Consider the following 56,417-nt stretch of genomic DNA (forward strand, 5'->3'; position numbering starts at 1 on the left):
CCGCCCCGCCCGCCGCCCGCGCCCCCCCCCGCCGCCCGGGGCCCCCCCCCCCCCCGCCCCCGCCGCCCGCCGCCGCCCCCCCCCCCCCCCCCCCCCCCCCCCCCGCGACTCACCCCACCCCGAAGACCTTCTCCAGGTACGCGGCCACGCCGTCCTCCGAGTTCGCCGGGGTGACCTCGTCGGCGATCGCCAGGACGGCGGGGTGCGCGTTGGCCACCGCCACCCCCCGGCCCGCCCAGGTCAGCATCGGCACGTCGTTGGGCATGTCGCCGAAGGCCAGCACGTCTCGCTGGTCGATGCCCAGCCGCGCGCAGTACCAGGCCAGGCCGGCCGCCTTGGTCACCCCGGCCGCAGAGATCTCCACCAACCCCGTGTACGACGAGTGGGTCGCCTCGGCCAGCCCGCGCAGCGCCCCGGCGACCACCTGGACGAAGACGTCCGGGTCCTGCTCGCCGGCCCGGGCCAGCAGCTTCACCGCCGGCGCCGAGTGCAGCTCCTCGGGTGAGGTGACCGCCCGGATCAGCTCGTCATCGGCGTCCCAGCGCAGCGGGTAGTGCGCCTCGTGTCGCATCTCCCGGCTGTCGCCGATCTCCACCGCGAAGCTCACCCCGGGCACCTCGGCACGCAGCCGGTGGGCCACCTCGGCGAGCAGTTCCGGCGCGAGCGGGTCGGCCCGCAGCACCTTGTCGGTCTGCGGGTCGTACACCACCGCGCCGTTGGCGCAGATCGCCGGCAGCGGCGCGGCGAGCTGCTCGTACACCAGGGAGAGCCAGCGGATCGGACGGCCGGTGACGAGCACGACCGGCGTGCCCCGCGCGGACATCCGGTCGAGTGCGTCCCGGGTGCGCGGGCTGATCATGCGGTCGTCGCCGAGCAGCGTGCCGTCGATGTCACTGGCGACCAGCCGAGGTGTCTCTCCCATCACCGGGAGAGTAGTCGGTCGAGGTAGACCGCCACTCCGTCGTCGTCGTTTCGCAGGGTCACCTCGTCGGCGACGGCCCGGACCGTCGGGTGGGCGTTGGAGACGGCCACCCGGGCCCAACCGGCCCACTCGAACATCGGCAGGTCGTTGGGCATGTCGCCGAAGACCAGCACCTCGGCCGGGTCCACCCCGAGGCGCTGCGCCACCACGCTCAGCCCGGACGCCTTGTCCACCCAGGGCGGGCTGATCTCGACGAAGCCGAGCCCGGCCTGGGTCAGCGAGGCGACCTCCGGCGGCAGCAGCCGGCGGGCGGTCTCCAGCAGCGCGTCCACGTGGTGGTCGGCGGTCCGGGCGAAGGCCTTGATCACGTCGCCGGAGACGCACTCGTCGCGGGTGCGCGCCTCGAACCGGTCCGGGTACGGCCAGCTCGGGTGGTAGTCGCCCCAGAGCGGGGCCTCGTGCTCGTCGGACGCCTCGACCATCACGGTGAGCGGGCCGACCTCGGCCTCCAGTTCGGCGAGCAGTCGGGCCAGCACCGCACCGGGAAGTCGCTCGTCGCGCAGCACCAGCGGGCCATCCGGGTCGCTCTGGTCGACCACCCGGCCGCCGCCGGCCATCACCAGGAAGTCGGCGGCGCGGATGTCGTTGCGGGTCAGTTCGGTGAGCCGCGGCCCACGGCCGGTCGCGCCGACCACCGGGATGCCGGCGGCCCGCACCCGGTCGAGCACCTGGTGCGTGTACGCGGAGACGGTGTCGTCGCTGCGGACCAGCGTCCCGTCGAGGTCGGTGGCGACCAGCTTGGGCAGTCCCGGACGGGTCATGGTTCCTCCTTCGCCCGCCGCCGTCACGTCAGCCGTCCGGTGGTCGGTGCCTCGACCGACAGTGACGGCGGGCAGCAACCGTACCTCGCCGAGTAGTTCGCAGCCGTGACTTCCCGACCACCCGGGCGGCAACGGAGGAGCCCTCAGCCGAATGTTGCCCGGCTCGCGGGCGGGTGCTGCCCGGGGGCGGTCGTCAGGCGGGTGGTTCGGGGCGGGCGAAGGGCACGGTGGATCGGACCGTGAGGTCCGTGGGTGCGGGCGGCAGGTCTCCGTCGCCGCCCGGCCGGGACGTGGCACCCCGCCAGCCCCAGCGGTCCGGCTCGGGCTCCGGGGCCGCCGGTCCGGTTCCGTCGGACGCCGTGCCGGCCGGCCCGGAGGTGCCCGGCTCCGGGCGCCACGCGTCCACCCGCCCGCCGAGGTGCAGCGCCGCCGCCAGCAGCGCGCAGGCCACGAACGCCATCACCAGCCCCCGGCCGTACTCGACCTTGAAGCCGTCCTCGGGAGAGTAGAAGAAGGTGCGCTGGCCGGAGTCGTCGAGCGAGAACGCCGTGGCGGCGAGGACGCCGAGCAGGGTCACCGCCAGGGCCAGGCCGGCCACCCGCGCGTTGTGCCGCACGGTTGCCGTCCCGCCCAGGGCCAGGCCCAGGACCATGCACAGCGCGAGGAGCCCCACCAGGTAGCCCACCCCGAACCCGCCGATGTCGGCCACCCCGCCCGGCACCCGCAACGAGGTGTTGCCCTCGGGACCCCCGTTCGGGACGGTCATCACCATCCACTCGCCGATGAGCGACGCGAACGCCGCCACCACGCCGAGGCCGGCCGGCACCAGCGGCAGCCGCCGGTCCCGCCCCAGCCCGGCCAGCGACCGGCCGACCCGCTCGGGAGGTGTGGACCCGGGCCCGCCCCACTCCACTACGGCGGTGCCGTCGGACCGGTTGTCCTGCCGGGGAATGGGGAGATCCTGGGACATCGGCCACCTCTCCGCCGCTCACGGGCCAGAACCGAATCATGACACAGGCCACACCGCAGCCCGGAAGTCGACGCGCCCCGGTCCCGTGGCGGAACCCATCGGCCGCCGGGTCGGTGCCGGCCGGACCGGGCCCGTCCGGACCCGATCGGGAGCAGTCGCTCGTCCGCCGCCCGGCTTTCGGTTAGCGTCGGTGCATGCCTATCCGTAACGCATCCGCACGCTGGCAGGGCGATCTCGCCGAGGGTTCCGGCACGGTCCGTACCGGCAAGGGCGGGCTGCAGGGGAACTACTCCTTCAAGTCGCGCTTCGAGGAGGGCGAGGGGACCAACCCCGAGGAGCTCATCGGTGCGGCCCACGCCTCCTGCTTCTCGATGGCGCTCTCCAAGCAGCTCGCCGACGCCGGTGTCACCGGCACCTGGGTCGAGACCGTCGCCAAGGTGCACTTCGACAAGACCGACGCCGGAATGACCGTGACCCGGATCGACCTGGAGACGGTCGGCCAGGCCCCCGGCCTCGACCAGGTTCAGTTCGCCGAGCTGGCCGAGACCGCCAAGGAGAACTGTCCCATCTCGCGGCTGCTCTCCCCGGGCGCCCAGATCAGCCTCACCGCCCGTCTCGCCTCCTGACCCCTACCGCCCGTATCGCCTCCTGACCCCTACCGGCCGGTGCCCCGGGCCTCTCTCGGCCCGGGGCCCGCGATGCCCGGCCGGCCGGGCATCGCGGGCGGAGTGGAGTCCTCCGATCCGCCACGGACGGGGCACCTCTGCGTACCTGGGCGGATCTTCGATTGTCGGCGGGCCGGGCGGTTCGGGGGACAATGGGGGCGTGGCGGTGGAGATGAGTAAGGAACGCTTCGAGGAGTTGGTGGGCGACGCCCTCGACGAGGTCCCCGAGGAACTGCTCGGGCTGATGAGCAACGTGGTGATTCTGGTCGAGGACGACCCGCCCCCCGGCGACGAGGACCTGCTCGGTCTCTACGAGGGGCACGCGCTCACTGAGCGGGGCTGGGACTACTCCGGTGTCCTGCCGGACCGCATCTTCATCTACCGTCGGCCGATTCTGCGGATCTGCGACACCGACGAGGACGTCGTCGACGAGGTGGCGGTGACCGTGGTGCACGAGATCGCCCACCACTTCGGCATCGACGACGAGCGCCTGCACAACCTCGGCTGGGGCTGAGACCGGCCCGTCCACCGTTTCCGCCCGTCCGGTCCCGTCGCTCGGCGTCCCCCGGCGCCGGTACGCACCCGTGGCCCGGGTCGAAGGCCGTACCCGGCCGGCTCGGCGAGTTGCGCTGGTCTCCTACCCTCCGGGCAGACACCCCGAATCAGGAGGCACTTCCATGCGCAGCGCGCTGTTCTCGGCCGAGAACCTGGAGAAGGAGTCCGCCCAGCCCGGCATGCGGCTGCAGAACTCCAAGATGTTGAAGATCGAGCTGAACGGCGAGGCAATGGCCCGCGTCGGCTCGATGGTCGCCTACCAGGGGCAGGTGCAGTTCCAGGCCCTGGGCTCCGGCGGTCTGGGCAAGTTCCTCAAGCAGAAGCTCACCGGCGAGGGCGTCCCGCTGATGAAGCTCAGCGGCCGAGGCGACGTCTTCCTCGCCGAGTTGGCCAAGGACGTGCACATCGTCGACCTGGAGCCGGGCGACGCGCTGTCCATCAACGGCTCCAGCGTGCTGGCCTTCGACTCCACCCTCCAGTACGACATCCGGATGGTGGGCGGCGCCGGGATGGCCTCCTCGTCCGGCCTGTTCAACTGCGTCTTCACCGGTCACGGCCGGATCGCGATCACCACGAAGGGCACCCCGGTGGTGCTCAACGTCGACGCCCCGACCTACGTCGACCCGCAGGCCGCCGTCTGCTGGTCGGCCAACCTGCAGACCGGCTACCACCGGGCCGAGCAGCTCGGCCTGGGCTCGCTGCTGGGCCGCAGCACCGGCGAGGCGTTCACGATGAGCTTCGCCGGTCAGGGCTTCGTCGTGGTGCAGCCCTCCGAGGAGCCGCCGGTCGCCGGCAGCGGCGCCCAGGAGCAGCAGGGCGGCCTGCTCGGCGGCCTGCTGAGCTGACCGGCGCCGGTCGGCGCTGACCCGGCCGGGGTGCCCGTGGACCGCGGGCACCCCGGTCTCAGCTCAGCTCGCCGGCGCGCAGCCGCGTCAGCCAGGCCGCCGCGTCGAGGTAGTCGGCGTCCGAGAGACCGGCCGGCGCGGGCACCGGCCGGTCGCCCGAGCCGTCGGCCCAGCGGTGCCGGGGGTACGACCCGAGGAAACGTACGTCCGCGCAGACCCGGCGCAGCCCCTGCAACGCCTCCCCGAGCCGGACGTCGGCCACGTGGCCGGTGCAGTCCAGGAAGAAGACGTATCGTCCCAGCGCCTCACCCGTCGGGCGGGACTCGATCCGGGTCAGGTTGATCCCGCGCACCGCGAGCTCCATCAGCACCGACAGCAGGGCGCCCACCCGGTCGTGGGCGATGTACACGGCCAGCGACGTCACGTCGTCCCCGGTGGGGGGCGGGGGCGGGCCGGGGCGGGACAGCAGGGCGAACCGGGTCACCGCGTCGGCGTGGTCGGCGATCTTGTCGGCCAGCACGGCCAGCCGGTGCCGGGCCGCCCCGATCGGGGCGCAGATCGCCGCGTCGTACTCGCCGCCGGCCGCGCCGGCCGCAGCGGCCCCGTTGGAGAGCACGTCGACCACGATCGCGTCGGGAACGTACGCGCGCAGCCACCCTCGGCACTGGGTCGACGCCTGCGGGTGGGCGGCCACCGAGCGGATCGATCCCAGGATCACCCCCGGTCGGGCGCCGAGCACGAACTCGACCGGCAGGATCACCTCCCGGGTGATCGCCAGGGGGTCGCCCTCGGCCAGCTCGTCCAGCGTCACCCCGACCGCGCCACCGATCGAGTTCTCCAGCGGCACCAGCGCCGCGTCGGCATCCCCCGCCCGGACGCTCTCCAGCGCCTCGCCAACGCTGCGGGCGGGCGTACGGGTGCCGCGCTCGGCGGCGGGCACGGTGCGCAGCGCCTGCTCGGCGAAGGTGCCCTCGGGGCCGAGGTAGACGAAGCGGGTGGGCGGGGTTCCGGGCATGGCGCCAGCCTACGCACCCGGTACGCCCACGGTCCCGCCGTCGCAGGCGAGCGTCCGGATGCCCGTCGGCCCGGCCACCCGCACCTCGATGGTGCAGACGTCGGTGCCGGCGGTGACCAGCTCCAGCGCCCCCGGCCGCCCCCGGGTGACCACCTGGAGCTCCTCGTGCCCGGTCACCCGGAGCACGGTGTACTGCCAGTCCCCGGCACAGAGCGGGCCGATGCGCACCCGCACCCCCACCGACCGGGGCAGCACGCCGGCCGAACTCCGCAGCAGGGTGATCACCCGATCCCCGGACGGGCCCTCCCGGCAGGCGGTGGCGACCAGGTCGGCGTTGGCGGTGGGCGGGGCGGCCGGCGGCGGGGGCACCGGGATCACGGGGGTGGCGGGCGGGGTCGGGCTGGCGGAGGCGCCCGCCGTGACGCTCGGCACCGGGGCCGGCCGACGCAGCTCGGGCGGCGTGCCGCAGCCGGCGGATGCCAGGGCGAGGGACGCGACGGCGAGCAGCCCGACCGGGCCGGACGGCCTGCGGGGTACGGCGTGGTGCGGTGCGATGGGCGGCACGAGCCGATCCTTGCATCGGGGACTGTCATTGCAGCCGGGCGGCCGAGCCCATCGTAGGAGCCGCCGAGGCTCCGGTGAAGGGCCGACCGCGCGACGCCGTCCCGGGCGCGGGCACAGCGGGCCGGGGCGAAGCGCCGTCAGTCGAGGAGGCGGTGGCCGGCCCGACGCAACGCGGAGGTCGCCTCGTCCAGCCGCACGGCCGGGACCAGCGCGTGGTCGGTGTCGTACGTGGAGAAGGCCACCACGTTGACGCGTGCCTCGGCCAGCGGGGCGACCAGCGCGGCCAGGGTGCCGGTCACCGCCTTGCCGAACGGATTGACGATGCGCAGACAGCGCCAGTCGGTCTCCACCTCGGTCGGGGCGCGGGACGCCGGGCAGATCACCGAGATCCCGTCGACGGACCAGCTCACGCTGATTACCTCGTCGTCAGCCAGGTCACCCCAGAGGGCGGGGCGGAGCGTGGCGTCGGCGGTCAGCCGGCACACCGCGTACTCCCCTGGCAGCAGAGCGACATCGATCATGAGGGCACCCTACGGCCTGGATGTCGGCCCGCCACAGCGCCAAGGGTGCGGCGAAGCCCACATTCGTGCAGTTCAGGGCGGCAATGGGCGGATCAGACCTCGGAGAAGAAGGTGAGCGACCCGGCGACCTTGCCGCCGGTCAGCACCGGCGTGGAGATGGCGTCCACGGTGGGGTCCGACCGGCCCGCCGTCGAGGTCTGGACCCGGAGCAGCCCCCGGGCGAGCCGCCCGGAGTGCAGGGCCAGCAGCGGCGGGATCTTGTCGGTCTCCTGCTCGGTCAGCTCGCCCCGGTTGGCGGTGAAGTCGAGCAGGCTCAGGCAGCCGTCGAGCAGCGGGAGGCCGATCACGTCCTCCGGGCAACCCAGGCAGAGCAGGTCGCAGCCGGCCGCGGAGACCGCGACGACGCGGGTGTCGACGTCGATCAACAGGCAGGGCTCGGCCGCACCGAACACGGTGGCCGACCACTGCCCGAAGTTGTCGGACTCCTGCTCCGGCGGTGTCCGGGCGGCAGGCGCGAACACTTCCGAGAGGGAAAGTTCGACGTGGGCCACCGCACCTCCTATGTACACCGACGGTCTGTCCACGCTAACCGGTCGTCGCGAAGACTGCCGACCGCGTACCAGTCACTGGGCCGCCGGTGATCAGTTGCCCTGACCGGGTGGCTGGCGACGGCGCGGCCGGTGTTCCGGGGTGGTGACCGGACCGCGTGGCGTCGCCGGAGACGTTACCGGCGGTTGGCCGGCTTGTCAGCGGCCGTTCGGCCGTCGTCGAACCACCGGTAGTCGGCGGCTGGACGGTACGTGCCCTTCATCCAGGTGCCGGGATGCTGCGCGACCCGGGCCAGCTTCTCGGCGGTGGCCGGGCTGATCCGGTTGCCCCCGGCCACGAGCAGGCGATCCAGCTCGCGGTGGGTGGCCATCATGCAGTCGTTCGGCAGGCCGTACACGCTGATGACGCCGGAGCCGACGAAGGTCAGCACGGGCGTCACCGGGATCGTCAGCCCCACGGCCTTGGAGAGCGCCTTGCTCGCCCGCTTGGCGTCCCGGCGCGTCTCGACCACATATGGCGGTCGCTTGCCGTTGATCTGGACGACGTCTCCCGCCACCAGCACCCGGGCCCGACCGTGGTCGGCGATGGTCACTGCGAAGAGGCCGCTGGGGCCGATCGCGAGGAAGCCGGCCCGGTCGTCCTGCCCCTGGTCGAGGAGGAGGTCCGAGGTGTCCGTGCGGGGCCACTCGATGACGTGCCAGGCCGGCCCGAGGTGGTCGAGCCGACCGAGGGCGCGTGCCCCGGCCGCCTCCAACCGGCGGGCGCCCCGCTCGGCGCGCCGACGGCGAGCCCACTCCAGTGGGCTCGGACGGATCGGCTCGAGCACCCCCGACGCCTCCGGGCGGGGGTGTGGCACCGACACGGACGGCAGTGTCCGCGAGGTGGGTGTGGCTGGACGTGCGGGAAAGACAGTCATCGCGACCTCCGGCAAAAGGTCCCTCGAAGTTATGTCCTCACTACCCTACGTTGACCTACCGGGTACCCGGCAAGTCGAAGCGCCGGAGTGAGTGCGGATGAATGCCATATTCATCCACAGTTGTTTTACCGGATGCCGCCAAACCCTGCCCTACGCTTGGCCGGGTGACCCACTACGTGGACAGCGAAGTCGGCCGCCTCGGCACGGTGCTGCTGCACCGACCCGGCCCGGAACTGGCCCGACTCACCCCTCGCAACAACGACTCCCTGCTCTTCGACGCTATCCCATGGGTTGGACGGGCACAGGAGGAGCATGACGCGTTCGCCGCGGCGCTGCGCGAGCGCGGGGTGGAGGTGCTCTACCTCGCTACCCTGCTGGCCGAGACCCTCGCCGTCGCCGACGCCCGCGCCGGGCTGACCGAGCAGGTGCTCAGCTCGCCCCGGCTCGGCGACGCCCTGCGCCGCCGGGTCACCGAGCACCTCGCCTACCTCGACCCCGCAGCCCTCGCCGACGTGCTCATCGCCGGGCTCGCCCACGAGGAGCTGCGGCTCAGCCGGGAGCGGCCGGGCGGGTTGGTCTACACCCTGATGGACCGGCACGACTTCGTCATCGCCCCGCTGCCCAACCTGCTCTTCACCCGGGACTCCTCACTGTGGATCGGCGACCGGGTCGGGGTGACCAGCCTGGCCATGCCGGCCCGCCGCCGGGAGACCACCATCACCGACGCGATCTACCGACACCACCCGCGCTTCGTCGGCACGGAGTTCGTCTACCACCCGGGCCTGGAACCTCTGGAGGGCGGCGACGTGCTGCTGCTGGCCCCCGGGGTGTTGGCGGTCGGGGTGGGCGAGCGGACCACACCCGCCGGGGCGGAACGGCTCGGCCGGCAGGTGTTTGCCGCCGGGCTGGCCCACACCATCCTGGTGGTTCCGATCGCCCAGGAGCGGGCCACCATGCACCTGGACACGATCTGCACGATGGTCGACGTCGACGCCGTGCTGATGTACGCGAACGTGGCGAGCACCCTGGCCGCGTACACGGTGGTGGCCGGGCCGGACGGCGAGCCGCAGGTGGACGGGCCGGCGCCGTTCCTGCGTGCCGCCGCCGACGCGATGGACCTCGACCAGCTCCGGGTCATCGACACCGGCCTCGACCCGGTGACCGCCGAGCGGGAGCAGTGGGACGACGGCAACAACACCCTCGCCCTCGCCCCCCGGCTCTGTGTCGGCTACGAACGCAACACCGGGACCAACGCCCAGCTCGAACGGGCCGGCATCGAGGTCATCCCGATCGCCGGCTCCGAGCTGGGCTCCGGCCGGGGCGGCCCGAGGTGCATGTCCTGCCCCCTGGTCCGCGACCCGCTGAAGCGGTGACGGAGGGCCCCTGGGCGACGCCTGGCGTGGGTGCAGGGGGCCTGTCAGCGGCCCACCCACCCCCGGAGTGCCCACCGAGCCGTGCGAGCGGCTCAGCGGCGGTGGGGACTCCGGGGCGGCGCGGGCCTGGTTGTTGCGGGCTCTGGCAGCGGCGCGGGATCAGTGGCGGCGTGACCAGGGTCAGCGGAGGGTGAGTTGGCGGCCGAGCAGGCCGTGCCGGGCCCGGCGGCCGGCCGCGTCCAGCGGCTCTCCGGTCTCCAGCGCCTCGGCGTAGCGCTTGCCGAACTCCGTCACCGGCTGCTCCCAGTCGGCCGCCGGCACGTCCTCGGGCAGGTCCCAGACCGGCACGAGGCGACCGTGCGCCCGGAACATGCCGGCGAACTTGGTGTTCCCGGCGAGGGTGAGCGTGCCCGCCACGCTCAGCCGGGCCAGCGCGTCCAGGGCAGCGTCCTCGTCGTCGGGGAGCACCCAGCGCACATGTGCCTTCTCCGGCACCTGGCACCAGTACGCGGCCCGCGCGGCGGCCAGCCGGACGGTCGGATAGATCGCCGCGTTGGCCCGCTCCAGCGACGCCTGGACGGTCGGGTCGTCGGTGGCCCCCGGGTCGAGCCAGAACTCGAAGCCCTCGTGCATGCTGATCTCCAGTGGCCCGTCGACCAGGATGTCCTGGAGTCGAGGGCCGGGGCCCGGCAGCGGCGGCACCATGACCGGCTTGCCCGGCTCGGCGCGCAGCGCGCAGAGCAGCGCCTCGGCCAAGTCCCGGGAGACGTCGCCGGACTGCTGGTGGCGCTGGAGCCCGATGAGGACCCGGCCGTCGGCCTTCGTCATCGCCGGGGCGGCCGTCGGCAGCACGCTGGCCAGGGTGACCGGGCGGTCGCCGTGCTCCTCGACCAGTTCGGGGACGAGCCGCAGCGGCGCGGATGCGGCCGGGACCAGTTCGCGCAGGGCGATCCACTCCGGCTCGTCGGTCAGCCCCTCGAACGGCCGGGGCACGAAGATGTCCCGCACCTTCTCCCGCTTGGGGGTGACTTCGGCGGCCCGTTGGTTCTTTCGACGCTTGCTCACGGCGAATCAGCCTAGAGGCCGCTCCGGGAGCGACGGCGCCGACCCGCCCCACCCGCGCCGCGTCCGGTCCGAGAAGGCACCCGCCCCACCCGCGCCGGGTCCGGCCCGACCAGGCACCCGCCCCGACGGGCCGGGGCACGCCCCCGACGTCGACCAGGTGCGGCCGACAGGGCGGGGACGGGATCAGCCGGCGGCGACGAGATCCGGGTGGGACGTGCCGGCGGGGTCGAACTCGGCCCAGACGCTCTGCCCGAGGCCGTCCCGGTCGACGCCCCAGCGGCTGGCCAGCCCGGAGACGATGTGCAGGCCGCGGCCGTCGACCGCGTCCAGGGTGGCGGGCCGAATGAGTGGCCCGACGCCCGCCCCGCCGTCGGTGACCCGGAGCTGGACGACGTGCCCGTCGCCGGGGAGTGGACGCAGCCGCCAGGCCACCCGGACCACCCCGCCGGGGAGCGGGTCAGCGTGTCGGACCGCGTTGCCGACCAGCTCGGCCAGGACGGCCACCAGGTCGGCCAGCAGCAGCGGGAGGACGAGGCCGGTCAGCTCGTCGGCGAGCCGGTGCCGGGCCAGGCGCGCGCCGGTCACGTCGTGCGGCACCACCACGCACCACGACCGCTCGACCGGCCTCCTGGTCACCGTGCTCCTTCTCGCCCGCGGTGGCGTTCGTCCGCGCTCAACCGCGTGGCAGCCGCACCTCTGCGACCGTACCGCGACCTGCCCTCGGACGCAGGGATACCCAGCCATTCTGCTGTTCGACGACCCGTCGGACGAGATACAGGCCGAGCCCCGCGCCCGGGTAGCCCCGGCGGTCGCCGGACTCGCCCTGCCAGAACCGGTCGAACGCCCGCTCCACGTGCTCGGGCCGGATGCCGATGCCCCGGTCGCTGACCCGGAAGCACACGGTCTGGTCGTTGCCGCTGGCGACGATCTCGATCGGGGAGTCGGGTGGGGAGTATTTCTCGGCGTTGGTGCCCAGCTCGGTCAGCACCGTCGCCAGGATCTGCCGGTCCCCGACCGCCTTCGGCAGCCCGGCCGGGACGTCCAGCACGATCCGGCGGCGAAGGTCGCCGGGCAGGTCGGCGACGGCCGCCCGGAGCGCCTCGCCGAGGTCGAACGGGGCCGGCGGCTCACCGGGGCGCCCCTCGGTGGCGGAGACGAGCAGCCGGTCGACCAGCCGGGCCAGTTCGTTGGCCCGCTGCCCGATGACCCGGGCGGCCTGCCGCCGGTCGGTGTCGGTCAGTGAGTCCCAGTGGTCGGTGAGGGTGTCGGCGTACCCCTTGATGACGGTGACCGGGGTGCGCAACCCGTGGCTGGTGACCGCGACGAAGAGGTCCCGGTCCTGGTCGCGTAGCTGTTGGTCGGTGATGTCCCGGAAGGTGACCACGTGCAGCGCGCCGGGGCCGGGCAGCTCCCCCGAGGTGATCTTCAGCCAGCGGCCGTCCGGCAACCGGTGGTCGAGGACCTGTCCGGACGGGGGGAGCGGGAACGGCAGCGGGCGGTTCAGCGCCTCGGCAACCGGCCGGCCGGTCACCTGGGCGGCGGCCGGGTTCCAGAGCCGGACGTGGCCGCCCCGGTCGACCACGGCCAGACCGTCGGCCAGCGCCGCCACCACCGGGCCGTCGCCGTGCACCGGCAGGCCGCTCTGGTCGCCGTACATGTGGGCGATGCAGGAGGCGATGTATTCCACCACCTCGTGCTGCCCCCGGGCTGTGGAGTCGTCGTGGTCCGGGTAGAAGGCGTGCAGGCTGCCGACGGTGAACCCGCCGATCTCGGCCCGCGCGGCCACCATCCGGTGCAGCCCCCGGCCGGTGAGCTCCTCGCCGACCGGGCCGGGGATCCGGTCCACCCGGATGTCGCGGACGCGGGGGCCGGAGAGCAGACAGATGGTGGCCGGGTCGGTGTGCGACACCGGCCGGCCGACGGCCCAGTCGGCGCTGCTGGTCGCGGCGATCACCCGGCCGCCGGTGGGTGCGAATTCCACGAAAGCCGTGCTGGCCGCTCCGATGGTCGACTGCACCACCTGGAGCAGCCGGTTCAGGACCGGGAGCCCGGCCTCACCAGAGTTGATCATTTCGACCACCCTGCCATGGCCGACGATGAGAGCGGCGAGGTCCGTGCGGTCCGGCATGTCCCGAGTGTGCTCTGCCGGCCCCTCCATCGACACCCCCGACCGGTCGGGCACCCGGGCCGCCCGGGCCGCCCCGGCGAGCCAGCGGGCCATCCCGCTGCGTGGGCTCACCGGCCCAGCCGGGCCAGCGCGTGGGCAGGCCGGTCGGTGATGATCCCGTCGACCCCGACGTCGAGCACCAGCTCCAGGTCGTCCGGCTTGTTGACGGTCCAGACGTACACCTGGTTGCCGGCGGCCCGCAGCGTGGGCACCAGCCGCGGGCGGGCCCGCACCAGCGCGACCTTCGGCGCGGCGACTCGGGTGCCGGCCGGCAGCCGGCCGGGCCACAGCCAGCGCGGCAGCCCGTCCATCAGCAGCACCGTGGGCAGCCTGGGGGCGAGATCGTGGAGGCGGCGCACCGCCAGCGGCGAGAAGGACATCACGGTGACCCGGACCGGGTCGTCGGCTCCCGGCTCGGCCAGGCCGTACCGGCGCAGCAGCGTCACCAGGCGGCGCTCCACGTCCCGGCCGTACCGGGAGGGATGCTTGGTCTCGATCAGCAGCTGGACGGGCCTCCCGGCGTCCAGCACGGCGTCCAGCAGCCGCCCAAGGGTGAGCAGCCGGGTGTGCGACTCGTCGAGCGGCTCCGCGCCGTCGACCGGGGGGCAGCCCGGGTGCCAGGAGCCGAAGTCCAGCGCCTCGAGCTCGGCGAGCGTACGCGCGCTGACCAGGCCGGTGCCGTTGCTGGTCCGCTCCAGCCGCCGGTCGTGCACACAGACCAGGTGCCCGTCGCGGGTCAGCCGGACGTCGCACTCCAGGCCGTCGGCGCCCTCGGCGAGGGCCCGAAGGTATGCGGCGAGGGTGTGCTCCGGCAGGTCGGCGGAGGAGCCGCGGTGTGCGAAGACGAGGGGGCCCATGCCCGTCGCTCTCAGATGATCCGACCCGGCATCCCATCCTCGCCGACCACTGGTCGCCCGACGGCGGCCCACTGGCGCATCCCGCCGTCGGCGTTGCACACCTCGTCCCAGCCGTTGTTCTTGAGGTATGCCACCACCTGCGCCGACCGTCCGCCGGAGCGGCAGATGACGGCCACCTCCCGGTCGGTCGGCACCTCCGCCATCCGGGCCGGCAACTCCATCATCGGCAGGTGGTGGGCGCCGGGGGCATGCCCGGCCGCCCATTCGTCGTCCTCGCGGACGTCGAGCAGGTAGGTGTCGTCGGCGATCTCGGTCACGGGCACGGTGGGAACCTGGGGTCCGAACACGGCTACCAAGCCTAGAGCCTCGCCGATCGGAACCTGCCACGGACGTGCCGAAACGATTTGTGGCGTGGTCAGAGCCGGTTCACCCAGCGGGGGTTGGCCTGGGCCCAGTCGGGCATCCGGGTGCCCCGGACGGCGTCGAAGAGGCTGTTCGCGCCGTCGTCCAGCACCACGTACGAGACCTCGTCGATGACCTCCGGGTGGGAGGGGAGTTGCACGCCGGTCAGCGCGTCCGGGGGCAGATCCCGGAGGGTGAGCGCCAGGTCCTCCAGGGGTACGCCGTTGGTGTCGACGGTCAGCGACGCGCCGACCGCCCGGATCAGCCGGTCGAGCTTCACCGGGTCGCGCCGCAGGTTCGTCGCGCCGGCCCGGTCCAGCATGGCCCGGAGGAGTTGCTGCTGGTGGCGCTGTCGGTCGTAGTCGCCGCCGGGCAGGTCGTAGCGCTGGCGGACGTAGTCCAGCGACCGGGCGCCGCCCATCTGCTGGCAGCCGGGGGTGAACAGGGTTTGGGTGTGGATCGAGCGGACCTCGGTGTCGACGCACATGCGTACCCCGCCGAGCAGGTCGATGACCTGCCGCAGCCCGGCGAAGTCGATCAGCGCGGCCCCGTCGAAGCGCAGGCCGGTGAGCCGGGTGAGGGTGGCCGAGAGCAGTTGGACGCCGGACTCGCCGCCGCCGCCGTGCTCGTACGCGGCGTTGATCTTGTCGGTGCCGCCGTCCCAGCCGTTCGGGCCGGGCGGGATGGCCACCAGCAGGTCGCGCGGGACGGAGATCAGGTACGCCCGTCCCATGTCGGCCGGCATGTGCACCACGAGGATGGTGTCGGAGCGTTGGTCGGCCCCGGCGGTGGTGCCGGCCCGCCGGTCGGAGCCGACCAGCAGGTAGTTGAGCGCGCCGTCGAGGTCGGTCCGCTTCTGCCGGGCGCCTGGGTCGAGCAACTGCTCCCGGGTCACTGTGCGCTCGTACCGGTGGCTCAGGGCCTTGAGCCCGACCACCGCGGCGGCGGCCAGTAGCGTCAGGGCGAGGCCGACCCCGAGCAGCGCCCGGCACCATCGGGGTACGCCCCGGCGGGCCGGCCCACGCCGCCCCTGCTCGGATGTTCCTGGACTGACCGTGACGCCCCCCGTGGCCGTACGTGAAAGTTCCTCACGTCAGGCTACGGGGGCATCAGGGCCGGCGGGTCGCTTTCGCCGGACAAGCTAACTGCGGGTCGCTTTCGCGGGGACGGGCGCTACTTGCGGGTCGAGAGGACGGCCGGGTTCGCGTAGACGAACTCGGCGAGCTTGTCGTCCTTGATCGCCTGGAACATCGCCATCGTCTGCGGGCTCAGCGTCTCGTTCAAGCCGTCGGCGGTGGGGTGGAACTTCCCGTCGTTGGTGCGCAGCATCGTCAGGTCGTTGCCGGTGACACCGCGCATGGTGAAGATGAAGTCGATGATCGGCGCATCGCCGGTGTCCAGCACGAGGGCCCCCCCGGCCGCCTTCATCAGCGCGTTGAGCTTCACCGGATTGGTCAGCGTGCCGTCCTGGGTCGCCTTCTTCGCCATCGCCTTGATGAGCTGCTGCTGGTTCTGCTGGCGGTCGTAGTCGCCGCCGTCCAGGCCCTTGCGCTGCCGGGAGTAGTCCAGCGCCGCCCAGCCCTCCATCTCCCGGCAGCCCTTCTTGTGCACCACCGGGGTCATCGCCTTGCCGGTCTTCTCGGCGTCCGCGTTCCACATCGGCTTGCCGTCGACGTACGACATGTGGATCGATTTGACCTCCTGCGAGACGCAGATCTGCACGCTACCCAGGGTGTCGATGATCTTCTTGAAGCCGCCGAAGTTGATGATTGACGCACCGTCGAAGCTGACCCCGGTCATGTGCTTGATCGTCTTCGCCATGAGCTGCGCGCCGCCCTCCCAGCCGCCGCCGTTCTCGGCGCCGAACCGGAAGGCGGCGTTGATCTTTGTGACGCCGTGGCCCGGAATCTCCGTCTCGGTGTCGCGCGGGATGGAGATCAGGTACGCCTGGTCGTGGGAGGCGGGGATGTGCAGCACGATGATGCTGTCCGCCCGGACATCCTCGGCGGCCCAGCGCTCCCGGGCGTCCACACCCAACAGCAGCATGTCGATCGGGCCGTCCAGGCTCGCGCCGCCCTCGGCGTCGGACTTGCCGGCCTCGCCGAGCAGGTTGCGCTGGGCGATGTTGCCGGTGGCCTGGCTGATGACCGCCTTGCTGCCCACGATGGCGACCCCGCTGGTCAGCATCAGCACCGCGCCGAAGACGACGGTGAGGCGGGCCCAGAGGGGGTCCTTACGGCGCTTGCGCTTGCGCGCGGGAACCCCGTCGGGGCGGCGGTTGCCGCCACGGGACTGCGCCGGGATGGCCGACGGGACCCGTGCGGTCGCGCCGACGGGTGCCGACGCCGGAGTGCGACGGTTGGTATGAACCGGCATGCACGCTCCAGCTCGCTCGGTCAAGGGGGCGGCACCACTGTACGTACCGCTTCCCGTCGAGGCGAGGTCGTCGCGCGGTAATGCGCCGTTATTTCGACAACGCCCGTGGGATTTGCCCGAACGGCCAATTCAATGCGACCGGCCGGCGGCTGCCCCTGGTGGGAAGAGGGGCGACCGCCGACCGGCTATGACGTGTGTCGACTTAAGAACCGTCGGGTCAGTTCCCCGTACCGGCCCCGGCGGTCGGCGGGTTGGCCTTCACCCAGTCGGCCATCGTGTCCGCCGACATGGCCTTGTACATGGCCAGCGCCTTCTCCCGGTCGGAGACCACCACCGACTCGCCGTTGATCGTCTCGCTGCCCGCGTTCGGGCTGGTGACGAAGATCAGGCTCTCTCCGCGCAGGCTGCGGAACTGCACCGCCATGTCGACCAGCGAGAACCCCTGGTCCACGGTGACCGCGTCAGTCACCGACTGGAGGAACCCGTTCAGCTTCGTCGGCTTCGTCAGCGTTTCGGTGCTGGCTGCCTTGTCCATCAGCGCCCTCAGGAACTCCTGTTGGTGGCGCATGCGCGCGAAGTCGCCGTCCGGGAACTGCTTGCGCTGCCGGATCCAGTCCAGCGCCTCGGTGCCGTTCATGTGCATGGTGCCCTTGGTGAATTTCCGGAACGGCTTGTGGATCGACTTGACCGTCCGCTCCACCTTCAGGTCGACCCCACCGAGGGCGTCGGTGACCTGCTTGAACCCGGCGAAGTCGATCGCCATCACGTTGTCGATGCGCACGTCGGTGAAGCACTCCACCGTCTTCACCGCCAGCGGCAGCCCGCCGAACGCGAACGCAGCGTTGATCTTCGCCCGCTGGCCCGAGCCGCAGTCGGCCTGGGCGTTCTCGGGGATCGGCACGTACAGGTCGCGGGGGACGGAGACCAGGTAGGCGGACTTGTGGTCGGCCGGGATGTGCATGACGATGATCGTGTCCGCCCGCCACTGGCTCTGCTGGTCCACCGGGGCGTCCGGGTCCCGCGAGTCGGTGCCGACCAGCAGGATGTTCAGCGCGCCGTCCACCGCCTTGGCCGGCCGCCCGCCCGTCAACTCCGAGAAGGGGTCGGTGCGGGCCAGGTCTTTGTTGAGGTTGCGGGTGTAGAACCAGGCACCCGCCCCGCCGAGCAGCGCGAGCACCAGCACCGCCACGCCGGTCACCAGGGCGATCCGGCGCCACTGCGGGCGCGGCCCGCGCCCGCCCGGCCGTCCTGGACCGCCCCGCCCCCCGGGACCGTTCGGTCCGGACGGGCCGCCCGGACCGGCGAAGCCACCGGCCGGCGGCCGGTCGTCGTGCGAGGGGTACCGCTGGGCGGCGGGCACCTGGGCGTGCCCCGATGAACCCTGGCCGGGGCCCGGGACCGAGGCGCGTCCGGCACTGCGATGCAGATGCGGGAGCGGGACGCCGGCGGGAGTGGTCGCTGACATGTACCCGAGCGTACGTAGCCCGGTCGAGCGCCGCCGTGAACCGCAGGCCGTCCGGCAAGCCGCGTCCCGGGGGCGGGCTACCCTAGCCGCTCGCGGAAGTGCTCGATCGTGCGCCGGAGGCCGTCCTCGGGCGCCACCGAGGGCTCGTATCCGAGCAGCTCACGGGCGAGGGTGAGGTCGGGCCGGCGCATCTCCGGGTCGTCCGCGGCCCGGGTGACGTAGGTCACCTGTGACGTGCTGCCGGAGAGTGACACGATCAACTCGGCGAGTTGCCGCATGGTCAGCTCGTGCTCGGTGCCGCAGTTGACCGGGCCGGTCTCCGTCGAGTCGAGTAGCAGCAGGATGCCGCGTACCAGGTCCTCGACGTAGCAGATCGACCGGGTCTGCTGACCCGTGCCGTGCACCGTGATCGGTTCGCCATGCAACGCCTGGGAGATGAACGTCGGGATGGCCCGGCCGTCGTCCGGCCGCATCCGCGGGCCGTACGTGTTGAAGATCCGCACGATCGCGGCGTCCAACCCCCGGTACCGGTGGTACGCCATGGTGGCCGCCTCCGAGAAGCGCTTCGCCTCGTCGTAGACGCTGCGCACACCGATCGGGTTGACGTTGCCCCAGTACGTCTCGCGCTGCGGGTGCTCCTTCGGGTCCCCGTACGCCTCGGAGGTGGAGGCCATCAGGAACCGGGCCCCGTCGGCGACCGCGCGGTCCAGCAGGTGCAGGGTGCCCACCGAGCCGACCCGGAGGATCTCCACCGGCAGGGTGGCGAAGTCGGTGGGGCTGGCCGGGGAGGCCATGTGCAGGATCGCGTCGAACCGCTCGGCCATCGCCGGGTGGTGGCTCGGCAGCCCGTCCGAGATGTCCGCCTCGACGAGCGTGAACGTCGGCCGCTCCACCAGGTGGGCGACGTTGTCCTTGGAGCCGGTGACGAAGTTGTCCAGCACCACCACCGTGCAGCCCCGGGCGACGAGGGAGTCCACCAGGTGTGAAGGGACGAAGCCGGCGCCACCGGTGACGAGGACGCGGTGACCGGGACCGAAGCGCGGAGCAACCTTCATAGGGCCAGCCTACAGAGGCGAGGAGGGGCCCCCTGCCAAAGCCAGGCGTGGCGGGGGCCCCTCGACAGCTCGGCTGGTGCAGGACCGAGCGGGTTTCTGATCAGTGCGCGCCGGCTCCGGTGAGCGAGCGCACCTCCAGTTCCGCGTACTTCTCCTCGTCGTGCTCCTTCGACACGATCGTGCCGATCCAGCCGCAGAGGAAGCCGAACGGGATGGAGAGGATGCCCGGGTTGGACAGCGGGAACCAGTGCCAGTCGTGATCGGGGAACATCGAGGTCGGCGCCCCGGAGACCACCGGCGAGAAGAACACCAGCAGTACTGCGGCGAGCAGGCCACCGTAGATCGACCAGACCGCGCCGGAGGTGTTGAACCGCCTCCAGAACAGGCTGTAGAGGATCGCCGGCAGGTTGCCCGAGGCGGCGACCGCGAACGCCAGCGCCACCAGGAACGCCACGTTCAGGCTCTGCGCGTAGATCGACAGGGCGATCGACACCGCGCCGATGACCAGGGCCGAGAGCCGGGCCACCCGGACCTCCTGACGCTCCGACGCCTGCCCCTTCTTGACCACGTTCGCGTAGAAGTCGTGCGCGAGGCTGGACGAGGAGGCCAGGGTGAGCCCGGCGACCACCGCCAGGATCGTGGCGAAGGCGACCGCCGCGATGATCGCCAGCAGGGTCGCCCCGCCGAGATCGCCGCCGAAGAACTCCTTGCCGAGGGCCTCGGCGAGCTGTGGCGCGGCGGTGTTGCCGGCCTTGTCCTGCGCGATGATCTCCTTGCCGCCGACCAACGCCGCCGCGCCGAAGCCTAGGGCGAGGGTGAGCAGGTAGAACGCGCCGATGATGCCGATCGCCCAGAGCACGCTCTTGCGGGCCGCCTTGGCGGTCGGCACGGTGTAGAAGCGGATCAGGATGTGCGGCAGGCCGGCCGTGCCGAGCACCAGCGCGATGCCGAGCGAGAGCAGATCGACCTTGTTGTAGAAGGTCTGTGTCGCGTTGCCGGCCACCTCGACGCCGTACCGTAGGCCCGGTTCGAGGAAGGCACTGCCCTTGCCGGAGGAGGCGGCGGCGTCGCCGAGCAGCTCCGACAGGTTGAAGTTGTACTTCGCCAGCACCAGCAGGGTCATCACCAGCGCGCCGGTCATCAGCAGGAACGCCTTGACGATCTGGACGTACGTGGTGCCCTTCATGCCGCCCACGGTGACGTAGACGATCATCAGTGCGCCGACCATGACGATCGTCGCGATCTTGGCGGTGTCGGCGTCCATGCCCAGGAACGTGGTGCCCGGCCGGATGCCGAGCAGGAGCGCCACCAGCGCGCCCGCGCCGACCATCTGGGCCAGCAGGTAGAAGATCGACACGGTGATGGTGGAGACCGCCGCCGCCGTCCGTACCGGACGCTGACGCATCCGGAACGCCAGCACGTCCGCCATCGTGTACCGGCCGGCGTTGCGCAGCAGTTCGGCAACGAGCAGCAGGGCGACCAGCCAGGCGACCAGGAAGCCGATCGAGTAGAGGAAGCCGTCGTAGCCGTAGAGGGCGATGATGCCGGCGATGCCGAGGAAGGACGCCGCCGACATGTAGTCGCCGCCGATCGCCATGCCGTTCTGGAAGCCGGAGAAGGACCGGCCGCCCGCGTAGAAGTCGGTGGCGGTCTTGGTCTGCCGGCTGGCCCAGACCGTGATGGCCAGGGTGATCGCCACGAAGACCAGGAAGAGCGTGATGGTCAGGTTGCGGGCGGTGTCACTGCCCGCCTCAGCCACGAGGACCGTGTTCATGCCTCACCTCCCCGATCTCGGCGCGGATCCGGTCGGCGACCGGGTCGATCTTCCGGTCGGCGAACCGGGAGTAGAGCCAGGCGATGAGGAACGTGGAGACGAACTGGAGCAGGCCGAAGACCAGGGCGACGTTGATGTGGCTGCCGAAGAGCCGCGTGCCCATGAAGTCCCGCGCGTACGCGGAGAGGATCACGTAGAGCGCGTACCAGAGGAAGAACGCGACGGTCATCGGGAAGATGAATCCGCGCAGCGTGCGACGCAGACCGGCGAACTCGTCCGACCGCTGTACGGCGAGGTACCGCTCTGCCGTGGACGCGGCCGGGACCGGTGTCTCCGTCGCGGTCGGCGGCTTGTCGGGCGCGGGTGTTTCCGTGGACATCTGTGGATCACCACCTTCACAGGCGTGGGGGGTTTCGCCGCACGGTAGAAACCGCGCCACCCGCCCGGGAAGGTGCAAATTGATCCCGGTCACCCACTGCGCCCAGCGGTCGCCTGTCTGCGCCGAGTGACCCAGATCACTCCGCTAACCGGAGGCGCTGGGCCCCACCCGCCTCGGCCCGGCCCGGTGTCTGCCCGGCCCGGTGTCGGCCCGGCCCGGTGTCGGCCCGGCCCGGTGTCGGCTCAGGTCAGCTCGTGGTACCGGCCCCGGTAGTGCAGGAGGGGGGTGGTCACCTCGACGAGGTCGACGGCCTCGATGGTGGCCTCGACCAGCAGTGCCCACCCGTACTCCCGGGCGGTGTCGAGCCGGCAGCCGGCCCAGCCGCCCGCGTCCGCCGGCACCGGCCCGTACTCGGTGTCGGTCCAGGAGCCGGTGGCGAAGAGGCCGCCCGGCGACGGGAACAGGCCGGCGAACCGGTCGGCGAGCTGCCGGTGCGGCGGGCCCAGCGGTGCCACCGCGAACCGCCCCGCGCTCTCCACCGCGGTCCACAGGTCGGACTCCGGGTCGATCAGCCCGAGCAGCCGGTCCGGCTCGCCCTCCGCGACCAGGGTCGACGAGACCGTCAGGCCGGCCGGCCCGGGCGCACTCCAGAGTGTCACCGGGGCTGCGAGGCGACCACGCAGCCGCCGCGCCCCGGATTTCTGCCCTGCCGGCACGGCGAACGGGTCGGTGTGATGGATCTCGGCGCCCGGCTCATGATTCACGTGAAACATTGTGCCGCCCCGGACACGCGCCCACCCATGAACCGCTCGTGCGGACCGGTCGGGCACGCATGGCCGCCGAGCTGCGCAAGCCGGCCGCCCAACCCTCAAGGAAACTCACTCGTCGGTGGTGAGGGAATGGCGGGCGGCGGCCAGCACCTCCGGGTCGGTGCAGCCGGCGGCGTACCCGGCGATCCGGCGGCGGATGTCGCGGCCCAGCAGCCACCCCCCGACCCGGTCGGCGAGCGGACGCAGGAACGCCGGCCGGCAGCGGAAGCTGTACCGCCAGGTGGCGACCGCCGTGCCCGGCTCCGGGCCGGGCGCGAACCGCCAGCCGCCCGCGAACATCTCGAAGAACCACGGGCCCCGGACCATCTTCATCCCGACGTGGCTCGGCGGTGCGAAGGAGACGTACTCGCTGACCATGACCAGGCCGTGCCGGGACCGGGTGAAGGTACGCACCCCCTTGCCGGGGCGGGTAGCGCCGTCGGTGAAGTGCTGCTCGCGGACGAACGGGTCCCAGCGGTAGCGCACCGGCGCGACGGTCTGCGACACGGCGAAGGCCAGCTCGGGCGGCACGGGGACGGTCACCATCGACTCGATGACGGGCATCCGCCCATTGTGCCGCTCTCGCGCTACCCCTGCCGGACCTGTCAGCGGCGCGGAGTCACGGCCGTCAGCAGCTCCGGGGCCCGCCGGTCCAGCACGTCCCCGGCCAGGTACGTCCCGAGCAGCGCCGCGCCCAGCCCGTATGCGAGGCCCAGCGGCAGGGCCAGCCAGAGCCAGGCGTCGCCGAACAGCGCCGCCGCGATGACCATCGGCATGGCGGCGACCGCCGAGGCGACCATCGACAACAGGCTGAGGAAGCTCTTCGCCACCCCGGCTCCGCTGTTCATCGCGAACGGGTTGCTCGTCTCCGGCAGCGAGTACGCCCCGAGTACCGAGATGAGCGCGTTGATCGCCAGCCCCACCCCATACGACGCGAGTAGGCCGCCGGCCAGTAGACCCAGCCACGCCGGCCGGCCCAGCAGCACCGCCAGGACGACCGTGACGACGGCGAGGATCGGCAGCACGTACACCGAGAATGCCGCCGCCCGGGCGCGCAGCTCCAGCCGGCCCGGCACCCCGGCGACGACGTTCGCGGCGTACGCGCTGCCGTCGAAGCCGAACTGGTTGGCCAGGGTGACCGAGGCGAGCACCCCGACGAAGATCACCGACAGGCTGGCCAGCACCGGGGAGGAGTCGGGGGCGGCGAGGGCCATCCCGTCGTCGGACGAGAAGCTCGCTCCGCCGAAGTTGACCATCACGGGCACGAAGATCCCGATCACCGCGATCGTGATCAGGTTGGCCCGCCGTCGGGCGTCCCGCCACCAGTAGCGGCACTCCCGGGCGACCAGTGCGCCGAACCGGTTCCGCCGGGCCCAGCCGGCTCCCCGGGGGAAGAGCTGCGCGACCGCGCCGCCGACCGGGCCGCCGCGAACCTTGGCGGGGCCGCCGCCGGCCGTTCCCACCATGGCCGACTCCAGTGAGCGGGACCACCACATCAGCAGTGCGCCGATGGCCGCCACCGTGATCAGCAGCTTCAGCGGGACCGCCCAGGCCCGCCCCTCGGCCACATCGATGCCGACCGTCCACGGCGCGCCGAACGGGGTCCACCCGACGACACGGGCCACCCCGGTCAGCCGGTCCCAGTCGGCCTGCCGCACGGCGGCCAGCACCAGGAGCTGCAACGGGCCGAGCAGCGCGGCGAGCACCGCTAGCAGCACGGCCGCCAGGTCGCGTACCCTCCGGGACCGCAGCATGGTGGCGAACGCGCTGGTCACCGCCCGGCTCGCGGCGACGCAGAGGAACAGCCCGGCGACCACCCCGACGGCCGCGCACAGCGCCGCCACCCACCCGCCCAGGCTGCCGGCGGTGACCACCAGCCCGAGGGTCGCGAGCAGCGCCGCCACCGCCGGCACGCTGACCAGCGCGGCGGCGAACAGCCCGGTGACCAGGGTGCGCCGGGTCAGCGGCAGCAGGGCGAACCGGGCCGGGTCGAGGGTCTCGTCCACGCCGAAGAAGACCAGCGGCAGCAGCAGCCAGCCGAGCACCAGCAGGCCCCCGCCGAACGCGGCGACCATCAGCGCGTACTTCGGTTCGCCGGCCAGCCCGGGGGCAGCCAGCAGGAAGAACCCGGTGGCGGCGAGCCAGAGCCCGGCGATCACCCCACCGACGAACATGGCGATCCGCCAGCCCTGGCCGCGGAAGTTGTTGCCCATCACCCGCAGCTTGAGTCGGACGAAGTGCCGGGCCGAGACCGGGCGAACCCGCTCGGCGGGCGGGTTCACCGGGACAGCCACGCCAGCTCCTCGCCCGTCGCGGTGCGCCCGCCGACGACCTCGACGAAGACGTCCTCCAGCGACCGGTCCCCGCGCACCTCGGCCAGGGTGCCGACCCGCTTGATCGTCCCCTCGGCGAGGATCGCCACGTGCGAGCAGAGCCGCTCCACGACCTCCATGACGTGGCTGGAGAAGACCACCGTCCCGCCGCCCACGACGTACCGGTGCAGGATGTCGCGGATCAGCGCCGCCGACACCGGGTCGACCGCCTCGAACGGCTCGTCGAGCACCAGCAGCCGGGGGCCGTGCAGCAGGGCGCAGGCCAGGCCGATCTTCTTCTTCATGCCGGCGGAGTAGTCCACCACCAGGGTCCGGCCGGCGTCGCCGAGGGCGAGCACGTCGAGCAGCTCCGCCGCCCGCTGGTCGACCACCGCCGGGTCCATGCCACGCAGCAGACCGTGGTACGCCAGCAGCTCCGCCCCGTTGAGCCGGTCGAAGAGCCGTACGCCGTCCGGCATCACGCCGAGGAGCCGCTTCGCGCCCACCGGGTCGGCCCACACGTCGTGCCCGAGCACCCAGGCCCCACCCGCGGTCGGGCGGAGCAGCCCGACCGCCATGGAGAGGGTGGTGGTCTTGCCGGCGCCGTTGGGGCCGAGCAGCCCGTAGAACGAGCCGGCCGGGACGTCGAGGTCGACGCCGGCCACCGCCACCTTGCCGTCGAACCGCTTGGCGAGGCCACGCAGTGCGAGCGCGGGATGCTCTTCAGTCATGTGAAGACGGTATCCGGCCGGAGACCAGTAACCGGTCCCGCCGACGCAACGACCTCGTCACCCTCCCAGCGGCAGCCGGTGAGAAGGGAACCCTTCTCTACCGTAGGCGTTAAGCAGGTGCCCTTCCTTCGGAGCGGAGCGCCTCGGGGGAGTGCAGTCGGAGCATGGTGCCGGCGATGTCGGCGGGAAGCCGGCGTCGGGTAGCCGTGGAGACCGCGACCATCACGGTGAAGGCGAGCGGGACCGTCCAGGCAGCCGGCTGCGTGGTGAGCGTGCTCGGCCAGCCGGACAGCGGCGGGCCGAGCACCGTCACCAGCACCGCCCCGATCGCCGCCCCGCCCCCGACCAGCACCCCGGCGGCGGCGCCCACGTCGGTCAGGCCGCGCCACCAGATCCCCAGCACCAGCAGCGGGCAGAAGCTGGACGCCGCGACCGCGAAGGCCAGCCCGACCACCTGGGAGACGTTCAACCCCGAGACGTTCAGCGCGAGGACCGTCGGCACACTGCCCGCGATAACCGTGGCCAGCCGGAAGCCGCGTACCGAGCCGCGCCCCAGCACATCCGTGGAGATCACCCCGGCCACGCTGGTGAGCAACCCGGAGGAGGTGGACAGGAATGCGGCGAACGCCCCGGCGGCCACCAGCGCGGCGAGCAGCCGGCCGGTCGTGCCGGCCCCGAGCGCAGCCTCGGGAAGCAGCACCACCACCGCGTCCGTCTGGCCGGTGACCAGCAGCTGCGGGGTGTAGATCCGGCCCAGCACGCCGTACAGGGTGGGCAGCAGGTAGAACACACCGACCAGGGCCAGCACCACCAGGGTGGTGCGCCGGGCCGCCGCCCCGTCCGGATTGGTGTAGAACCGCACCAGGACGTGCGGCAGCCCCATGGTGCCCAGGAACGTGGCCAGGATCAGCGAGTACGTGGCGAACAGGCTCCGGTCGTCGTCCCCGGCGGTGTCCGGCAGCAACCAGTCGGCGGCGCCGGTGGCCGTGCCGGAGACCTGCGGCACCGGGTCGCCGGCCGCGAAGTCGAGACGGTCGCCGGGGCGTACCTCCCGGGCGTCGCCGTCGGCGAACGTGAGGGTCGCGCGGTGCTCGACCACGACGGTGGTCGCGGTCCGGAACGCCGGCCCGTCCGGTGGGGTCACCGCCGGGCGGGCGTCGGCCTGCCACTGCAACACCAGGAAGATCGCGGGTACGGCGAGCGCGGTCAGCTTCAGCCAGTACTGGAACGCCTGGACGAAGGTGATCGCCCGCATCCCGCCCAGCGCCACGTTCGCGGTGACCACCACCGCGACCAGCAGCGCACCGACCGGGTATGCCGCGCCGGTCAGCGTGGACAGGGTCAGTCCCGCCCCCTGGAGCTGCGGCACCAGGTACAGCCAGCCGATGAAGATCACGAAGACGGTGGCCAGGGTGCGCAGCCGGCGCGAGCCGAGCCGCAGCTCGCAGAAGTCCGGCAGGGTGAACGCCCCGGAGCGGCGTAGCGGCGCGGCCACGAACAGCAGCAGTGCCAGGTAGCCGGCGGCGAAGCCGACCGGGTACCAGAGCACGTCCACGCCGTACTTGAGGATCAGCCCGGCCACGCCCAGGAAGCTGGCGGCCGACAGGTACTCCCCGCCGATCGCCGCGGCGTTCCAGGCCGGGCTGACCGACCGGGAGGCGACCAGGAAGTCGGAGGTGGTCCTGGCCATCCGCAGCCCGTAGAAGCCGATCCCGACGGTGATCAGGGTGACCGCGACGATCGCCGGTACGACGTAACCGTTGCCCATCTCAGCGCTCCGGCCGTTGGACCAGATCGGTGAAGTCCTGCTCGTTGCGCTCCGCCAGCCGTACGTACGTCCACCCGACCGCGATCAGGAACGGGAACGACGCGACGCCCAGCAGCACCCAGGGCAGGTTCACCCCGAACACGGTGGCCCGGCCGACCGCCGGAGCGATGGCGAACAGCCACGGCAGGCCGCCCAGGCCGATCAGCACCACCAGGCTCAGCCGCAGCGCCAGCGCGAGCTGCGCCCGCACCAGCCCTCGGACCAGGGCCTCGCCCACCAGGGTCTGCTGGGTCAACTCCGCCCGGGCCCGGTGTGCGTCGGGCTCCCGGCGGGACACCTCGGCCAGCACGATCCGGGTCCGGCCCGGCGCCACCGGCGTCCCGCCCTGTTTCGCCGGTGTCCCGTTCTGTTGTAGCGGTGTCCCGTTCTGTTGCACCGGCGTCCCGCCGAGGGCCGGTGCCCGGGGTGCCGGAACGGGATCGTCGGGTGCGGCCACCTCGGCAGTCTCGCCCGATCGGTCGGAATGTCAAGGGTGCCGTTCGCCGTCGCGTGCCAGTCTCCGCGCCCCCTGCCCGCGCGGGCCCGGCCTCACCAGGAGCGGCGGCCGAGACAGTTCGCGGAGGACTCCCCGGCCCGCTCCGGGCCGAGCAGGTCGCGGGCCGCCGCTCGGCCCAGGTTGGTCGTGCCGAGGCGGTCGCTCGGCAGCGCGGCGGCGATGTCCCGCAGCGCGCAGGAGCGCATCGGCTCGGGCAGCCGGTCCAGCGCCGGCACCGCGTCCGCGGAGAGCCGGGAGAGGTACTCCACGTCGATCACCCCGGTCTGCCGGTACCGGTCGACGTTGTGCTCGGCGATCAGCCGGTCCGGGTTCACCGCCGCCAGCCCGAGCAGGGCGAGCACCGCCGTGCCCACCGCCAGCCGGGGCAGCCAGCCCGCCCGCAGCCGCACCGCCGCGATCCCGACCAGCACGAACAGCACCCCGAGCCACAGCTCGACGGTGGCCACCACCAGCCGCAGCCGGGTCGCACCGTACGCGTCGGCGTAGACCTGCATCCGGTACAGCGCGGAGGCGACGACGACCAGGCTGAGCACGGTGAGGGTACCGACCAGGACCCGGAACAGGAGCCGGTCGGCGCGGGTGTCCCGGGGCGCCCACCGGGCCGCCCCGGCGATCACCAGCAGGGTCAGCGCGGAGACCGCCAGCAACTGCCAGAACCCGCCCCGGGCGTACTGCGCGTAGCTGAGGCCGGCGGTGCGCAGCACGTGCGCGGGGCCGCCGAAGAGCACGGTGAGCTGTACCAGCACGAACGCGGCGAAGAGCGCGTCGAGCAGGGCCAGCGGCACCGCCCACTCCAGACGGCGCACCGGCCGGGCCGGCGCGGCCCGCAGCCCGTCCAGGTCGGCCGGTGCCGCCAACAGGTACGCCCCGCCGAGCAGGCCGCCGCCGAACAGGGTGAGCCGGAAGGCCCAGCCGATCGTGCTCCCCGCGGAGACCTCGGGCAGCAGGCCGGCGAGCAGGTCGGCGAAGATCGCGTCGGCCGACGAGAAGAGCAGGCCGAAGACGAGCAGCAGCCCCACGGTGGCGGCGACGGTGGCTAGGCTCCGTCCGATCGTCGCACCGCCGGGGCCGGTACGGGGCAGCCCCCGTGCCGCCCAGGGGAGCGCCCGGAACGGGGCCGCCGGGATGATGGTGGCGGCCGTCAGCATGCCGAGTGGCGTTCGGCCGCCCGCCACGGCGAGGGTCCCGGTGATCACGGCGGCGAGCAGGCAGAGCACGAAGAGCCAGCCGGCCGCCCGGACGTACCCGACGGAGACCAGGGCGACGGTGGCGACCACCCAGACCAGCCGCTCCGCCGCCCGTCCCGCCGCCCCCGGGGCGTCGGGACGGGTCGATGCGGCTTGCCGCCGGCCCGTGGCGGCCGGGACGAGCGCGGCGACGGCGGCGAGCACCGCCACCAGCCAGCCGAGGCCGGGCCGGTCGAGGGGAACGGTGGACGCCGCGACCACGGCGGCGGCAGCCACCGTGCCGAGCACCATGGGTCGGGCGGCCCGGATCGGGCCGGGCCACCGTCGTTCCCAGAGGGACGGTGGCCGGGGCGGCAGCTCCGCCCGCTTCGGCCCGCTCGGGACCGGCCCGGCCGGCAGCGACGCGAGCTGCCCCCCGGCCGCGAACTGCTCTCCCGCCCGGATCGTGATCTGCCCCCCGGCGGGCGCGGTGACCTGTCCACCGCTCTGGGCGGGCTTCGGCCCATCCGCCCCATCCCCGTCGTGCGCCCTCGCGTCTTCCCGTTCGATCGTGGACTTCCGGTCAGGAATATCTGGCGACTTATCGCTTTTATCGGGCACCGCAACTCCTTGATCGATCACACGGGTGGGTGAGGGTGAGGGCGGGTGGTGCTAGGTGGAGGTGGGGAGGCTTACCCGGATGCGGCAGCCCGGGTGGAGTCCGGTCGGGGCGGGGTGGGGGTCCAGGATGGCGATGGTGCCGCCGTGCAGCTCGACCACCCAGCGAGCGATCGCCAGGCCCAGGCCGGTTCCGCCGCCACCCGAGCGGTCGCCTCGGGTGAACCGCTCGAACACCCGGGACCGCTCGGAAAGCGGGATGCCCTCCCCCTCGTCGCTCACCTCGAAGCGCAGCTCGCCGTCGCGACTCTCCACGTCGACCAGCACGGTTCCGCCGGTCGGGCTGTGCCGGGCGGCATTGTCGAGCAGGTTGGCGAAGACCTGGTGCAGCCGCCCCGGGTCCGCGTGCACGGTCAGCGGGGTCGGCGGCGGGTTGAGCCGGAAGCGGACGTCCCGCCCGACCCCGACGGCGGTCGCCGCCGCGTGCTCCACCGCCTCGTCGAGGAAGTCGGCGACGTCGATCCACACCCGGCGCAGCGGCACCACCCCGGCGTCCAGCCGGGACAGGTCGAGCAGGTCGGCAACCAGGTGACCGAGCCGCTCGGTCTGCGCCAGCGCGGTCCGCAGCGCAGCTGGCTCGGTGGGCGCCACCCCGTCGACCAGGTTCTCCAGCACCCCCCGCAACGCGGTGATCGGTGTCCGTAGCTCGTGCGAGACGTTCGCGATCAGTTCGCGCCGGCGCTGGTCGGCCGCGGAGAGGTCGGCGGCCATTTTGTTGAACGCCTGGGCCAGCTCGCCCACCTCGTCACGGGAGGTGGCGCGTACCCGCCGGGAGTAGTCGCCCCGCGCCATCGCCCCGGCCGCCGCCGTCATCTCGCGTAGCGGCGAGGTCATCCCGTGCGCCAGCACCTGCGAGGTGAGCAGGGCCAGGCCGATCGCCGTCGCCGAGGTCATCGTCGGCAACCATCCGATGGCGTACCAGAAGTAGGACAGGCCGGAGGCACCCGAGAGAACCAGCAGGACGCCCAGCTTCACCTTGATCGAGCGGATCGGGTCGAGCGGGCGGGGCAGCACCCGGTTGAGCCGGACCACCAGGCGCTCGGTCACGGCTGCACCTCCAGCGCGTAGCCGACGCCGTGCACCGTGCGGATCAGGTTGGCGCCGAGCTTGCGGCGCAGCGCCTTGACGTGGCTGTCCACCGTCCGGGTGCCAGCGCCGTCGGCCCAGCCCCAGACGTCGGCGAGCAGCCGCTCCCGGGGTAGTACCGTGCGCGGCCGGCCGGCGAGGTGCACCAGCAGGTCGAACTCGGTGGGGGTCAGGTGCACCTCGACGCCGGCCCGCAGCACCCGACGCTCGGCCTGGTTGATCTCGATGTCGCCCACCGTGAGCGTGGCCGGCCCGCCGGCCGCCGCCCGTTCCACCCGGCGCAGCAGCACGTGCACCCGGGCGGCCAACTCCCGCATCGAGAACGGCTTGGTGAGGTAGTCGTCTGCACCGACGGCCAGCCCGACCAGCAGGTCGGTCTCGTCGTCGCGGGCGGTGAGCATGAGAACCGGGACCGTCCGCTCGGCCTGGATCCGCCGGCACACCTCCAAGCCGTCGAAGCCGGGCAGCATCACGTCGAGGACGACGAGGTCGGGCTGCCACGCCCGGAACCGGGTCACCGCGCCGGGCCCGTCCCCGGCGATCTCCACCGTGAAGCCCTCGGCCCGCAGCCGGGCGGCAACCGACTCGGCGATCGTCCGCTCGTCCTCGACCACCAGCACCCGGCGTTCCCTCATGGGAGGTGACTGTATGCAGCGGCCGTGGAGAACGGTGGGGCACGTTGTGAACAACCTGTGGAGAACGTCCTTCGGCTGTGGACAAGCGGTGGAAAACGCGGAGCGGGGCTGGCGGCAGAACGCCACCGGCCCCGCTCCGCGCGAGCTCAGCTCGTCGGTACGACCAGGCTTACCGGGAGCGTGCCGGTCGCCGGCACGCTGAAGAGCCCCACCCTGCGGACGCCGTCCGCCGCTGTCACCAGGTACCGGCCGGAGTAGCCGTCCTCCTCACCCGCGAAGGTCACCTCGTAGGTGAAGAAGATTCGCTGACTGCCGGTCACCGGCAACGTGAATCGGCCGGCGGAGAGCGATGCGTAGCCGGCGATGTCCCCGGTGTCCGCGCTGCGGGCCGTCACCCGGCCATCGCGGAACGCTACGCCGTCCTGGTTGGTGAACGTGCCGTCCACCGTGCTGCCCCGGCGAAGGGCGGTGTCATGGGTGGCCATGCGGCCCGCAGTCACCGTGACGGGGGTGGCGGTGAACCGGCTGGGCGCGTTTCCCGACCAGTGGGTGGCGTACGGGGACCCGCTGAACACCAGCGGCCAGGCGTACGGGCCGAGCCGTTCGAGAGTGTACCGGCCGTCCCCGTTGGTCGTCGCGTCACTGAAGCCCACCCCGGGGTGACCGATCAGCACGGACACGCCGGCCCCCTTGACGGGTTCGCCGGTCACCGCGTCGGTCACCGTGCCGCTGACCGTGCCGGCCGGATCTATCCGGACCTGAGGCCCGGTGCTCACCGCCCCCACGGGCGCGCTGAACGTTGCCGCCTGCCGTTCGTCACCGGTGCCGCCCGTGGCACCCACCCATTGCCGGCCGTACTCCGGGTAGCCGTTCGGGTCGGCGAAGAGGCGGTACGTCCCGCCTACGAGCGGGCCGATCCGGACGCTGCCGGTGAGGTCGCTGCACTTGTCCTGCCCGTCGATCGGGGCGGCCTGCTTGTTCAAAAAGGCATTGACGCAGACGCCGGCGAGCGGTGCGCCGGTGGCCCGGTCGACGACGGTGGTGGTGACGACCGCACCCGGTCGCAGCTTCGGGGCGAGGGCGGTGGTTTGGTTGGCGATCACCCGGATGTTGGTGACCTGCCGGGTGAAGTGCAACTTGTCCGGGGCGTACAGGTGGAGGTCGTGTCGGCCCTGCGGCAGTTCGTAGAGGGTGGCCTGACCGGTGCCGCCACTGCACGCCGCCTCGCTGGTGTATTCGGAGTTGACGCAGAAGTTGGGCACCGGCTCCCCGGTGACCGAGTCCACGGCGGAGATCCGCACCGACCCGATGCCGAGCAGGCTGTCCTCGATGCTGGTCTGCTCACCGCCCCGCACCACTACCGCGTCCGCGCTCCCGTGGTCCAGCTTGCCCCGGTGGTACTGCTCCCGGTTGCCCGCGGTGTAGCGAACCTTGTACGAGCCGGCGAGCAGCGTCGGGAACGTGAAGGCGCCCGTGTCGTCGCTCCACGTCTCTGCACCTGCGAGCGAGACATTGACGGGGCCCAGCGGCGCACCCGACGCGCTGGTGAACCGGCCGGAGATGCTGCCGACGGGCAGCACCGTCTCGTCGGCCACGGTCTCCGCGTCGGCGGTCACCTTGTACTGGCCGGCTTCGTTCCAATCGATCTTCCCCGGCATGTACTGCGCCTGGTAGGAGCCCTCGATCGGGTAGAACCTGATTCGGTATCGGCCGGGCAGGGCGATCATCCGATACCGGCCCTCGGCATCGGTCCGCCCGCTGGCCCACGGGTTGGCAGTGCTGTCGACTTCGATGGCGGTGAGGGGAAGGTCGACAACCGGTTGGCCCGCCGTGTCGGTGATCCGCCCGGTGATGAAGCCGGTCGGCATGAGCTGGTCATCGGCGGTGGTCGTCGCCCCGGGGGTGACGATCACGTCGTCGGCGTCCCCCCTTTTCGACTTCTGCCGGTAGTACTGCTGCGGGTGGTCCGACGGGAGGTAGCTGACGACGTACGGGCCGGCGTCCAGGCCGTCGATGGCCCAGTTGCCGTCGCTGTCGGTGTGAGCCTCGGCGATGTACTGCCAGTGGTTGCCCTGGTACACCTGGACCGGGACGTCGGCGGCACCGGCGCCGCTGCTGGTGGTCAGCCGACCGCTGATCGTGCCGGTGTCCGCCGCCAGTGCCGGGGGTGCCCCGGTCAGCACGAGGGCACCGACGGCGACGCCCACGAGGGCGGCGCGACGTGCGAGGGAAAGGCGCATCTGCGTCCAAACATGAGGGGGTGGGGCGGCCGCGGCAGGCTTCGCCCGCACCGACCCTGCGCCCCCGTACGGAATCGGTAGCAGCAGGGTAGGTCAACCATCGTCGATCTGTCCTCCGGAAAATGTCGGAGGCTTCCCGGCACTGGCACCGCGGTCAGCGGTTCCAGTCCTGCTTCGCCGCGCGCACCAGCTTGTCCTTCAGCTCCCGGGTGTGCCGGCGGCTCACCGGCAGCTCGGCCGAGTCGACCACCACGACGTAGCCGGAGTTGACCAGGCGCAGCTCGGCGATCAGCTTCAACTGGACCAGGTACGACCGGTGGATGCGGACGAAACCGGCGTCGGCCCAGCGCTCGGCGAGGGTGGCCAGCGACACCCGGACCAGGTGCGAGCCGTCGGCGGTGTGCAGCCGGGCGTAGTCGCCCTGCGCCTCCACCCAGCGCACCGCTGAGCGGGGCAGCATCCGGGTGGTGCCGGCCAGCTCGATCGGGATCGTCGGGTCCTCCTCCGCCCGGGCCAGCGCCGCCGGGTGCGACGGGACCACCCGTGAGCCGACCACCCGACGCAGCGACTCGGCCAGCCGTTCGGCCCGCACCGGCTTGCGCACGTAGTCCGTCGCGCCCAGGTCGAAGGCGTCCACCGCGCCGTCGTCGTACGCGGTGACGAAGACGATCGCCGGAGGCCGGGCGAACCGGCGTAGCACCCTGGCCAGCTCCATGCCGTCCAGTCCGGGCATCCGGATGTCCAGGAAGACCACGTCCACGTCGCCGTCGCGGAGCACCCGCAGCGCCTCGGTGGCATCCCCCGCCGTGTGCAGCCGGGCCACCCGGGGGTCGGCCCGCAGGTGGTACGCCAGCTCGTCCAGCGCCGGAGGCTCGTCGTCGACCGCCAGCACCCGGAGGAAGGCGCCACCGGTCATCCCGCCGGCCCCGGTCCGCTCGTTCACGAACCCGCCCGCACGCCGGGGTGGAACTTCGGCACCCGCATGCTCACCTTCGTACCCGAGCCGAGGCCGGTCTCGACGACCAGGCCGAACCGGTCCCCGAACGCCGAGCGGAGTCGTTCGTCGACGTTGGAGAGGCCGACGTGCTGGCCCGGGTCGTCGCCGGGGTCGCTGCCGGCACCGGCCAGCTCCGCGATTCCGGCGGTCAGCGTCGTCGGGTCCATGCCCACTCCGTCGTCCTCCACGGTGATGTGGCACTCGGCACCCGCGTCGCGGGCCTCGATGCACACCATGCCGGTGCCGGGCTTGCGCGACAACCCGTGGCGGACGGCGTTCTCCACCAACGGCTGGAGGCAGAGGAACGGCAGGGTCACCGGCAGCACCTCCGGGGCGATCTGCAACCGCACCTGGAGCCGGTCGCCGAACCGGGCCCGCTCGATGGTCAGGTACCGGTCGATCGAGCGCAGCTCCTCGGCGAGGGTGGTGAACTCGCCGTGTGCCCGGAACGAGTACCGGGTGAACTCGGCGAACTCGAGGATCAGCTCCCGGGCCCGTTCCGGGTCGGTGCGGACGAACGAGCCGATCGCGGTCAGCGCGTTGTAGATGAAGTGCGGGCTGATCTGGGCGCGCAGCGCGCGTACCTCGGCCCGGGCCAGCCGCTCCCGGGAGGCGTCCAGCTCCGCCAGGGCGAGCTGGTTGCCGGCCCAGTGCGCGGTCTCCAGGGTGGCCTGCACCAGCCCCGGCGCGGGCGGGCCGTCGGCGATCGCGACCAGCGTCCCGACCACCCGCCCGTCCGCGCGTAGCGGGGCGAGGACCGCGCCCCGGACCGGGCAGTCGACCCGGTCGCAGTGCAGCTCCGACTCCCCCAGCACGGTCGACCGCCCGCCGGACACCGCCCGCCGGGCCGCCGCGACGAGCTGGTCACCGTGGTGCGCCCCCCGCCCGTCGAGGGCGAGCAGGGTGTCCCGGTCGGTCAGGGCCAGCCCGGCCGCCCCGACCAGGGCCCGCAGGTGGCGTACGGCCTTCGCCGCGCCCGCCCCGCTCAGGCCGCTGCGGAGCGGCTCGGCGGCCAGCCCGGCGGTGTGCAACACCTCGTAGGTGGCGCGTTGGGTGGCGGTGGCGATGCCCCGTCGGGCGCGCAGCCGGACCACCGCGTACAGCGCCGCGACCAGCGCGGTGCCGAGCGAGACCACGCCGACGACGGCGGAGACGTTGCCAGCCACGCAGCGATCCTGACGGGTGGCGGGCCGGAGCGCTAGTACGCGCCCTTGCGGATCAGCACCACGCCCACGGTGCGCCAGAGGATGCTGAGGTCGTACGCCAGCGACCAGTTGTCGACGTAGTAGAGGTCCAGCCGGACCGACTCGTCCCAGGACAGGTCGGAGCGGCCGGAGACCTGCCACAGCCCGGTCATGCCCGGCCGGACCAGCAGCCGGCGGCGCACGTCGCCGAGGAAGTCACCGTCGTCGGCGGGCAGCGGACGCGGCCCCACCAGCGACATTTCGCCCCAGAGCACGTTGATCAACTGGGGCAGCTCGTCCAGCGAGGAGGCCCGCAGGAAGCGGCCCACCGGGAAGACCCGGGGGTCCTCCTTCATCTTGAACAGCATGCCGTCGGTCTCGTTCTGGTCGACCAGGCCGGCGAGGCGGTCCTCGGCGTCGACGTACATGGTGCGGAACTTCCACACCCGGAACGTGCGGCCCTCGTGGCCGACCCGGGGCTGGCGGAAGAAGACCGGGCCGGGGTCGGAGAGCCGGATCGCGACCCCGACAGCCAGGAAGACCGGGACGAGCAGCAGCAGGCCGACCCCGGCGGCGACCCGGTCCATCAGGTTCTTGACCAGCAGCGCCGGGCCCGACAGGGTCGGCTCCTCGACGTGCAGCAGCGGCAGCCCCTCGATCGGGCGGATGTGCACCCGGGGGCCGGCGATGTCGGTGAGCTGCGGGGCGACCACCAGATCGACGCCGGAGCCCTCCAACTGCCAGGCCAGCCGGCGCAGCTCGCCCGGCTCGGCGCTGGCCGAGCCGCAGACCGCGATCGTGTCGCCACCGACCTCCCGGACCAGGGCGAGGACGTCCCGGCCGGCGTACACCGGGACGGGGGTCTGCATCCCCCGGGCGGCGGCGTACCCGTCGGTGATCTGGATGGCCACCGGCACCAGCCCGGCGCTCGGGTTGCGGGTGACCGCCGTGTAGACCTCCAGGCACTCCGGCAGGGTGCCCACCAGCACCATCCGGTGCCCGGCCTGACCGACCCGGCGACGGATCGCGTGCAGCACGGACCGGGCCAGGATGCGGCCGAACAGGATCAGCACCAGCGCCCCGAGCAGGGCGAACCCGACGGTGAATCGCGACAGGTCGGTCTTGGTGGCGAAGGCGATGAACGAGACGGTGGCGGCCACCGCCACCCCGCCCCGGATGACCCGCTTGAACTCGTCCGGCCCGAGGCCCATGTACCGCCGGTCGTAGGCCCGGTTGCCCCACAGGCCGATCACCCAGCCGAGCGGTAGCAGCACGAACGCCACGGTGTAGAACCAGCTCGGGTCCTCCTGGGCCTTGTAGAAGCCCGCCCGGGCCTGACCGAAGGCCTCCTGGGCGATCCAGTCCGCGAGCACCACGGCCGCGAAGTCGAGCAGCAGCAGGGCGATGGTGTAGGGCCGGTGCCAGCGCGACACCCGCCGACGGGCCCGGGCCCACGCCGACCGGGGCACACCGTTGTGCGACGGTGGCGTCGGCGGCTGGATCTCGAAGCTGTCGACGTGCCGCACGAGTTTGCTCCGGCCTGTGTTGGTTACCGGGCGCTGGAGGCTGGTCGTCACCTCACCCATGTCCTCCCGCATGACGCGTGCCGCTCACTCGCAGTGAGGGCCCGGGTCGCCCACCGTTCAGTTTCCCACGCGGGGCCCGCGCCGGACGCCGACCCGGGGGACATTGCGCCTGGTGCGCCGCTTGGGATCCGGCCGGCTCCACCTCAGGTGCTCAGGTGCGAAAGCCGGGGACCGGGCCACTATACCGATGGATGCTGACCCCGGTAGAGGCGCGGACCGGGATGATCGGTGTTCGGTAGGCGATTCCCTTCCGTAACCACCGACTGTCGTCACTCAACGTATAATTCGTGACAACCGACGGTCAGCCAGCGGCTTGCCGCCGGTCTGGCAGGTGGGGCAGTACTGCAGACTGGAATCGGCGAACGAGACCTCCCGGACCGTGTCGCCGCAGGCCGGACAGGGCAGCCCGGTCCGGGCGTGCACGGTCAGCCCCGAGCGCTTCTCGCTCTTCAGCTCGGCCGCCTTCTGTCCCAGTGAGCGGGACACCGCGTCGCCCAGCACCCGCCGGGTCGCCGCGTGCAGGTCGGCGACCTGTTCGTCGGTCAACCGGTCGGTGAGCGCGAACGGCGACAGCTTCGCCGCGTGCAGGATCTCGTCCGAGTACGCGTTGCCTACCCCGGCGAGCACCGCTTGGTCGGTCAGCACCCCCTTGACCTGCCCCCGACGGCTGCGGACGCGCTCGGCGAAGGTGGGCAGGTCGGCGGCGAGCGCGTCCGGGCCGAGCTTCGCCACCCCGGGCACCGCCGCCGGGTCGGTCACCAGATAGGCGGCCAGCTTCTTCTGGGTGCCCGCCTCGGTCAGGTCGAAGCCGGAGCCGTCGTCGAGCCGGACCCGCACCGCGATCGGCCCCTTGCCGGGGCGCAGCGGCAGCGCGGAGGGGAACGACTCGCGGTAGTGCAGCCAGCCCGCCCGGGCCAGGTGCACCACCAGGTGCAGGTCGTCGTCGAGGACCAGGTCGAGGAATTTGCCGTGCCGCCGGGCGTCGGTCACCGTGCGGCCCGCCGCGGCGGCCGGCGCCGGCTCGTACGTCTTCAGGGCGTTGATCGCGGCGACCTCGAGCCGGTCGACACGCCGGCCGACGGCGCGCTGCCGCAGGTAGCCGGCGAGCGCTTCCACCTCGGGAAGTTCGGGCACGCCCCAACGGTAGCCTTTCTGACCGTGAGAGTCGTGGTGGCGCACAACAGGTACCGGGAAGCCCAACCGTCCGGCGAGAACACGATCGTCGACGCGGAGATCGCCCAGCTCGCGGCGGCCGGGGTCGAGGTGCTGCCGTTCCTGCGCAGCTCCGACGAGATCCCGACCATGCCGAAGTCGGCCAAGGCGCTGCTGCCGGTCTCACCGATCTACGCGCCCCGGGCGCAGCAGGAGCTGAGTCGGCTGATCACCGAGCACCGGCCGGACGTGCTGCACCTGCACAACCCGTACCCGCTGCTTTCGCCCTGGGTGGTGCGGACCGCGCACAAGCACGGGGTGCCGGTGGTGCAGACGGTGCACAACTACCGGCAGGTCTGCTCGTCCGGGCTGTACTTCCGGGACGGGATGATCTGCCAGGACTGCCGGGGCCGGACGCTCGGCGTGCCGGCGATCGTGCACCGCTGCTACCGGGGTTCGCGGGCGCAGAGTGCGCTGATGGCCACCACGCTGGCCGTGCACCGGGGCACCTGGAAGTCGGTGGACCGCTTCATCGCGCTCACCTCGGCGGTCGCCGACCACCTGCGTGACTACGGCGTGCCGGCGGACCGGATCGTGGTGAAGCCCAACGGCATCCCCGACCCGGGTGCGCCCGCGCCGCTCGGCGACGGCTTCCTGTACATGGCCCGGCTCTCCCCGGAGAAGGGGCTGGGCCTGCTGCTGGACGCCTGGCGCCGGCACCCGGACGGGTCACTCGGCCCGCTGCGGATCGCCGGCGACGGCGAACTGCGCCCGCTGGCCGAGGCCGCCGCCGCCGAGCGCGCCGACGTGACCTACCTGGGGTCGCTGGACCGGGCCGGGGTACGCGCGGCGATCGAGGCCAGCGCCGTGATCATCGCCGCGTCGACGTGGCACGACGTGCTGCCCACGGTGATCCTGGAGGCGCTGGCCAGCGGACGGCCGGTGCTCGGCACCGCGCTCGGCGGCATCCCGTACCTGCTCGGCGCGGACGCCCCGCGCGAGCCCGCCGGCACCGGCCCGGCCGCCGTCGCCACCGCCGCGCCGGGGGAGGGCCGCGTCGCGCTGCCCACCGGCGTGCAGACGGGCGAGGCGGGCTGGGTGGTGCCCCCGGAGCCGGCCGTGATGGCCGCCGCGCTGCCGGTGGCCCGGGCCGGCGCGGCGCGGGTGGCCCCGGCCGCGCGCGCCCGCTACGAGCGCACCTTCCACCCCGACGTGGTCACCAAGCGCCTGATCGACGTGTACGCCTCGCTCGGCTGACCGCCGTTTGTGGGTACAATGCTGGCGTTGTCGGCACAAGGGAGGCGTGGCGTGAGCACCGTGTCCGTGCGCGAGTTCTCCTACAACCCCAGCGCGATGTTCGCTCGGGTGGAGCGGGGCGAGACGATCGAGGTGACGCGGCACGGCAGCGTGATCGCCGTGCTGCTGCCGGGTGCGGGGACGCTCGGCAGATACGCGTCCCTGGTGGCCAAAGGGGTGATCCGCCTCAAGGCGACCACCACGAGCGACATCGACCGGCTGCCCCGTTACGACGTACCGCCCGATGCGTCGCCCCTCGATCTGCTGCTGGCCGACCGAGAGGACGATGAGCGGTGATCTACCTCGACTCGTCCGCCTTGATCACGCTGCTCTCCGGGCGCACCTACGCCACCGAGCTGCAGGAGTTCCTGGAGAACCGGGCTGGTATGCCGATGGCGATCAGCTCCGTGGGATTCGTCGAGACGGTACGCACCCTCGACCGGATCGGAGACTATCCGGACGCCATGCAGATGTTGGCCCGAAACTTTACCGAGATCCTGTTGACCGAGGAGGTCCGGGATCTCGCGGCAGCTCTCCCCACCGGCATCCGGACGTTGGACGCGCTGCACGTGGCGAGTGCCCAGGTTCTCGGTGATGCGCTCGACGTGCTGGTCACCTACGACAAGCGGACGGCGGACATCGCAGCTTCGGCGGGCTTGCCGGTCGCGGCTCCCGGCACCGACTAGCGCCCCGACGGGCAGGATGCTCGACGCGAAATCGGTGTCCAGGGCTACCAGGCTCGCGCGGCGCCGGCCCGCGCTCGGAGGCCGGGCCGCGAACGAGTGTCAGCTCTGTCCTACCGGGCATCTGTGGTCGGTGGGGTTGGACCTCGCTGCTGTGCTTCTTCGGCGGCGCGGATGACGTTGCGTGCAGCAGTCCCCACCGAACAATCCGCGCTCCGGCAGAGCCGGCAGCGACCGTCCGGGCCGGTCCGGTGGTCGCGGAGGACCGTGCGGGCGGTGAGGATCAGCCGGTTGCGGATCTGGGCCAGTGACAGGAACGGCCCGGTCATGTTCAGGTCACCCCGAGGGCGGCGGCGAGGGCGATGATCGTGGCGGGGGCGTGTGGGTCGCGGGCTACCTGGGCGAGGACGTCCCGGGCGGCGGGTCGGTGGCGTACTTCGGCCGGTGCCATCCGGTCGGCGTCGACCAGTGCCCGGCCGGCGTTGGCCGGGTCGCCGGCTTGGAGGTAGGCGCGGGCGGCGTCGAGGAGGTGTGCGGCGCGGTGTTCCACGGGCAGCCACCGCCAGGCGTCCCGCTTAATCGTCTTCTCGTGCCAGGCGACCGCCTCGGTCGTGTCGCCGAGTTCGAGGGCTGCGGCAACCCGGGCCAGGTCGACCGCTGTCGGCCCGAACGCGGTCCGGTGATGATCGTGGCCGTCTCCCACCCGTGCAGCCATGCCGGCGGCCTCGTCGAGGAGTTGCGTGGTGGCGTGGTCGTCGCCCCGGCGGGCCGCCGCCAACGCTGCCTGCACGAGGAGCGTCCCGCACAACGACAACCCGCCGGGGGTGCCGGCGCCGGGGTCGGGCGGGGCGATTCGGTACGCGGCTGCCAACGTCACCGACAGGGCCGCACGCGCCCGCCCCGACGCGCGTAACACCTGGCCCAATTGCACGGTGGCGGCGGCCACCAACACCGGATCACCGGTCGCCACGGCCATCGCCCGATCCGCGGCCAACCAACCCAGATCGGCCTCGCCGAGTTTCACCAGCAACGACACGGCCAGCCGATACGCCTCCACCAGCAGCGGACGACCCCACCCGGAATCATCGGCGGCGACCCGCTGCACGCCGGCCAGCAGACCCGGGACCACCGCTGCGACCTGCGGGTACTGGGCATGCTGGAACATCACCCACGCGTGCGCGACATCCCGGGCCAACCGGGTCGGCCGGCAGCACAAGCGGGTGGGCCGCAGGCCGGCCCACAGCGATCTCGTACGTCGACAGGGCCGCCCGGATCCGCTCCACCCCCTGCACCCGCTCCACCACCACTACGGGTTGCACGTCCCGGCCGAGCAGCACGGCGGTGTCGATCCGCAGGACAGCGGCGATGTCCCGCAGGGTGGAGACCTTGTCCAGGGACCGGACACCCCGCTCAATTTTGTCGACCCAGGACTTCGACTTACCGAGCCGATCGGCGAACACCTGCTGCGACATCCTCCGCCGCCTCCGCCAGTACGCCACCCGCCGGCCAACCGGCAGCAGGTCACTGCTGTCCACGCCGCCACCGCCGGTCCGGCACCGCCCGCGTCGTCTCCTCCACCGGCACCCGGTCCGCCTCCGCCTGCGCCTCCGCCTGCGCCTGCGCCTCCGCCTGCGCCTGCGCCTCCGCCTGCGCCTGCGCCTGCGCCTGCGCCTGCGCGAGGATCCGCTGCCGCGCGGCCTCCCGCTCCACCGCCTGAATTTGCTCCCCCCGGTCCTCACCGTCCGGGTTCCGCCGCACCGTCACGACCAGCACCCCGCCCGGTACTCCCCGGCGAGGGTCAACAACGGCCGCTCCGGCAGGCAGACCACCCGCGCCACACCGACAGCCCGATATGCCCCCGCCCGCTTCGGAGAGAGCGCCGCCGGGCGTAGGCGGTCGAGTGGGTTCGCACGACGGCCCTTGAACGGCCAGAGCTTCCGCAGCAGACCGAGGTCAGTCGGGTTCTTCGCGTGCCGAGCCATTGGGCCTCCCGAGACGTAACGGCTTCCAGTCGGAGAGTGACAAGAGAGGCAGGTACGTCCACGGAGCCTCAGTCACCTGACCGGATCGCTACCTGCATGTTGCCTTCCCAGGAGACCTGACTGATCTACCCCCTGTCAAGTATGAAAGAGGGTCCACTAACCTCGAAATTCGGGATATAGCAGCGCTTGCAGGTGAAAGTGCCCGGCTTTCAAGTTCGTAAGGGGGCCGGCTCAGGATGCTTCGAGAATGGGCTGGCGGAGGATGCTGTATGGGAGCGCGGAGCTTCAGGAGCGCTTGGGCGTGTCGCGCGTCCGGGTCGTCCAGCTCACCAGCCGACCCGATTTCCCGGAGCCCTTCGACCGGTTGGCTGGCGGGGCGGTCTGGCTGGTGGAGGACGTGGAAGCCTGGATCACCGAACATCAGCCGTGGAAGGCCCGAGGAGCGGACGAACCACCGCCGCCGGAGAGCTGAGCGGCCAGAGCAACGGCCAGTGTGTCGAGGTGGCGGACCTCCGCAACGGGGTAGCCGTCCGGGACAGCAAGGACAAGAGCGGCCCCGCGCTGGCCTTCGACGCCCAGGGCTGGTGCAGCTTCATCAACTCCCTCAAGAGCAACTAGGCGCTACCTCTCGTACTGGATGAGGCAGTGAGGTGCCCCGGCTCCCATCTCCGGAGCGGGGGCACGTTCCGTCTCTGAGCTATCGAGGCTCGGCAGCCGTATGTGACGAAACTGGACCGGCTCGCCCGCTCGGTCTCCGACGCGCACGACATCGCCAAGGAGCTGACCGACGCGATGGGCAGGCTGCTATTCACCATTTTGGCGATGACCGCCGAGTTCGAGGCGGACCTGACCCGGCTGCTGCGGACCCGCGAAGGCATGAAGATCGCCAAGGCCAAGGGCCGGCTGCGAGGCAAGGCGCCCAAGCTGAGCGCGAAACAGGAGGCTCACCTGGTGGCCCTGCATAAGGCGGGCGAGCACACCAGCGCTGAGTTGGCCGAGTTGTTCGGCGTGGCCCGCTCGACGGTCTACCGCGCGATTGAGCGCGCCACGGCCTCGGTACCTGGAACGGCGTGCTGACGCCAGTCGCAACCGTACGGGTCCGTTTGGAGTCGTGATCACGTGGCGGGGAAAGGATTGGACGAGATGATGCTCGGGCTTGTAGCTTGTAGCTGACCGTGACACCGCCCGAGGAGGTGAGCCCCATGAACGCTGTATCGATGTGGGTGCTCCCCCTTTCCGTCACGGTCGGGCGATTGACGTAGGTGTCGCCGGGAGCGCCTCGCCAACAAGGCACTCCCGAAAGGCAACACGTATGCACTCTCTGCAGTTCACCGCCGAGCCGTCGTCGAACGAGACGGTCGAGCGCGACTCCACCGTGGTCGACGTCTCCGGGCTCCCGTCGCCGGCCTCCGGCGCCGATCGCGCGCCCCTCATGTTCGACGTGATCATTGCCGGTTGCGGGCCGACCGGCGCGATGCTGGCCGCCGAACTACGGCTGCACGATGTGCGGGTACTCGTCCTGGAGAAGGAAACCGAGCCCGTATCGTTCGTCCGCATAGTCGGTCTGCATATTCGCAGTATCGAGCTGATGGCAATGCGCGGGCTGCTGGAGCGCATTCTCGAACACGGAAGACAGCGTCCGGCCGGCGCCTACTTCGCCGCCATCGACAAACCAGCGCCCAAGGGCTTGGAATCCGCCCACGCCTATCTGCTGGGCATCCCGCAGCCGGTCATCGTTCACCTACTCGAAGAACATGCGATCGGACTGGGTGCGCAGGTCCGGCGCGGTTGTGCGGTGGCCGGTTTCGAGCAGGACGACGAGGGTGTGACCGTCGAGCTGGCCGACGGGGAACAGCTGCGTTCGCGCTATCTCGTCGGCTGTGACGGCGGGCGCAGTACGGTGCGCAAACTGCTCGGCGTCGGCTTCCCCGGCGAGCCCTCGCGGACCGCGACGCTGATGGGCGAGATGGAAGTGGGTGTGCCGCAGGAGGAGATCGCCGTCAAGGTGACCGAAATCAACGAGACCGACAAGAGTTTCAGTCTCAGGCCCTTCGGCGAAGGGGTCTATCGCGTCGTAGTCTCCGTCGCGGAAGTCAGCGATCGCGCGGAACCGCCCACCCTCGAGGATTTCAAACAACAGCTGCGCACCATCGCCGGAACCGATTTCGGCGTGCACTCCCCGCGCTGGTTGTCCAGCTTCGGAGATGCCACCCGGCTAGCCGAACGTTACCGGGTCGGGCGGGTGCTGCTGGCCGGCGATGCGGCACACATCCATCCGCCAGCCGGCGGACAGGGTCTCAACCTGGGCGTTCAGGACGCATTCAACCTCGGCTGGAAACTGGCCGCACAGATCCGCGGCTGGGCGCCGGAAACACTGCTGGACACCTACCAGGCCGAACGTCATCCGGTCGCCGAGGACGTGCTGGACAACACCCGCGCCCAGATGGAACTGTCGTCCACCGAACCGGGCCCGCAGGCCGTGCGCAGGCTGCTCACCGAACTGATGGACTTCGACGAGGTGAACCGCTATCTGATCGAGAAGATCACCGCGATCGGCATCCGCTACGACTTCGGCGCAGGCCCCGACCTGCTCGGCCGCCGCCTGCGCGACATCGACGTGAAACAGGGCCACCTCTACGGTCTGCTGCATCGCGGCCGCGGCCTGCTGCTGGACCGCACCGAACGCCTGACCGTCGGCGGCTGGTCAGACCGGGTCGATTACCTCGCGGATCCCACTGCGGTACTGGATGTTCCGTGCATCCTGCTACGCCCCGACGGCCACGTCGCCTGGATCGGCGACGACCAGCAGGACCTGGACGACCACCTCTCCCGCTGGTTCGGCAAGCCCGCCAACTGATTTCGCCTGAGTAGTGGTCATCCCGCAACCCGAACCCGAGCTGCGTATCGCGGTGCTTCGCCGCGAGCAGGTCCCGCTCAGCAGCGACCAACGTCCAGTGCTCAACCAGGTCCCCAAGATTCAAATACCAACACCCCAACCACCGCCGCCGGAGCGCTGAGCGGCCAGGAGATCAGACACGCAATGGCCCGGACCATCGGTCCGGGCCATTTGTCCGTTCAGCCTGCGGGGCGGGATCCGCGTAGCTCGTGTTCTGGTCACGGCCGGCGGGTCCGGGCCTGTGGGTTGCAGAGCGCTGCCCCGCCGGTTAGGAGGGGGCCATTCCTATACACAAAGCGTTAACGGGGTGTCCTTCGTTGCACTGGTCAGCGCAGCGAGGCGCGGGCCGAGAAGGCGATGCTGGCCAGCAGGAAGCCGCCGTTGACGATCGTGAACGCCACGATCACCCAGAACACCAGGGCCGGGGCGAACGCCAGCACCAGCGCCGCCACGAAGATCACCGCGCCGTAGTCGCGGACCAGTTTCACCAGCCGGATCGGCAGCGAGGTCGAGGTGACCATGCTGGCCGCGTTCGGGCCGGCCTGCATCACCGAGGTCACCAGGTTGACCATCCAGGTGCCGGCGAAGACGGCGACCAGCCAGGACGGCGTCTCTGGGCGCTGCGCCACGGCGGTGGCGGCCAGCGCGGCCACCAGGGCGATCTGGGCGGCCACGTCGCAGAGCACGTCGACCCGGGCGCCGGCCGCACTGCCCTGTCCGGTCACCCGGGCGAGCTGTCCGTCGGCGCAGTCCAGGGCGTACGCGACCTGCCAGCCGACCAGCGCGGCCAACCCGACCACCCAGGCCGGCACGCTCCCGGCGGCGACCCGGTCGGCCAGCGCCACCACCGTTACGGAGGTGGCCAGGCCGAGCACCAGGTTGGCGATGCTCACCGCGGTCGGGCGCAGCCCGAGACGCTGGGCGACCAGCGCGAACACCGCCCCCAGCCACTGGCTGATCGACTCGCTGAACAGGCCACCGCCCCGGTTGACCCGGTGGAAGTCGGCTACGGAGGGGCGGGCGGGCTCAGCCAAGGTGGTGGTGGAGTGCACCGGCGTAGTCTGCCAGCCGCTCCCGCGTCTCGGAAGGCGACATCGCCAGGTGCTCCAGGATGGTGTACCGGTCCGGCCGGGTCGACGGCGCGAGCTGCACCGCCTCGACGAACTGCTCGTCGCTCAGCCCCACGTCTGCCGGGAGTCGGGGCAGGTGGTGTCTTCCCAGGCAGGCCGAGATCTCCGCGAAGCGCCGCTGGTCGCCGCGCAGGAAGGTGCAGAAGAGCGCCCCGATGCCGGCCAGTTCCCCGTGCGAGGCGGTGCCGGGGAAGAGGGCGTCGATCGCGTGCATGATCTCGTGGCAGCCGCCGCTGGACGGCCGGCTGGTGCCACAGACCGCCATCGCCAGGCCGCTGGAGATCAGCGCCTCGGCGAGCACGGTGACGAACGCGTCGTCGGTGATGTCGCCGGGGTGGGCGAGCACGGCCTCGGCGCCCATCCGGGCCAGCGAGGCGGCCAGGCCGTCGACGGGTTCCCCCCGGACCTTACGGGCCAACTCCCAGTCGGCCAGCGCGCTGATGTTGCTCACCACGTCGCCGATGCCCGCCCGGTTGTGCTGCTCCGGGCCCTTCTCCACGAAGTCCAGGTCGACGATGACCGCGATCGGGATGTGCACCCCGTAGGAGCCCTTGATCCCGTCGGTGATCAGCGAGGCGACCGGGGAGGCGATGCCGTCGTTGGCCAGGCTGGTCGCCACCGTCACCATCGGTAGCCCGCGCCGGGTGGCCGCATACTTGGCGACGTCTATCGTCTTGCCGCCGCCGATGCCGACCACGGCGTCGTACGAGCGGGCCCGCAGCTTGCCGCCCAGGTCGTCGGCGGCGTCCAGGGTGCCGCCGGTGACGGTGAAAACGTCCGCCGAACGCAGCGACGGCCGGATCAGCTCGGCGATCTGCCCACCCTGGCCCGGCCCCACCACCACCGCCACGTCGCCGCCGGCGGAGATCCGGCCGTCGGCGAGGATCGCGGCCAGGTCGGCCACCGCCCCCCGCCGCACGTCGATGTGCAGCGGGGCGAGCACCATGCGGGCTAGTAGTGGCACGCGATCTCCCGCGCCCGGGCCAGGTCCGCGTGGTTGTCCACCTCGACCCAGGAGACGTCGCCGATCGGCGCCGCCCGCACCTCCCCGCCCCGGTCGGCGAACTCCTGGTAGCCGTCCTCGTAGTAGAGGTTCGGGTCCCGCCGCCAGGTGGCCTCCAGGGCGTCGGCGAGCGCGCCGGCCACCTGCGGCTCGATCAGCGTCGCGCCGATGTACTCCCCGTACGCCTCGCCCGGGTCCATCAGCTTGGTGATCCGGGTGAGCTGGCCGGCCGCGTCGAAGGTGGTCTTCATCTCCTCCTCGGCCAGCACCTTGATGGTGTCCACCGCGAGCAGGATGCCGGGGCCGCGCTCGGCCAGCAGGGTCTTCTCCACGCTGACCGGGTGCACGGTGTCGCCGTTGACCAGCAGCACCCCCCGGGCGAAGTGCTCCCGGGCCAGCCAGAGCGAGTACGCGTTGTTCCACTCCTCGGCCTTGTCGTTGTGCACGAGGTTGATCGTGACGGCGTAGCGCTTCTCCAGCTCCGCCTGGCGGGAGACGACCGCGTCCGCGGCGTACCCGACGACGATCACCACCTCGTTCAGCCCCACCTCGGCGAGGTTGCGCAGCGCGATGTCCAGGATGGTGGTGTCACCGTCCACCGGCACCAGCGCCTTGGGCAGGGTGTCGGTGTACGGGCGCAGCCTGCGCCCCGCGCCGGCGGCGAGCACCATTCCGATCATGCGATGTTCTCCCTCGTACGACTCCGGTTCACCGGTGGAGGATAGCGCCGGTGGCGATCCCACCCGCCGTCAACCGGGGTTCAGCCCGGCAGCGCGGCCAGGTCCGCGAGCACGACCAGCCGTTCGTCGGCGGTGAGCATCGCGTACGGCCCCGCCGCCCGCCGGTCGGTCTCCTGCTCGATGGCCAGCCGCTCCGGGCCGGCGGGCAACTCGGAGACGCTCAGCGCGGTGTGTCCTGCCGCGGTCCACGCCGCCGCATGCGCGTCAGCCCGGTGGTAGCGCAGCGTGCCCAGCCGGTTGAGCAGCAGCGCCCCGGGCGGGGTGCCGTCCGGCTCGTACGGGGGCGCCATCACGGCGAACGCGTCGCCGGCCGAGCCCGGTTCCTCCTCGGCGGCGACCAGCGCGTACGCGAGCAGCCGGCCGAGCGCCTCGATCAGCCGGAGCACCCGGCCGTCGTGCCCGGCCCACAGCTCCTCGGTCACCTCGGCGTGCACCTGGTAGATCTCGGTGAGGAAGGCGTAACCACGTTCCGTGGCGGAGAAGCAGCCGTTGGGGCGGCGGTGCAGCATGCCGTGGGCGACCTGCTTGTCCAGTGCCCGCTGGCAGGACGCGGGATCGCGGTACCGGGTCACCGCGGCGAAGCCCGCCGGGTCCACCGTCCCGCCCGGTACGGCCAGCCGGGTGCGGAACTCGATCAGGAATCCGGTGGCCGCCGGCCCGCCGTACCGCTGGCTCAGCTCTGCGCCGCCCCCGTCGCGGCCGGCGAGGATGCCGGCAACGAAGACCCGGTCGACTGCCGGGGCGATGAGCCCGGCGGACCGGTGCGCCGCGAGCTCGACGTCGTCGCTCACAGACCGATCGAGCGCAGAGCCGCGACGGCGTCCTCGGCGATGTCCCAGCTGTCGGGGTGATGGACCCGCTGAGGGGGGCGGCGCTGAACGAAGGTGCGGCCGTCGTCGGCGTTCAGGGCGCAGCGGAGAGGCTCGGTGGGCACCCGTCGACAGTAGCGAGCCAACACCCGGTAGGGCGATGCCTGGTGACCAGGGACGCCGTCGGCGTCAACGCCGACGGCCCGGCCCCCGCGTGGGGACCGGGCCGTCGGGCGTGGGTCAGCGGTCGAACGTGGTGAAGGTCCGCCTGATTGCGGTCTGCTTGGCCGCCGGCTGCTCGACCGTGGGTTGCGTGGTCACGGTCTGCTTGGCCGTGGGTTGCTTGGCCGCAGGTTGCTGTACCGCCGGCTGCTTGGCCGTGGGCTTCTTGACCACGGTCCGCTTGACCGGAACCCGTTCGGTCGGCAGCGGGGTGGGGTAGGTGGGACCGGCGAAGACCGCCGCGCTCCGCCAGTCGATCGTGTCGATCAGGGGGCCGCTGCGTACCGTCCAGCCACCCGCCAGTGCCCCGTCCCCCCAGGGGGTCGCCGAGAGGTTGCCCGTGGTGCGGTTGACCACGTAGAGGGTGGAGCCGGAGACGAACATCCCGCCGGCGTCGGCGAAGCCGGTCGTGCCGGCCAGGGTGAACTTCTCCGCGCCCACGGTGCCGCTGTCCGGGGTGAACCAGCGCCAGAACAGGGCGCTCTGGCCGCTCAGTGAGTAGTAGAGCCGGCCGTCGGCGTAGAACATGCCGGTCACGTTCGGGATCTCCGCGTAGAAGTTCACCGTGCTGCCGGTGTACGTCTGGTTCGCGCCCTCCGGCCCGGAGCCGGTCAGCACCGTGTCCCACAGTGCATCGTGGTACGGGTCGACCAGCGTCGACGCGCCGAACGTGGTGCCGTTGAAGGTGCGCCGCCGCAGCGCACCGTTCATCCCGTAGAAAAGGGTGCCACCCACCCAGAAGGCCGCCTTGGCCGACGACCACGCGGTGGCGTCGGGGTTGGCGATCGAGGCGGAGATGCTCACCCCACGGCTGCCGTCGTACGCCCGGGTGCGGACCGTGTCGGCGCCGCCGGTCCCGGCGAAGTAGACGTTGCCCGGCAGGGTGGTCGTGGCGGTGGAGTGCGGGGCCGTGCCGCCGGTGAGCGGGAAGAACGCGATCCGCTCCCGGCGGTACCTGAAGTTGCCGATGTACCCCTGGTCGGAGCCCAGCCACAGGCCCTGCGGGGTGACCAGCAGCTCGGCCACGCCGTAACCGCGCGGGTGGCGGCCCGGGTTCCAGGCCAGCGGCAGGCCGTTGAGCGGGTCGAGCGCGGCGATGCTGGGCCGGGCGACCGCGCCCGGGAACGCCGAGCTGGTGGCGGAGGTGTTGTTCACCCAGCGGAAGTGGCCGCCGACGTAGACCGCCTGCTCGGTGATGCCGACGGAGAGGAACGTGTCGCCGCCGCTGTAGTTGATCCAGGTCGGCTGGACGGCCGTGCCGGTGGAGGAGGCCTCCCAGCGGGCGACCGCGTCGCAGAGCGTACCGGCGAAGGGGCTGCCGGTGGTGGCGATGACGAAGTACCGGCCGTCGGGCGAGAAGCTGATGTCCCGCACGTACGAGTCGAACATCTTGAAGTTGCAGCGCGGCTCGTAGCGGTTGGTGTTCCAGGCCGAGACGGTCGCCGCGGTCGTGCCGAGGGTGAGCCGGACCAGCTGGTCGTGCAGCACCCCGTTGGCCTTCTTGAAGTTGCCGATCACCACGAGCTGGGTGCCGTCCGGCGAGACGGCCAGCTTCTCGGCCCCGACGCCCGCACTCGCCGTGCCGGCCGTCCCGTCGTAGTTGTGGTTTTCGGTCAGCGCGGCGGTGAGGTAGTCGTCCACCGCGCCGGTGGTGGCGTTGAGCGAGACGAGGCCCGCACGCGGCTTGGTGGCGGCGGTGGTGAAGGTGCCACCCACCAGCAGCCGGCCGCCGACCTTGGCCACGTCGTTGACCAGCCCGTCGAACGCCAGGTTGGCGAAGCTGGTGACGAGGCTGCCGTCGGTCAGGTTGACCAGGGCGAGCTTGCGGCGGTTCGTCCCGTTGACGGTGTTGAACTTGCCGGCGAGGTAGACGGTGCCGGCGGTGGGACCGGCGAGGATGTCCAGCACCTCGCTGTCGACCACCGGGGCGAAGGCCGTGTCCACCTTGCCGGTGGCCTTGTCGAAGGCCAGCACGAACTTGCGGGGGATAGTCACGGTCGCGTCGCGGTTCTGCACGCCGGTGAAGGAGCCGCCGACGAGGACCTTGGTCCCGGCGTCGTGGATGGTGAAGACGGTGCCGTCCACGATGTTCGGCGTGAAGGCGGTCGGGACCGCGCCCACCACCGTGGAGTGGTCGGGGATGGCGGGCGCCGGGTTGGCGAGGAGCACGCCGGTGACGGTGAGCGCGACGGCGGTCAGGGCCGCGAAGGGTCGGCGGCTGAGCGCGGGGAATCGAACCACGGGCAACTCCGGTGAATGTCGGAGAACGGTGTGAGGTGCCTCCTGGGAACGGGTGAACCCGCTCGGTGGTAACCCGGTCACAGGAGGCGACGACCGGGGACGGAAAGCTTGAGGACACGATCGCTCATGCGGCGGGCGGAGTCTACCCCTTCGTGGCTGGTTGTTCCCGTTCATGTGGTCGACGCCGTGGGGACAGGCCGGCCGGTCGGAGAGCAGCGGTGCTCACCGCGGGCCGTGCGCCGGCACCGGCGGGGCCGGCGCGGCGAACCACGGGTCGGCGGTCAGCTCCCGGATGGCGGTCAGCCCCTCCGGGTCGTCGTCGAACGTGCTGTCGTAGACGGGCTTCGTGGTCTGCTTCGCGGCGAAGTAGACAACGGCCTTGATCTGCGGGTGCCGCTTGACGTAGTCGCCGGCCTCGCGCAGCCAGGCGCCGCGCTGGCCGGGTGCGCCCGGGTACGTCACCCCGAACTCGCCGATCACCACCGGCCTGGGGTGCTGGGCGGCGAACGCCATGAAGGTGTCCATCTGCTCGGCGAAGCCGTCGAACTCCTTGCCCGGGTACACGTCGGTGCAGAGCCAGTCGACCTGGTCGTCGCCCGGGTAGTACGCGGCGGCGTCGCGCGAGCTGTCGACGAACCCCTGCACGTGCGGGCACCAGACGAAGGCGGCGTTGGTGGCGCCCACCTCGGTGAAGATGCCCCGGATGCGCTTCCAGGCGGCGATGTAGTCCTCCGCCGAGTGCACGCTCTGCTTGAGGTTGGGGCGGTCCATCTCCCACCGCCAGCGCAGCATCAGCGGCACCCCGAACTGCTTGATCTTCTCGGCCCGCTGCCGGATGAGCTGGTCGTAGACGCCGTCGCGGATGGATCGGGTGTCGGCGCCGGACCAGGAGATCATCTGGAGCTTCCCGGTCGCCTGGAACGCGTGCTCGGTGGGGCCCGGGAAGTCGTCCTCCCAGTCGTGGAACATGTGCGCCAGGGTGAACTTCCCCCGGGTCTGGTCCGCGAACCCGGCCAGCGCCTCGACCCGGCCCTCCGGGGTCTGCCAGTCGGGCTTCACCCAGGCGCCCAGCCAGACGCCCTTGTCGGGCAGCTCCGGGCCCCGCCCCGTGGTGCGCAGGCCGTCCACGGGTCGGGCGGCGGCCGTGGGGGTGGCCGTGGGTGCGGCACCGCTCGACGTGGCCGGGGGTGGCACGAAGTTCGGAGCCGGCTCGGAGCACGCCGTGATGGCCAGCGCCGACCCCAGCAGGAGTACCGCCGCCGTGTGGAACCGCTTCATCGTTCCCGCACCTTCCCCGGACTGACGCCACCGCGCACCGGTGGCAGACGTTTGGTGGACGTTTGGTGGACGAACCTCAGCGCCGCCGGTGACGCCGCAGCGCCCGCAGGGCGTCGAGCTGGAGCACCCGGCGCAGCCGCCAGATGCCGGCGGCGTACCCGGCGGCGCCGAGCACCGCCAGCACCGCCAGTGTGACCGGCCCGGCGTCGACCACCGTGCGGGCCAGCAGCGCCGGTACGCCGAAGCAGGCCACCGCCAGCCCGGCGGCGGTGAGCGTGCCTCGGCCGAACGGGTGCAACCGGTACGCGTGGTGCAGCTGGACCAGCGGCACCAGGTTGGTGATCAGAATGGACACCGACCAGGCGATCGCCGCCCCCATCATGCCGTGACGGGGGATGAGCAGCACGTTGAGCACCACGTTGATCACCGTGCCGGCCAGTGCGTTGTAGAACGTCCAGGACGTCCGGCCGGCCATGTTGAGCACCGTGTCGACCATGCCGCAGCCGGTGGCCACCAGCATGGTCAGGGCGAGGAAGACGGTCACCCGCTGCCCCGCCGCGTACCCGTCGCCGAACAGGTGCAGCATCGGCTCGGCGAAGACCGCGAAGAGCAGGTACGCCGGCCAGGCCAGCAACACCAACCACCCGGTGGCGGCCTGGTAGAGCCGCCCGGCGGCGGCCCGGTCGTCACGGACCAGGTGCTCGGCCAGCCGGTGCTGCACGGCGGTCGACAGGGCCTGCCCGGAGAGCTGCCCGAGGGCCAGGAACCGGGTGGCCGCCGTGTACAGCGCCGCCTCGGAGAGCCCGCGCAGCGCGCCGAGCAGCACGATGTCGAGCCGCTGCACCGCCATCTGGGCCAGCCCGCTCAGCGCCCGGGGCCCGCTGTAGCGCCAGTACGGGGTGAACTCCTCACGCAGCGACACCGGCGGGACCCCGGCGCCGCGCTCCGCCCGGCGGACCAGCCGGGCCAACCACACGGTGCCGAAGACGGCGGCCGGGAGGTAGGGCAGCGCCCAGGCCAGCGGCAGGGCGGTGGTGGCGGAGAGGCCGAACACGGCGACCAGTCCCACCCCGGCCAGTTGCAGCCCGGTCCGGCCGAGCCGCTCGACCAGCAGCAGCGGGCGCATCTTGCCGAAACCCCGGCAGGCGGCCAGCGCGAAGTCGCAGAGCGCGGCCACCGGCACGAAGACCAGCAGCACCCGCAGCGCCCGCACCGCCCCGGACACCGGCTCGTCGAAGGTCAGCGCCACGATCCGGGGCGCGGCCCACCAGCCGGCCAGCGCGATCAGCGTGCCGACCAGCACCACCGGCAGCAGCCCTACCAGCACCGACGCCCGGATGCGCTCCGGCTGGCCGAGGGTGCGGTAGCGGCTGATGAAGTAGACCGAGCCGACGCCGGTGCCCAGCCGGGCCGCCGCGTACGCGATCATGAAGGCGCTGGTGGCGGCGAAGAAGAGGCCCGCGTCCGACATGGACCAGCCCCGGGTGACGACGATGTTCAGCCCGAACCCGGCGACCGCCGCGACGGCCACCCCGAGCAGGTTCGTCACCCCGTGCCGGGCCGCCCCGCCCAACTCGGCGGCGTTCGACCTCTGCGGCGCTACCGTCGCCACGACGGCACGCGTTCCCACCAGGCCGCCAACCGTTCGTCGTACGGGGCGAAGTGCTCCTCCAGCCGAGCCCGCAGTGCCGGGTCCATCGGCGAGCGGGACCGCGAGTTGTGCTTGCCGAACGAGATCTCCGCCCAGTGCGGCAGGCCGAGGAAGTCGCAGACCGCGTCGAACGCCGGCCGTGGCTCGGCGAAGAAGTCGTCGGCATCGATCACGTGCAGCCGGTCCCGACCGAAGATCGACTCCAGTCGTTCGAGCTGCTCGACGTAGCGCCCCCGGGTCAGGTAGGCGTTGTGCTGGAAGTGGTGGCTGTGCGCGGTCGGGTCGGCGAGCAGCCGCTCCCGCTCCCCGGCGATCCGCTCCTCCTCCAGTTCCAGAGCGCGCTCGAAGCTCTCCGTCTCGAAGCCCCGCGCCGACTCGTGCGAGTGCGCCGAGTACGCCCGCTCCACCGGGTCGCGCAGCAGCACCAGCAGCCGCACGTCCGGCAGGTCGTTGGCGATCCGCTCACCGGCCAACGGGTGGAACATGTAGTACGGGCTGGACTCGCCCGTCACCCCGCGCACCCCCACCCGGTCGCGGACCGCCTCGGCCCGGCGCACCGTCGGGAAGTGCCCGAGGTACCAGTCCAACCCCTGGTCGTAGCCGGTGTCGAAGTAGTGCACGCCCTTGTGGTAGACCGCCGGCAGCACCGCCGGGTGCTGGGCGAGGGTCTTGAACAGCGACGTTGTGCCACACCGCTGGGCGCCCACGATGAGAAAGTCGGGAGCGAGCCGCGAACCGGCGGTCAACCGGCCGTACGTCCGGCTCACCGACCGCACCGCGCGCCGCGCCTGTGCCTTGACCAACGTCACTTCGCCACTCCTCCCGTACCCGGCCGACCGGCCAGGTGATCCTCCACCGCAGGCAACAGCCAGGTGGCCACGTGTCCCAGCCGGGCGCCCGCCTCGGCCTGCCGGTCGCGCAGGTAGCGCGCCGCCAACTCGACCAGATAGAGCACCGCCACCAGCTCGGCCACCCCGGCCGGCTGGCCGAACTCCGCCAGCGCCCCGGCCGCGTCGGCGATCAGCCGCCCGGCCGCCTCGCGCGGCTCCACCCCGGCCCGGGTGATCGCCGTCTGCACCCGCCGGTGCAGGGCGTCGAACCCGAGCGGCACGTCGTCGGCGAACCGTTCCCAGTCCCAGATCAGGACCCGGCCGTCGGCCAGGGCGGCGCTGTTGCCGCCGTTCCAGTCGCCGTGCCAGGCACCGAGGTCGAGGACCGGATCGGCCCGGCGAACCTCGGCCAGCACGGCGCGCAGCCGTGCCGCCTCCGGCCGGTCGCCCAGCGCCGCCAACTCGTCGGCGAGCCGCCGGTCGTGGGCGCTGTCGGCGTACCCCCGGCGTTCGACGCCGGCGCAGCGGCTCACCGCGACCATGGCGGCCCGCTCAGCCTCGGCGGCCCGCGCGGGCGCGACTCGGGGCAGGCCCACCGGCAGGGCGCTCTGCACCAGCAGCGCGTGCCCACCCCAGGCGCCGTGGTGCAGCACCTCGGCCACCGCGATGCCGGGCAGGTCGAGCGTCGCCAGCCGGGCCAGGGCCGCGGCCTCGGCGTCGACCAGGGCGCGGGTGAGCGGGTCGACGCCGAGTTTCGCGTATCCGAGCGGATCGCCGGTGGTGTCGAGGAGCTGGACCACCGGCTTGCGGTTGGCCCGGGCCGGACCGATGTGGATGCTCAGCAGCGCCGGGCGGCCCAGCACGGCGGCGAGGTACGTGTCGAGCGCGTCGCCGCCGGCGTCGACCACCAGCCGGTCCCGGAACGCGAGCCGGCCCAGCCCGGTGCGGAACACGGTGGCCAGCGCCGCCCGGCGCAGCCGGGCCTTCGCCCCCTGCGCCTCGGTGGAGTGCCGCACCGCCCCCGCCGCCGCCCGCCGGGAGCCGACCGGGACCAACAGCCGGGGTCGCGCGGCCGACGGAACCACCGCGTAGCCGGTGCGGCCACCGCGTCGCAGCGCCGGTCGGGCCGGCGCCGGCCAGACCACACCGGCCAACTCGGGCAGGTACGCGCCGCGCGCGTCAGCGCCCGGGGGTGGGGTGAGCATCAGCGGGACCGCCGTTCGGACAGGGCGTGTGGGATTGGCGTCTGCACCGCGGCGAGCCGAGCCTCGCGGCGCAGCGCGCGCAGTTGAATGTCGTTGCGGGCGAGCAACGCCACGCTGATCAGCCCGTACGCCAGGGTGGTGTTCAGCGCGCCGTAGAGGAACTGGAAGAACAGCATGAGGATCAGCACCAGGCTGCCGGCGATGCCGATCGGGGTGTGGTCGTGCCGGAACCGCCACAGGCACCACAGGAAGAAGGCGCTGTAGCAGAACGCGCCCACCCAGCCCTGGCCGGTCA

At 72.3% G+C, this 56,417-nt stretch carries 58 protein-coding genes and 1 pseudogene (1 of these 59 running past the window's edge); 11 read left to right on the top strand and 48 right to left on the bottom strand.

The features are described from left to right. Positions 1-109: 109 nt before the first annotated feature. The 3 genes from SNR22_RS24205 to SNR22_RS24215 all read right to left on the bottom strand — a co-directional run bounded on the left by SNR22_RS24205 (position 110) and on the right by SNR22_RS24215 (position 2,713). Positions 110-922, bottom strand: coding sequence for an HAD family hydrolase (locus SNR22_RS24205; protein WP_320068950.1), 813 nt, complete (start codon positions 920-922; stop codon positions 110-112). Then, on the bottom strand, positions 922-1,743 hold the full coding sequence (locus tag SNR22_RS24210; protein ID WP_320068951.1) for an HAD family hydrolase: 822 nt from the start codon (positions 1,741-1,743) through the stop codon (positions 922-924). Before SNR22_RS24210 ends, SNR22_RS24205 begins: the two co-directional genes overlap by 1 nt. A 193-nt stretch (positions 1,744-1,936) precedes the next feature. Beyond that, entirely contained in the window at positions 1,937-2,713 is a 777-nt protein-coding gene (locus SNR22_RS24215; protein WP_320068952.1) for a hypothetical protein, read from the bottom strand. 194 nt (positions 2,714-2,907) lie between these two features. Here SNR22_RS24215 and SNR22_RS24220 point away from each other — a divergent pair, with 194 nt between their 5' ends. The 3 genes from SNR22_RS24220 (at position 2,908) to SNR22_RS24230 (ending at position 4,778) form a co-directional block, all read left to right on the top strand. After that, positions 2,908-3,339 carry an OsmC family protein gene (locus SNR22_RS24220; protein ID WP_320068953.1) on the top strand — a complete coding sequence of 144 codons (432 nt, stop codon included), beginning with the start codon at positions 2,908-2,910 and terminating at the stop codon, positions 3,337-3,339. Positions 3,340-3,544: 205 nt separating this feature from the next. After that, complete coding sequence (locus SNR22_RS24225; RefSeq protein WP_320069046.1) at positions 3,545-3,892, top strand: metallopeptidase family protein; 348 nt, start codon at positions 3,545-3,547, stop codon at positions 3,890-3,892. Positions 3,893-4,055: 163 nt separating this feature from the next. Beyond that, entirely contained in the window at positions 4,056-4,778 is a 723-nt protein-coding gene (locus tag SNR22_RS24230; protein ID WP_320068954.1) for an AIM24 family protein, read from the top strand. 58 nt (positions 4,779-4,836) lie between these two features. Here SNR22_RS24230 and pheA read toward each other — a convergent pair whose 3' ends face one another. The 5 genes from pheA to SNR22_RS24255 form a co-directional block, all read right to left on the bottom strand. Further along, positions 4,837-5,793, bottom strand: coding sequence for a prephenate dehydratase (pheA, locus tag SNR22_RS24235; protein WP_320068955.1), 957 nt, complete (start codon positions 5,791-5,793; stop codon positions 4,837-4,839). A gap of 9 nt (positions 5,794-5,802) precedes the next feature. Beyond that, positions 5,803-6,348, bottom strand: a complete 546-nt coding sequence (locus SNR22_RS24240) for a hypothetical protein (protein WP_413775699.1) — start codon at positions 6,346-6,348, stop codon at positions 5,803-5,805. 146 nt (positions 6,349-6,494) lie between these two features. Beyond that, positions 6,495-6,878, bottom strand: coding sequence for an ACT domain-containing protein (locus SNR22_RS24245; protein WP_320068956.1), 384 nt, complete (start codon positions 6,876-6,878; stop codon positions 6,495-6,497). A gap of 92 nt (positions 6,879-6,970) precedes the next feature. Then, positions 6,971-7,429 carry a hypothetical protein gene (locus SNR22_RS24250; protein WP_320068957.1) on the bottom strand — a complete coding sequence of 153 codons (459 nt, stop codon included), beginning with the start codon at positions 7,427-7,429 and terminating at the stop codon, positions 6,971-6,973. Positions 7,430-7,602: 173 nt separating this feature from the next. Beyond that, positions 7,603-8,343, bottom strand: coding sequence for a hypothetical protein (locus tag SNR22_RS24255; RefSeq protein WP_320068958.1), 741 nt, complete (start codon positions 8,341-8,343; stop codon positions 7,603-7,605). Between the two features lie 164 nt (positions 8,344-8,507). Here SNR22_RS24255 and SNR22_RS24260 point away from each other — a divergent pair, with 164 nt between their 5' ends. Beyond that, positions 8,508-9,716, top strand: a complete 1,209-nt coding sequence (locus tag SNR22_RS24260; protein WP_320068959.1) for an arginine deiminase — start codon at positions 8,508-8,510, stop codon at positions 9,714-9,716. A gap of 180 nt (positions 9,717-9,896) precedes the next feature. Here the strand turns inward: SNR22_RS24260 and SNR22_RS24265 are convergent, their stop codons facing one another. From SNR22_RS24265 to SNR22_RS24385, 25 genes and pseudogenes are all read right to left on the bottom strand, one after another. After that, positions 9,897-10,781, bottom strand: coding sequence for a DUF5926 family protein (locus SNR22_RS24265; protein ID WP_320068960.1), 885 nt, complete (start codon positions 10,779-10,781; stop codon positions 9,897-9,899). Positions 10,782-10,964: 183 nt separating this feature from the next. Next, positions 10,965-11,384: an ATP-binding protein gene (locus SNR22_RS24270; RefSeq protein WP_320069048.1), complete on the bottom strand. Its 420-nt coding sequence runs from the start codon at positions 11,382-11,384 to the stop codon at positions 10,965-10,967. A 70-nt stretch (positions 11,385-11,454) separates the two neighbouring features. Further along, on the bottom strand, positions 11,455-12,909 hold the full coding sequence (locus tag SNR22_RS24275) for a PAS domain-containing sensor histidine kinase (RefSeq protein WP_320069049.1): 1,455 nt from the start codon (positions 12,907-12,909) through the stop codon (positions 11,455-11,457). A gap of 107 nt (positions 12,910-13,016) precedes the next feature. After that, positions 13,017-13,805 carry a glycerophosphodiester phosphodiesterase gene (locus SNR22_RS24280; protein WP_320068961.1) on the bottom strand — a complete coding sequence of 263 codons (789 nt, stop codon included), beginning with the start codon at positions 13,803-13,805 and terminating at the stop codon, positions 13,017-13,019. 11 nt (positions 13,806-13,816) lie between these two features. After that, the gene (locus tag SNR22_RS24285) at positions 13,817-14,152 is read right to left on the bottom strand and encodes a rhodanese-like domain-containing protein (RefSeq protein WP_320068962.1); all 336 of its coding nucleotides are present in this window, start codon (positions 14,150-14,152) and stop codon (positions 13,817-13,819) included. 68 nt (positions 14,153-14,220) lie between these two features. Then, on the bottom strand, positions 14,221-15,102 hold the full coding sequence (locus SNR22_RS24290) for an LCP family protein (protein ID WP_320068963.1): 882 nt from the start codon (positions 15,100-15,102) through the stop codon (positions 14,221-14,223). Positions 15,103-15,380: 278 nt separating this feature from the next. Next, entirely contained in the window at positions 15,381-16,583 is a 1,203-nt protein-coding gene (locus SNR22_RS24295; RefSeq protein ID WP_320068964.1) for an LCP family protein, read from the bottom strand. 217 nt (positions 16,584-16,800) lie between these two features. Further along, positions 16,801-18,048 (bottom strand): LCP family protein, encoded by a 1,248-nt coding sequence (locus tag SNR22_RS24300; RefSeq protein ID WP_320068965.1) that lies wholly within the window; start codon positions 18,046-18,048, stop codon positions 16,801-16,803. A gap of 77 nt (positions 18,049-18,125) precedes the next feature. After that, complete coding sequence (locus tag SNR22_RS24305; RefSeq protein ID WP_320068966.1) at positions 18,126-19,103, bottom strand: NAD-dependent epimerase/dehydratase family protein; 978 nt, start codon at positions 19,101-19,103, stop codon at positions 18,126-18,128. 100 nt (positions 19,104-19,203) lie between these two features. After that, positions 19,204-20,877, bottom strand: a complete 1,674-nt coding sequence (locus tag SNR22_RS24310; protein ID WP_320068967.1) for a cation acetate symporter — start codon at positions 20,875-20,877, stop codon at positions 19,204-19,206. Further along, complete coding sequence (locus SNR22_RS24315; protein WP_320068968.1) at positions 20,855-21,256, bottom strand: DUF485 domain-containing protein; 402 nt, start codon at positions 21,254-21,256, stop codon at positions 20,855-20,857. Before SNR22_RS24315 ends, SNR22_RS24310 begins: the two co-directional genes overlap by 23 nt. Before the next feature lie 242 nt (positions 21,257-21,498). Next, positions 21,499-22,121, bottom strand: a pseudogene (locus SNR22_RS24320) (flavin reductase family protein). Positions 22,122-22,134: 13 nt separating this feature from the next. Further along, on the bottom strand, positions 22,135-22,629 hold the full coding sequence (locus SNR22_RS24325; protein WP_320068969.1) for an SRPBCC family protein: 495 nt from the start codon (positions 22,627-22,629) through the stop codon (positions 22,135-22,137). Between the two features lie 41 nt (positions 22,630-22,670). Beyond that, positions 22,671-24,359, bottom strand: coding sequence for an ABC transporter permease (locus SNR22_RS24330; RefSeq protein WP_320068970.1), 1,689 nt, complete (start codon positions 24,357-24,359; stop codon positions 22,671-22,673). Then, positions 24,344-25,108: an ABC transporter ATP-binding protein gene (locus tag SNR22_RS24335; RefSeq protein ID WP_320068971.1), complete on the bottom strand. Its 765-nt coding sequence runs from the start codon at positions 25,106-25,108 to the stop codon at positions 24,344-24,346. The genes SNR22_RS24330 and SNR22_RS24335 overlap by 16 nt, the downstream gene beginning before the upstream one ends. 109 nt (positions 25,109-25,217) lie before the next feature. Beyond that, positions 25,218-26,876 carry a cation acetate symporter gene (locus SNR22_RS24340; protein ID WP_320068972.1) on the bottom strand — a complete coding sequence of 553 codons (1,659 nt, stop codon included), beginning with the start codon at positions 26,874-26,876 and terminating at the stop codon, positions 25,218-25,220. 1 nt (position 26,877) lies between these two features. After that, the gene (locus SNR22_RS24345) at positions 26,878-27,249 is read right to left on the bottom strand and encodes a hypothetical protein (RefSeq protein ID WP_320069050.1); all 372 of its coding nucleotides are present in this window, start codon (positions 27,247-27,249) and stop codon (positions 26,878-26,880) included. A gap of 215 nt (positions 27,250-27,464) precedes the next feature. Then, a complete protein-coding gene (locus SNR22_RS24350) occupies positions 27,465-29,219 on the bottom strand; it encodes a DUF4173 domain-containing protein (protein ID WP_320068973.1) in 1,755 nt (584 codons plus the stop codon). A gap of 51 nt (positions 29,220-29,270) precedes the next feature. Continuing rightward, positions 29,271-30,323, bottom strand: a complete 1,053-nt coding sequence (locus SNR22_RS24355) for an ATP-binding protein (RefSeq protein WP_320068974.1) — start codon at positions 30,321-30,323, stop codon at positions 29,271-29,273. After that, positions 30,320-30,997: a response regulator transcription factor gene (locus tag SNR22_RS24360; protein WP_320068975.1), complete on the bottom strand. Its 678-nt coding sequence runs from the start codon at positions 30,995-30,997 to the stop codon at positions 30,320-30,322. Before SNR22_RS24360 ends, SNR22_RS24355 begins: the two co-directional genes overlap by 4 nt. A gap of 146 nt (positions 30,998-31,143) precedes the next feature. After that, a complete protein-coding gene (locus tag SNR22_RS24365) occupies positions 31,144-33,237 on the bottom strand; it encodes a carboxypeptidase regulatory-like domain-containing protein (RefSeq protein WP_320068976.1) in 2,094 nt (697 codons plus the stop codon). Positions 33,238-33,391: 154 nt separating this feature from the next. Then, positions 33,392-34,153 (bottom strand): LytTR family DNA-binding domain-containing protein, encoded by a 762-nt coding sequence (locus SNR22_RS24370; RefSeq protein ID WP_320069051.1) that lies wholly within the window; start codon positions 34,151-34,153, stop codon positions 33,392-33,394. A 23-nt stretch (positions 34,154-34,176) separates the two neighbouring features. Then, positions 34,177-35,400 carry a sensor histidine kinase gene (locus SNR22_RS24375; RefSeq protein WP_320068977.1) on the bottom strand — a complete coding sequence of 408 codons (1,224 nt, stop codon included), beginning with the start codon at positions 35,398-35,400 and terminating at the stop codon, positions 34,177-34,179. 32 nt (positions 35,401-35,432) lie between these two features. Further along, entirely contained in the window at positions 35,433-37,004 is a 1,572-nt protein-coding gene (locus SNR22_RS24380; RefSeq protein WP_320069052.1) for a sugar transferase, read from the bottom strand. A gap of 273 nt (positions 37,005-37,277) precedes the next feature. Further along, positions 37,278-38,138 (bottom strand): DNA-formamidopyrimidine glycosylase family protein, encoded by an 861-nt coding sequence (locus SNR22_RS24385; protein WP_320068978.1) that lies wholly within the window; start codon positions 38,136-38,138, stop codon positions 37,278-37,280. Between the two features lie 24 nt (positions 38,139-38,162). On the opposite strand from SNR22_RS24385, the gene SNR22_RS24390 reads away from it, so the two are divergent. Genes SNR22_RS24390 through SNR22_RS24400 form a run of 3 tightly spaced genes read left to right on the top strand, consistent with a single transcriptional unit; the run spans position 38,163 to position 40,138 of the window. Further along, a complete protein-coding gene (locus tag SNR22_RS24390) occupies positions 38,163-39,413 on the top strand; it encodes a glycosyltransferase family 4 protein (RefSeq protein WP_320068979.1) in 1,251 nt (416 codons plus the stop codon). A gap of 51 nt (positions 39,414-39,464) precedes the next feature. Continuing rightward, complete coding sequence (locus tag SNR22_RS24395) at positions 39,465-39,749, top strand: type II toxin-antitoxin system Phd/YefM family antitoxin (RefSeq protein ID WP_320068980.1); 285 nt, start codon at positions 39,465-39,467, stop codon at positions 39,747-39,749. After that, positions 39,746-40,138: a type II toxin-antitoxin system VapC family toxin gene (locus tag SNR22_RS24400; protein WP_320068981.1), complete on the top strand. Its 393-nt coding sequence runs from the start codon at positions 39,746-39,748 to the stop codon at positions 40,136-40,138. The genes SNR22_RS24395 and SNR22_RS24400 overlap by 4 nt, the downstream gene beginning before the upstream one ends. A 328-nt stretch (positions 40,139-40,466) precedes the next feature. Here SNR22_RS24400 and SNR22_RS24405 read toward each other — a convergent pair whose 3' ends face one another. Genes SNR22_RS24405 through SNR22_RS24420 form a run of 4 tightly spaced genes read right to left on the bottom strand, consistent with a single transcriptional unit; the run spans position 40,467 to position 42,117 of the window. Beyond that, a complete protein-coding gene (locus tag SNR22_RS24405; RefSeq protein WP_320068982.1) occupies positions 40,467-41,300 on the bottom strand; it encodes a hypothetical protein in 834 nt (277 codons plus the stop codon). Continuing rightward, entirely contained in the window at positions 41,218-41,670 is a 453-nt protein-coding gene (locus SNR22_RS24410) for a helix-turn-helix domain-containing protein (protein ID WP_320068983.1), read from the bottom strand. Before SNR22_RS24410 ends, SNR22_RS24405 begins: the two co-directional genes overlap by 83 nt. Beyond that, positions 41,657-41,899, bottom strand: a complete 243-nt coding sequence (locus SNR22_RS24415) for a hypothetical protein (RefSeq protein WP_320068984.1) — start codon at positions 41,897-41,899, stop codon at positions 41,657-41,659. Before SNR22_RS24415 ends, SNR22_RS24410 begins: the two co-directional genes overlap by 14 nt. Beyond that, positions 41,896-42,117 (bottom strand): hypothetical protein, encoded by a 222-nt coding sequence (locus tag SNR22_RS24420; protein ID WP_320068985.1) that lies wholly within the window; start codon positions 42,115-42,117, stop codon positions 41,896-41,898. Before SNR22_RS24420 ends, SNR22_RS24415 begins: the two co-directional genes overlap by 4 nt. Positions 42,118-42,418: 301 nt before the next feature. On the opposite strand from SNR22_RS24420, the gene SNR22_RS24425 reads away from it, so the two are divergent. The 4 genes from SNR22_RS24425 (at position 42,419) to rox (ending at position 44,974) form a co-directional block, all read left to right on the top strand. Beyond that, entirely contained in the window at positions 42,419-42,589 is a 171-nt protein-coding gene (locus SNR22_RS24425) for a DNA-binding protein (RefSeq protein WP_320068986.1), read from the top strand. Continuing rightward, positions 42,544-42,735, top strand: a complete 192-nt coding sequence (locus SNR22_RS24430; RefSeq protein WP_320068987.1) for a DUF397 domain-containing protein — start codon at positions 42,544-42,546, stop codon at positions 42,733-42,735. The genes SNR22_RS24425 and SNR22_RS24430 overlap by 46 nt, the downstream gene beginning before the upstream one ends. Positions 42,736-42,837: 102 nt before the next feature. Next, the gene (locus SNR22_RS24435) at positions 42,838-43,194 is read left to right on the top strand and encodes a recombinase family protein (RefSeq protein ID WP_320068988.1); all 357 of its coding nucleotides are present in this window, start codon (positions 42,838-42,840) and stop codon (positions 43,192-43,194) included. Between the two features lie 355 nt (positions 43,195-43,549). Continuing rightward, positions 43,550-44,974 (top strand): rifampin monooxygenase, encoded by a 1,425-nt coding sequence (gene rox / locus SNR22_RS24440; protein ID WP_320069053.1) that lies wholly within the window; start codon positions 43,550-43,552, stop codon positions 44,972-44,974. 365 nt (positions 44,975-45,339) lie between these two features. Here rox and SNR22_RS24445 read toward each other — a convergent pair whose 3' ends face one another. From SNR22_RS24445 to SNR22_RS24495, 11 genes are all read right to left on the bottom strand, one after another. Continuing rightward, the gene (locus SNR22_RS24445; RefSeq protein ID WP_320068989.1) at positions 45,340-46,065 is read right to left on the bottom strand and encodes a CDP-alcohol phosphatidyltransferase family protein; all 726 of its coding nucleotides are present in this window, start codon (positions 46,063-46,065) and stop codon (positions 45,340-45,342) included. After that, positions 46,040-47,107, bottom strand: a complete 1,068-nt coding sequence (locus SNR22_RS24450; protein ID WP_320068990.1) for an iron-containing alcohol dehydrogenase family protein — start codon at positions 47,105-47,107, stop codon at positions 46,040-46,042. Before SNR22_RS24450 ends, SNR22_RS24445 begins: the two co-directional genes overlap by 26 nt. Next, the gene (locus tag SNR22_RS24455) at positions 47,095-47,826 is read right to left on the bottom strand and encodes a phosphocholine cytidylyltransferase family protein (protein ID WP_320068991.1); all 732 of its coding nucleotides are present in this window, start codon (positions 47,824-47,826) and stop codon (positions 47,095-47,097) included. The genes SNR22_RS24450 and SNR22_RS24455 overlap by 13 nt, the downstream gene beginning before the upstream one ends. 80 nt (positions 47,827-47,906) lie before the next feature. Continuing rightward, positions 47,907-48,677 carry a hypothetical protein gene (locus SNR22_RS24460; protein WP_320068992.1) on the bottom strand — a complete coding sequence of 257 codons (771 nt, stop codon included), beginning with the start codon at positions 48,675-48,677 and terminating at the stop codon, positions 47,907-47,909. Next, positions 48,674-48,820: a hypothetical protein gene (locus tag SNR22_RS24465; protein WP_320068993.1), complete on the bottom strand. Its 147-nt coding sequence runs from the start codon at positions 48,818-48,820 to the stop codon at positions 48,674-48,676. Before SNR22_RS24465 ends, SNR22_RS24460 begins: the two co-directional genes overlap by 4 nt. A 115-nt stretch (positions 48,821-48,935) precedes the next feature. After that, a complete protein-coding gene (locus SNR22_RS24470) occupies positions 48,936-51,158 on the bottom strand; it encodes a hypothetical protein (RefSeq protein ID WP_320068994.1) in 2,223 nt (740 codons plus the stop codon). Between the two features lie 222 nt (positions 51,159-51,380). Continuing rightward, positions 51,381-52,436, bottom strand: a complete 1,056-nt coding sequence (locus SNR22_RS24475) for a beta-mannanase (protein ID WP_320068995.1) — start codon at positions 52,434-52,436, stop codon at positions 51,381-51,383. A gap of 76 nt (positions 52,437-52,512) precedes the next feature. Further along, positions 52,513-54,066 (bottom strand): lipopolysaccharide biosynthesis protein, encoded by a 1,554-nt coding sequence (locus SNR22_RS24480; protein WP_320068996.1) that lies wholly within the window; start codon positions 54,064-54,066, stop codon positions 52,513-52,515. Further along, the gene (locus tag SNR22_RS24485) at positions 54,036-54,896 is read right to left on the bottom strand and encodes a sulfotransferase domain-containing protein (protein ID WP_320068997.1); all 861 of its coding nucleotides are present in this window, start codon (positions 54,894-54,896) and stop codon (positions 54,036-54,038) included. Before SNR22_RS24485 ends, SNR22_RS24480 begins: the two co-directional genes overlap by 31 nt. Beyond that, positions 54,893-56,122: a hypothetical protein gene (locus SNR22_RS24490; protein WP_320068998.1), complete on the bottom strand. Its 1,230-nt coding sequence runs from the start codon at positions 56,120-56,122 to the stop codon at positions 54,893-54,895. Before SNR22_RS24490 ends, SNR22_RS24485 begins: the two co-directional genes overlap by 4 nt. Further along, on the bottom strand, positions 56,122-56,417 hold the 3' portion of the coding sequence (locus SNR22_RS24495) for an O-antigen ligase family protein (protein WP_320068999.1). It continues 1,192 nt past the right edge of the window; the window shows 296 of its 1,488 coding nt (coding positions 1,193-1,488); its start codon lies off the right edge, out of view; the stop codon is at positions 56,122-56,124. Before SNR22_RS24495 ends, SNR22_RS24490 begins: the two co-directional genes overlap by 1 nt.

This window comes from Micromonospora sp. RTGN7 (assembly GCF_033804645.1).
Lineage (GTDB): Bacteria > Actinomycetota > Actinomycetes > Mycobacteriales > Micromonosporaceae > Micromonospora.

Coding starts and splice junctions, on each gene's coding strand:
- SNR22_RS24365 (WP_320068976.1), bottom strand. CDS start 33,237: ATGCGCCTTTCCCTCGCACGTCGCGCCGCCCTCGTGGGCGTCGCCGTC.
- SNR22_RS24310 (WP_320068967.1), bottom strand. CDS start 20,877: ATGAACACGGTCCTCGTGGCTGAGGCGGGCAGTGACACCGCCCGCAAC.
- SNR22_RS24455 (WP_320068991.1), bottom strand. CDS start 47,826: ATGATCGGAATGGTGCTCGCCGCCGGCGCGGGGCGCAGGCTGCGCCCG.
- SNR22_RS24360 (WP_320068975.1), bottom strand. CDS start 30,997: ATGAGGGAACGCCGGGTGCTGGTGGTCGAGGACGAGCGGACGATCGCC.
- SNR22_RS24370 (WP_320069051.1), bottom strand. CDS start 34,153: ATGACCGGTGGCGCCTTCCTCCGGGTGCTGGCGGTCGACGACGAGCCT.
- SNR22_RS24325 (WP_320068969.1), bottom strand. CDS start 22,629: ATGCCCGTCATCGAGTCGATGGTGACCGTCCCCGTGCCGCCCGAGCTG.
- SNR22_RS24315 (WP_320068968.1), bottom strand. CDS start 21,256: ATGTCCACGGAAACACCCGCGCCCGACAAGCCGCCGACCGCGACGGAG.
- SNR22_RS24275 (WP_320069049.1), bottom strand. CDS start 12,909: ATGCCGGACCGCACGGACCTCGCCGCTCTCATCGTCGGCCATGGCAGG.
- SNR22_RS24380 (WP_320069052.1), bottom strand. CDS start 37,004: ATGGGTGAGGTGACGACCAGCCTCCAGCGCCCGGTAACCAACACAGGC.
- SNR22_RS24420 (WP_320068985.1), bottom strand. CDS start 42,117: ATGGCTCGGCACGCGAAGAACCCGACTGACCTCGGTCTGCTGCGGAAG.
- SNR22_RS24295 (WP_320068964.1), bottom strand. CDS start 16,583: ATGCCGGTTCATACCAACCGTCGCACTCCGGCGTCGGCACCCGTCGGC.
- SNR22_RS24230 (WP_320068954.1), top strand. CDS start 4,056: ATGCGCAGCGCGCTGTTCTCGGCCGAGAACCTGGAGAAGGAGTCCGCC.
- SNR22_RS24300 (WP_320068965.1), bottom strand. CDS start 18,048: ATGTCAGCGACCACTCCCGCCGGCGTCCCGCTCCCGCATCTGCATCGC.
- SNR22_RS24405 (WP_320068982.1), bottom strand. CDS start 41,300: ATGTTCCAGCATGCCCAGTACCCGCAGGTCGCAGCGGTGGTCCCGGGT.
- pheA (WP_320068955.1), bottom strand. CDS start 5,793: ATGCCCGGAACCCCGCCCACCCGCTTCGTCTACCTCGGCCCCGAGGGC.
- rox (WP_320069053.1), top strand. CDS start 43,550: ATGTTCGACGTGATCATTGCCGGTTGCGGGCCGACCGGCGCGATGCTG.
- SNR22_RS24475 (WP_320068995.1), bottom strand. CDS start 52,436: ATGAAGCGGTTCCACACGGCGGCGGTACTCCTGCTGGGGTCGGCGCTG.
- SNR22_RS24205 (WP_320068950.1), bottom strand. CDS start 922: ATGGGAGAGACACCTCGGCTGGTCGCCAGTGACATCGACGGCACGCTG.
- SNR22_RS24305 (WP_320068966.1), bottom strand. CDS start 19,103: ATGAAGGTTGCTCCGCGCTTCGGTCCCGGTCACCGCGTCCTCGTCACC.
- SNR22_RS24210 (WP_320068951.1), bottom strand. CDS start 1,743: ATGACCCGTCCGGGACTGCCCAAGCTGGTCGCCACCGACCTCGACGGG.
- SNR22_RS24335 (WP_320068971.1), bottom strand. CDS start 25,108: ATGACTGAAGAGCATCCCGCGCTCGCACTGCGTGGCCTCGCCAAGCGG.
- SNR22_RS24220 (WP_320068953.1), top strand. CDS start 2,908: ATGCCTATCCGTAACGCATCCGCACGCTGGCAGGGCGATCTCGCCGAG.
- SNR22_RS24490 (WP_320068998.1), bottom strand. CDS start 56,122: ATGCTCACCCCACCCCCGGGCGCTGACGCGCGCGGCGCGTACCTGCCC.
- SNR22_RS24340 (WP_320068972.1), bottom strand. CDS start 26,876: ATGGGCAACGGTTACGTCGTACCGGCGATCGTCGCGGTCACCCTGATC.
- SNR22_RS24215 (WP_320068952.1), bottom strand. CDS start 2,713: ATGTCCCAGGATCTCCCCATTCCCCGGCAGGACAACCGGTCCGACGGC.
- SNR22_RS24255 (WP_320068958.1), bottom strand. CDS start 8,343: ATGACTGTCTTTCCCGCACGTCCAGCCACACCCACCTCGCGGACACTG.
- SNR22_RS24245 (WP_320068956.1), bottom strand. CDS start 6,878: ATGATCGATGTCGCTCTGCTGCCAGGGGAGTACGCGGTGTGCCGGCTG.
- SNR22_RS24280 (WP_320068961.1), bottom strand. CDS start 13,805: ATGGGCCCCCTCGTCTTCGCACACCGCGGCTCCTCCGCCGACCTGCCG.